The 57,671-nt window shown below is 52.3% G+C and carries 50 protein-coding genes and 3 pseudogenes (2 of these 53 running past the window's edge); 31 read left to right on the forward strand and 22 right to left on the reverse strand.

The features are described from left to right. The 13 genes and pseudogenes from NSCA4_RS0106375 to NSCA4_RS12920 form a co-directional block, all read left to right on the forward strand. On the forward strand, positions 1-55 hold the end of the coding sequence (locus tag NSCA4_RS0106375) for a hypothetical protein (RefSeq protein WP_016687360.1). The gene continues 1,778 nt to the left of window position 1, outside the view; only the last 55 of its 1,833 coding nucleotides appear in the window; the start codon falls outside the window, past its left edge; the stop codon is at positions 53-55. Positions 56-64: 9 nt separating this feature from the next. Further along, the gene (locus tag NSCA4_RS0106380) at positions 65-1,753 is read left to right on the forward strand and encodes a hypothetical protein (RefSeq protein WP_016687361.1); all 1,689 of its coding nucleotides are present in this window, start codon (positions 65-67) and stop codon (positions 1,751-1,753) included. A gap of 129 nt (positions 1,754-1,882) precedes the next feature. Further along, entirely contained in the window at positions 1,883-2,419 is a 537-nt protein-coding gene (locus NSCA4_RS0106385) for a hypothetical protein (protein WP_016687362.1), read from the forward strand. A 90-nt stretch (positions 2,420-2,509) separates the two neighbouring features. After that, entirely contained in the window at positions 2,510-3,415 is a 906-nt protein-coding gene (locus NSCA4_RS0106390) for a hypothetical protein (RefSeq protein ID WP_016687363.1), read from the forward strand. Then, positions 3,416-3,790 (forward strand): hypothetical protein, encoded by a 375-nt coding sequence (locus tag NSCA4_RS12915; RefSeq protein ID WP_016687364.1) that lies wholly within the window; start codon positions 3,416-3,418, stop codon positions 3,788-3,790. It begins immediately after the preceding gene. A gap of 11 nt (positions 3,791-3,801) precedes the next feature. Next, positions 3,802-5,682, forward strand: coding sequence for a hypothetical protein (locus NSCA4_RS0106400; protein WP_029609589.1), 1,881 nt, complete (start codon positions 3,802-3,804; stop codon positions 5,680-5,682). Between the two features lie 83 nt (positions 5,683-5,765). Beyond that, positions 5,766-5,996 carry a hypothetical protein gene (locus tag NSCA4_RS0106405; protein WP_016687368.1) on the forward strand — a complete coding sequence of 77 codons (231 nt, stop codon included), beginning with the start codon at positions 5,766-5,768 and terminating at the stop codon, positions 5,994-5,996. Positions 5,997-6,067: 71 nt separating this feature from the next. Next, on the forward strand, positions 6,068-6,406 hold the full coding sequence (locus NSCA4_RS0106410; RefSeq protein ID WP_016687369.1) for a hypothetical protein: 339 nt from the start codon (positions 6,068-6,070) through the stop codon (positions 6,404-6,406). Between the two features lie 212 nt (positions 6,407-6,618). After that, positions 6,619-7,125, forward strand: a complete 507-nt coding sequence (locus NSCA4_RS0106420; RefSeq protein ID WP_016687371.1) for a hypothetical protein — start codon at positions 6,619-6,621, stop codon at positions 7,123-7,125. Further along, positions 7,122-7,487 carry an H-type lectin domain-containing protein gene (locus tag NSCA4_RS0106425; RefSeq protein ID WP_016687372.1) on the forward strand — a complete coding sequence of 122 codons (366 nt, stop codon included), beginning with the start codon at positions 7,122-7,124 and terminating at the stop codon, positions 7,485-7,487. Before NSCA4_RS0106420 ends, NSCA4_RS0106425 begins: the two co-directional genes overlap by 4 nt. Beyond that, positions 7,477-7,617, forward strand: a complete 141-nt coding sequence (locus NSCA4_RS15535) for a hypothetical protein (protein ID WP_176621478.1) — start codon at positions 7,477-7,479, stop codon at positions 7,615-7,617. Before NSCA4_RS0106425 ends, NSCA4_RS15535 begins: the two co-directional genes overlap by 11 nt. Positions 7,618-7,673: 56 nt before the next feature. Continuing rightward, positions 7,674-7,787 (forward strand): Com family DNA-binding transcriptional regulator, encoded by a 114-nt coding sequence (locus NSCA4_RS13855; RefSeq protein WP_081452104.1) that lies wholly within the window; start codon positions 7,674-7,676, stop codon positions 7,785-7,787. Positions 7,788-7,865: 78 nt separating this feature from the next. After that, positions 7,866-8,646: pseudogene (locus NSCA4_RS12920) on the forward strand (DNA adenine methylase). 147 nt (positions 8,647-8,793) lie between these two features. Here NSCA4_RS12920 and ettA read toward each other — a convergent pair. The 6 genes from ettA to nadA all read right to left on the reverse strand — a co-directional run bounded on the left by ettA (position 8,794) and on the right by nadA (position 20,631). Beyond that, positions 8,794-10,470 carry an energy-dependent translational throttle protein EttA gene (ettA, locus tag NSCA4_RS0106445; protein ID WP_029609591.1) on the reverse strand — a complete coding sequence of 559 codons (1,677 nt, stop codon included), beginning with the start codon at positions 10,468-10,470 and terminating at the stop codon, positions 8,794-8,796. A 216-nt stretch (positions 10,471-10,686) separates the two neighbouring features. Continuing rightward, the gene (locus NSCA4_RS0106450; RefSeq protein ID WP_016687375.1) at positions 10,687-13,740 is read right to left on the reverse strand and encodes a type I restriction endonuclease subunit R; all 3,054 of its coding nucleotides are present in this window, start codon (positions 13,738-13,740) and stop codon (positions 10,687-10,689) included. 54 nt (positions 13,741-13,794) lie between these two features. Continuing rightward, positions 13,795-15,093: a restriction endonuclease subunit S gene (locus NSCA4_RS0106455; RefSeq protein WP_016687376.1), complete on the reverse strand. Its 1,299-nt coding sequence runs from the start codon at positions 15,091-15,093 to the stop codon at positions 13,795-13,797. Between the two features lie 91 nt (positions 15,094-15,184). Beyond that, positions 15,185-17,383: a type I restriction-modification system subunit M gene (locus NSCA4_RS0106460; RefSeq protein WP_016687377.1), complete on the reverse strand. Its 2,199-nt coding sequence runs from the start codon at positions 17,381-17,383 to the stop codon at positions 15,185-15,187. Between the two features lie 539 nt (positions 17,384-17,922). Continuing rightward, the gene (nadB, locus tag NSCA4_RS0106465) at positions 17,923-19,467 is read right to left on the reverse strand and encodes an L-aspartate oxidase (RefSeq protein ID WP_016687378.1); all 1,545 of its coding nucleotides are present in this window, start codon (positions 19,465-19,467) and stop codon (positions 17,923-17,925) included. A gap of 51 nt (positions 19,468-19,518) precedes the next feature. Then, positions 19,519-20,631: a quinolinate synthase NadA gene (gene nadA, locus NSCA4_RS0106470; RefSeq protein WP_016687379.1), complete on the reverse strand. Its 1,113-nt coding sequence runs from the start codon at positions 20,629-20,631 to the stop codon at positions 19,519-19,521. Positions 20,632-20,833: 202 nt separating this feature from the next. Here nadA and NSCA4_RS0106475 point away from each other — a divergent pair, with 202 nt between their 5' ends. The 4 genes and pseudogenes from NSCA4_RS0106475 (at position 20,834) to nadC (ending at position 23,632) form a co-directional block, all read left to right on the forward strand. After that, complete coding sequence (locus NSCA4_RS0106475) at positions 20,834-21,772, forward strand: NUDIX hydrolase (protein ID WP_016687380.1); 939 nt, start codon at positions 20,834-20,836, stop codon at positions 21,770-21,772. 97 nt (positions 21,773-21,869) lie between these two features. Next, positions 21,870-22,136, forward strand: a complete 267-nt coding sequence (locus tag NSCA4_RS0106480) for a hypothetical protein (protein WP_487250672.1) — start codon at positions 21,870-21,872, stop codon at positions 22,134-22,136. Then, entirely contained in the window at positions 22,133-22,615 is a 483-nt protein-coding gene (locus NSCA4_RS0106485) for an immunity protein RhsI2 family protein (RefSeq protein WP_013449309.1), read from the forward strand. Before NSCA4_RS0106480 ends, NSCA4_RS0106485 begins: the two co-directional genes overlap by 4 nt. A gap of 134 nt (positions 22,616-22,749) precedes the next feature. Then, positions 22,750-23,632, forward strand: a pseudogene (gene nadC / locus NSCA4_RS0106490) (carboxylating nicotinate-nucleotide diphosphorylase). 430 nt (positions 23,633-24,062) lie between these two features. On the opposite strand, the gene mtgA reads toward nadC, so the two are convergent. Further along, positions 24,063-24,764: a monofunctional biosynthetic peptidoglycan transglycosylase gene (mtgA, locus tag NSCA4_RS0106495; RefSeq protein WP_016687383.1), complete on the reverse strand. Its 702-nt coding sequence runs from the start codon at positions 24,762-24,764 to the stop codon at positions 24,063-24,065. 1 nt (position 24,765) lies between these two features. Then, positions 24,766-25,575, reverse strand: a complete 810-nt coding sequence (gene aroE, locus NSCA4_RS0106500) for a shikimate dehydrogenase (RefSeq protein ID WP_016687384.1) — start codon at positions 25,573-25,575, stop codon at positions 24,766-24,768. Positions 25,576-25,818: 243 nt separating this feature from the next. Between aroE and glnA the strand changes: the two genes are divergently transcribed. Beyond that, a complete protein-coding gene (glnA, locus tag NSCA4_RS0106505; RefSeq protein WP_016687385.1) occupies positions 25,819-27,237 on the forward strand; it encodes a type I glutamate--ammonia ligase in 1,419 nt (472 codons plus the stop codon). 410 nt (positions 27,238-27,647) lie between these two features. Beyond that, positions 27,648-28,712 carry a 2,3-butanediol dehydrogenase gene (locus NSCA4_RS0106510; protein ID WP_016687386.1) on the forward strand — a complete coding sequence of 355 codons (1,065 nt, stop codon included), beginning with the start codon at positions 27,648-27,650 and terminating at the stop codon, positions 28,710-28,712. A gap of 223 nt (positions 28,713-28,935) precedes the next feature. Here the strand turns inward: NSCA4_RS0106510 and NSCA4_RS12925 are convergent. The 8 genes and pseudogenes from NSCA4_RS12925 to edd form a co-directional block, all read right to left on the reverse strand. Next, positions 28,936-31,107 (reverse strand): annotated as a pseudogene (locus NSCA4_RS12925) (TonB-dependent siderophore receptor). Between the two features lie 357 nt (positions 31,108-31,464). Then, entirely contained in the window at positions 31,465-32,103 is a 639-nt protein-coding gene (locus NSCA4_RS0106520) for a 7-carboxy-7-deazaguanine synthase QueE (protein WP_016687389.1), read from the reverse strand. Next, positions 32,100-32,471 carry a DUF1304 domain-containing protein gene (locus tag NSCA4_RS0106525; RefSeq protein ID WP_016687390.1) on the reverse strand — a complete coding sequence of 124 codons (372 nt, stop codon included), beginning with the start codon at positions 32,469-32,471 and terminating at the stop codon, positions 32,100-32,102. Before NSCA4_RS0106525 ends, NSCA4_RS0106520 begins: the two co-directional genes overlap by 4 nt. Positions 32,472-32,740: 269 nt before the next feature. Continuing rightward, positions 32,741-33,163 (reverse strand): 6-carboxytetrahydropterin synthase QueD, encoded by a 423-nt coding sequence (gene queD, locus NSCA4_RS0106530; RefSeq protein ID WP_016687391.1) that lies wholly within the window; start codon positions 33,161-33,163, stop codon positions 32,741-32,743. Between the two features lie 10 nt (positions 33,164-33,173). Then, on the reverse strand, positions 33,174-33,689 hold the full coding sequence (locus NSCA4_RS0106535; RefSeq protein ID WP_016687392.1) for a DUF1543 domain-containing protein: 516 nt from the start codon (positions 33,687-33,689) through the stop codon (positions 33,174-33,176). A gap of 32 nt (positions 33,690-33,721) precedes the next feature. Next, positions 33,722-34,381 carry a 7-cyano-7-deazaguanine synthase QueC gene (gene queC / locus NSCA4_RS0106540; RefSeq protein ID WP_016687393.1) on the reverse strand — a complete coding sequence of 220 codons (660 nt, stop codon included), beginning with the start codon at positions 34,379-34,381 and terminating at the stop codon, positions 33,722-33,724. A gap of 164 nt (positions 34,382-34,545) precedes the next feature. Beyond that, the gene (locus NSCA4_RS0106545; protein ID WP_016687394.1) at positions 34,546-35,184 is read right to left on the reverse strand and encodes a bifunctional 4-hydroxy-2-oxoglutarate aldolase/2-dehydro-3-deoxy-phosphogluconate aldolase; all 639 of its coding nucleotides are present in this window, start codon (positions 35,182-35,184) and stop codon (positions 34,546-34,548) included. 259 nt (positions 35,185-35,443) lie between these two features. Further along, complete coding sequence (gene edd / locus NSCA4_RS0106550) at positions 35,444-37,279, reverse strand: phosphogluconate dehydratase (RefSeq protein WP_016687395.1); 1,836 nt, start codon at positions 37,277-37,279, stop codon at positions 35,444-35,446. A gap of 464 nt (positions 37,280-37,743) precedes the next feature. Between edd and zwf the strand changes: the two genes are divergently transcribed. The 5 genes from zwf to pgi all read left to right on the forward strand — a co-directional run bounded on the left by zwf (position 37,744) and on the right by pgi (position 43,842). Next, positions 37,744-39,189: a glucose-6-phosphate dehydrogenase gene (gene zwf / locus NSCA4_RS0106555; protein WP_016687396.1), complete on the forward strand. Its 1,446-nt coding sequence runs from the start codon at positions 37,744-37,746 to the stop codon at positions 39,187-39,189. A gap of 214 nt (positions 39,190-39,403) precedes the next feature. Then, positions 39,404-40,099 carry a 6-phosphogluconolactonase gene (gene pgl, locus NSCA4_RS0106560; RefSeq protein ID WP_016687397.1) on the forward strand — a complete coding sequence of 232 codons (696 nt, stop codon included), beginning with the start codon at positions 39,404-39,406 and terminating at the stop codon, positions 40,097-40,099. Next, complete coding sequence (locus tag NSCA4_RS0106565; RefSeq protein ID WP_016687398.1) at positions 40,080-41,081, forward strand: glucokinase; 1,002 nt, start codon at positions 40,080-40,082, stop codon at positions 41,079-41,081. Before pgl ends, NSCA4_RS0106565 begins: the two co-directional genes overlap by 20 nt. Positions 41,082-41,130: 49 nt before the next feature. Next, positions 41,131-41,979 (forward strand): DNA-binding transcriptional regulator HexR, encoded by an 849-nt coding sequence (hexR, locus tag NSCA4_RS0106570; protein WP_003776986.1) that lies wholly within the window; start codon positions 41,131-41,133, stop codon positions 41,977-41,979. 219 nt (positions 41,980-42,198) lie between these two features. After that, on the forward strand, positions 42,199-43,842 hold the full coding sequence (pgi, locus tag NSCA4_RS0106575; RefSeq protein WP_016687399.1) for a glucose-6-phosphate isomerase: 1,644 nt from the start codon (positions 42,199-42,201) through the stop codon (positions 43,840-43,842). 431 nt (positions 43,843-44,273) lie between these two features. On the opposite strand, the gene NSCA4_RS0106580 is transcribed toward pgi, so the two are convergent. From NSCA4_RS0106580 to NSCA4_RS0106590, 3 genes are read right to left on the reverse strand one after another with little or no spacing between them, the layout of a single operon-like run. Next, positions 44,274-44,888 carry a uracil-DNA glycosylase family protein gene (locus tag NSCA4_RS0106580; RefSeq protein WP_016687400.1) on the reverse strand — a complete coding sequence of 205 codons (615 nt, stop codon included), beginning with the start codon at positions 44,886-44,888 and terminating at the stop codon, positions 44,274-44,276. Between the two features lie 53 nt (positions 44,889-44,941). After that, a complete protein-coding gene (locus NSCA4_RS0106585) occupies positions 44,942-45,844 on the reverse strand; it encodes a DMT family transporter (protein ID WP_016687401.1) in 903 nt (300 codons plus the stop codon). Positions 45,845-45,891: 47 nt separating this feature from the next. Beyond that, positions 45,892-46,509, reverse strand: coding sequence for a phosphoribosylanthranilate isomerase (locus NSCA4_RS0106590; RefSeq protein ID WP_016687402.1), 618 nt, complete (start codon positions 46,507-46,509; stop codon positions 45,892-45,894). Between the two features lie 173 nt (positions 46,510-46,682). Between NSCA4_RS0106590 and NSCA4_RS15540 the strand changes: the two genes are divergently transcribed. From NSCA4_RS15540 to NSCA4_RS0106620, 6 genes are all read left to right on the forward strand, one after another. Further along, a complete protein-coding gene (locus NSCA4_RS15540; protein WP_016687403.1) occupies positions 46,683-46,841 on the forward strand; it encodes a hypothetical protein in 159 nt (52 codons plus the stop codon). A 254-nt stretch (positions 46,842-47,095) separates the two neighbouring features. After that, positions 47,096-48,022, forward strand: coding sequence for a BPSS1780 family membrane protein (locus NSCA4_RS0106600; protein ID WP_016687404.1), 927 nt, complete (start codon positions 47,096-47,098; stop codon positions 48,020-48,022). 254 nt (positions 48,023-48,276) lie between these two features. Next, positions 48,277-49,536 carry a transcription termination factor Rho gene (gene rho, locus NSCA4_RS0106605; protein WP_003741568.1) on the forward strand — a complete coding sequence of 420 codons (1,260 nt, stop codon included), beginning with the start codon at positions 48,277-48,279 and terminating at the stop codon, positions 49,534-49,536. 97 nt (positions 49,537-49,633) lie between these two features. Continuing rightward, entirely contained in the window at positions 49,634-50,032 is a 399-nt protein-coding gene (locus NSCA4_RS0106610) for an HIT family protein (RefSeq protein ID WP_016687405.1), read from the forward strand. 102 nt (positions 50,033-50,134) lie between these two features. Beyond that, positions 50,135-51,325 (forward strand): LD-carboxypeptidase, encoded by a 1,191-nt coding sequence (locus NSCA4_RS0106615; RefSeq protein WP_016687406.1) that lies wholly within the window; start codon positions 50,135-50,137, stop codon positions 51,323-51,325. Positions 51,326-51,489: 164 nt separating this feature from the next. After that, a complete protein-coding gene (locus tag NSCA4_RS0106620) occupies positions 51,490-53,085 on the forward strand; it encodes a peptide chain release factor 3 (protein ID WP_016687407.1) in 1,596 nt (531 codons plus the stop codon). Between the two features lie 61 nt (positions 53,086-53,146). Here NSCA4_RS0106620 and NSCA4_RS0106625 read toward each other — a convergent pair whose 3' ends face one another. Genes NSCA4_RS0106625 through bioA form a run of 3 tightly spaced genes read right to left on the reverse strand, consistent with a single transcriptional unit; the run spans position 53,147 to position 55,653 of the window. Beyond that, positions 53,147-53,692 (reverse strand): chorismate--pyruvate lyase family protein, encoded by a 546-nt coding sequence (locus NSCA4_RS0106625; protein ID WP_016687408.1) that lies wholly within the window; start codon positions 53,690-53,692, stop codon positions 53,147-53,149. A gap of 3 nt (positions 53,693-53,695) precedes the next feature. After that, the gene (gene bioD / locus NSCA4_RS0106630) at positions 53,696-54,364 is read right to left on the reverse strand and encodes a dethiobiotin synthase (protein WP_016687409.1); all 669 of its coding nucleotides are present in this window, start codon (positions 54,362-54,364) and stop codon (positions 53,696-53,698) included. Further along, complete coding sequence (gene bioA, locus NSCA4_RS0106635; protein WP_016687410.1) at positions 54,361-55,653, reverse strand: adenosylmethionine--8-amino-7-oxononanoate transaminase; 1,293 nt, start codon at positions 55,651-55,653, stop codon at positions 54,361-54,363. The genes bioD and bioA overlap by 4 nt, the downstream gene beginning before the upstream one ends. A 194-nt stretch (positions 55,654-55,847) precedes the next feature. Between bioA and NSCA4_RS0106640 the strand changes: the two genes are divergently transcribed. Further along, positions 55,848-57,671, forward strand: partial view of a LysM peptidoglycan-binding domain-containing protein gene (locus tag NSCA4_RS0106640; RefSeq protein WP_016687411.1) — the 5' portion only. 252 nt of this gene lie beyond the right edge of the window; only the first 1,824 of its 2,076 coding nucleotides appear in the window; it begins with the start codon at positions 55,848-55,850; its stop codon lies off the right edge, out of view.

Consider the following 57,671-nt stretch of genomic DNA (forward strand, 5'->3'; position numbering starts at 1 on the left):
CTCTGAAGAGACAGAGTACACGGTGCCGAATTGGTATGGCGCAGCGGTTAGATAGGAGATGAAAATGGCGATTTCTGCCGGAAAAGAAATTAAATCAGGTACGGCGCGCATCAGTCTGCTCGCAGCCAAAGGCGGCTGGAAAACGGGTAAAAACGCCGTGCAGGGTATCCGCTGGGACGGCGGTAAGCTGATTGTGCCTAAATCCGCGTTGCGGGTGGAGGCATTGGCTTGGGCGACCAAGTCTTATTCGACCTTGGGTGCCGCATGGCGTGCGCAGGAAAAAGACGTGACCGCCAAGAAAACCGTCGATATGTCCTTCAGCGACTGGAATGCGGAATTTTTGTCCGCCGACTCGTCCCACGCCAAGCCCCGAAGCGGGCGTCTGGCAGGCGGGCTGACATTTAATGTCTTGATTGACTTTGACCAAGGCAGCACCTGCGTCTTTAATTCATGGTCTTTTTCAGACGGGACGACCGAAATCGTCGAATACGGCGGAACGCTTTATAAAAACTGGGATGCAGCCAAAGGCAGCGGCGAAAATATCGGCACATTGTCCGCCGCCGGAGAAGTGTCTATCAGCGACCCTGCCATCAAATTCCAAAGCCTCAAGGTAACGGGCGGGGTTGTCCGCTTGCCGCAGGTTAAGATTTTCTCCTATGCGGGGCGCACACCCGCCGCGCCGGTCAAGCCCGAAAGCTTTACCGTTTATACAGGCAGTGGCGAAGTTGCGGGACGCAGCAATGCTGACGGCAATATCGAGGGTAAAATAACAGGTAAAATCGACTACGAAACAGGGTTTTACGAAATTAGCCGAACCGAAGGATTTTATCCCGAAGAGCTGCGCTACAACGCCGTAACCCAAGACAATCTGCCCTTGGATTCGTCGATTATCGGTATCGACGCCGTGCGCCTGCCTGCCGACGGCCGCGTCCCCGTGTTCCGCAAGGGCGACATGATTGTGATTTCCAACCGCCTCAAGCAGGATTTGGGCAGCGCGTTTACCGCCGCCCAGAAAATCGCGCTCAACCGACAAAACCTAGACCGCCTCTGCTTGGTCGACAGCAAGGGCAAACACGTCCTTGCCGAAAAATACACGGCAGACCTCAAAGCGGGCAGCATTACCTTCGGCGAGCCGTTGGACTTGTCTCAATACACCCTGCCGCTGACCGCCGTGTGCGCGTGGGAAGAGGAAAACCGCATTACGGGCGTCGATATTTCGGGTCGTCTGAAACTACAATTTGCCATTTCGCGCGCCTACCCCAAGGCAGGGACTTACGTTTCGTCCGCCCTAATCGGCGGCGATTTGCTGGTACGCGCGACCGAGCCTTTCTCACAACAGGCATGGGACAACGTTTGGGCGGATTCGCGGCGCGGCGATCCGATTCTGGCAAAGGCCAACGTCAAGGACTACCCGATCAAACTCGCCAGCAACGGCGCGATTACCGAGCGTTGGCTGATTAGATTCACCACCGCCAACCAGTTTGAGCTATACGGCGAGCAGCTGGGCTTGGTTGCCAAGAGCGATACCCTGACCGACCTCGCCCCCGCCAATCCTGCTACGGGTAAGCCGTACTTTACGATTAAATCGACAGCGTTCGGTGGCGGCTGGTCTGCTCAAAACTGCATCCGTTTCAATACCTACGGCACGCCGCTTCCCGTGTGGATTTTACGCAGCGTCCAGCCCTCGCCCGACAGGCAGGAAGGGCGCGACGGCTTTACCGCCTGTTTGCGCGGGAATACGGTGGCTGAGTAGAGGCGGATAAGCAAAAGGTCGTCTGAAACTTGGAATCATGGTTTCAGACGACCTTTTATACCGCTTGTTTATTTTTAATGCCGTTTAATTTAAAATGCTGTTGATATTTTTTTAAACGGAGTAATAAGAATGAAAAAAATTATATTAATAGCTACGTTAACTGCGATTGTGGCAAGCGGCTTGGCGGGCTGCGGGAAAAGTAAAGAAGAAATCGAACTGGAGCGCGAAAAGATTGCATTACAGCGAGAAAAGTTACAACAACTTCGAGAATCGAAACAAGATAGACCGATTGCTGCACCGCAGCCCGAAAAAATGGAGGTACAGACAAAAAAAGACGTTCAGCCAGAACCTGCACGGGAGAATGTAACGGTCAATGTCAACCAGGCGGAGCAGCAGGTGGAAGTTAGACGGGTAAGTAAAGCTGTCATGATTTCAAACGCCAAAACATACTTTTCCGAGAGTGTGCTGCGAAGTGTCGAGGCGCGTTATAAGGACGGAGAAAGTATTTTGTGTGGAGAGGTACTTTGGGATAAAGCCAACTGGCGGCGGTTTGTACAAGTCAATTCATACAATGACAAAGACGGCAAAATAATGACGCAAACCTATTTCGACAAAGATTATTCGCACGAATTTTCAGACACCATATGGCGAGAATATTGCCGCTGATACAAGTATCCGACTGCAACCATGCCAAGCCCCGAAAATCGGGGCTTTTGCTTTAATAAGGCTTTATTTTTAAAGCAAAGGTCGTCTGAAATGTTTAATACAGAAAGAGTACCAGTAAAGGTTTATCGTTGGGATGACGCAGGTGCGCCGCAGGTTATGCCTGTCGATGGCGCAGTAAAAACCATTTTAAAAGCTTGTTTGGTAACCGGTTATGGCGAAAACGAAAATCGAAAAGAGCCGCTGGGCTGGGAAATGCTACACGAAAACGGAAATGACGCATGTTTTCGCAGTATGTCTGAAAAATCTACCAAATGGGCTTTAGGAGTATACGGAGGTACTCAATATGGCGGCGCCGATGTGGTTGGTTTAAAAGACCCAATTTCTGCAAAAGCAGGGGCGGAAACTGTTAATAATAATACTAATAAATTCATGTATGCCCACTACAGAAGAGAAGATAATGAGCCATTAGAGTGGGTTGTAGTTGGGCATGCTAGGGCTTTTTGTTTGATTATAACTAATCCAAATTATGCCAATATTTGTGCCCATTTGTATTTTGGAGATTTCCCCAGTCTTGCAGTGGCTGATAATAATAATTGTGTTTTATCTTTTGTTACTAATCAAAAATATTTAGACAATGGGTCAAACAAAATTAGTTCCGTGGTTATGTCAGATTACAAAGGAGATGGCTTTGTCGAAGTCAATCATGCAGTCAAGAGCGTGGAGAATGTAAGACAGGTAGTCGATTATCCAAACCCAGTCACTAATGGCTTTACTGCTGATGATATTTATTTGTTTGAATTAAACCAAAACAAAAAAATAATGCTGCGAGGATTGCAGGCGGGATTGCTGAGCACCTTTGAGAGAATGCCAAATAACGATGGTCTCAAATATAGGACTGTTTACCGAAATTTAGATAATACCGGAGACAGTTGGATGTATTTCCGTGGATTTAACGAGCGGGGTTTTTTGGTCAACCTTACAGCATGGGAAATCTAAATGGCTGATTTGATTTTTAAAAGCCGCGCTGTAACTAAATTCGGCGTGCGTCGCTCAAAAATCGAAAACCATGCCGTCAAAAGCCGTGCCATCCGTTCTCCTCATGTTAAATACGGCGGGCGCGGTTATATCGCCGGAGAGGCGGAGGGGATTGTTACCGTTGGTGGGCAACCTGCCTCAAGGCGCATCTACCTGTTCGCCCGCTCTAATATGGAGTGCATTGCCGATACTTGGAGTAAAGACGACGGCAGCTACCGCTTCGATCGGCTGAAGGAGGGCGAGGAGTATCTGATGGTGGCGACGGATTATAAAAAGCAATACGAGCCGGTCTCCTATGATTTCATCAAGCCCTTTGTCGATACTGACGGCGGATAAGGTCGTCTGAAATGTCTGACGATAAATCCAAAACCTATACCGATTCCGCGCGGATTCCGCTGCCTTTCGGGGCGTTGATTGCGGAACGTAAGCCGTCAAACCGATTGCCGATACCGTTTACCCGACTGCTGCGCCATATTGCGGCAGGCGGGGAGGTTGCGCCGATTGAGCCGCCAAAGCCCAAACCGCCCGAACCTTACGCGCCGCCTTCAGGCTATGCCGCTGTATCGGGTGAGTGGGGGTTTGTTTTACATGAGGCGGGGACGGGGTCGGCTTGTTTGGCCGGTGGTTTCGCGGGCGGTAGCGCGGCGGTCGGAATGTCGGGCGTGTCGGTTGAGGCTGTTGACGTTGCCCATTGTTTTCAGACGACCTTTGAGGGGATGACCGCGCTTGAAGGTCGTCTGAAATCGCTGTCTGAGCCGTCGTTTGCGGTTTCGGTGTGTGCGGCAGGGGTTCAAAGCGCGATGGATGGGCTGGACGGCTGCTCCGGCGCGAACACGACAGGCAGCCTGTTTCTGACGGGCTGCGGCGGCGATGCGCAGGCGGCTCAGGCGGGCGAGCTATTGGAAACCCACGCGGAAAGTACGTTTTCAGACGACGCTTTGTTGGTTGGCTGCCTGCAATCGGACATCCTTGAGGCAGCGGATTTGGCGCGTTGTTTCAGCCCTAAATCTTTGCCTGCGGTTACCGTCCCTTGCGAATACTACGAGATTCCGGTCGAGCCGGAACCCGTCCCCGAAACCTACGTCTGCGGCATCCGTCCTCCGTCCAACCGCCTTGCTTTGCGGTTTTACCGTAAAAAAATTGCGCACGACCCGCGCTATATCCCGCTGCCGTTCGCCTGTTTTGATACGGCAAAAACCCCTGTTTTAAACGGATACATTATGAAAAACACCGTCAAAGCCACGGCGGACGGGCAGCCGATTGAGTTGTTTTCCGCCTCGTTTACCGCCGATACGGGCGGCTACTGCTGGCAAGGCAGTCTGACCGTATCGCCCGAGGATTTCGCGAAAATCAATCCCGACGCACGCTCAAAGGGTGAGGAAGCGCAAATCAAGGTGCAAATCAATGCGGACACTTTTGTGATTCTTGCCGAGGATTACAGCGACAACCGCCGCTTCGGGCAAAAAAGCTATACGGTAACGGGCAGGAGCGTTACCGCCCGCTTGGGCGCGGACTACGCCCCAAAAGGCAGCGGCACATACCGCAACCCTATCTACGCCCAACAAATCGCCACGGAGGTGTTGAGACCGACGGGGGTGGGCTTGGACGGATGGACGATGGCGGATTGGCTGATTCCTGCCGATGTGTACGCATTGACGGACAAAACGCCTATGGCAGTATTGCAAGAGCTGGCGCAAGCGGCGGGCGGGTTTATTGAGAGCGACCGCGCCAAGCCAACCCTGAGATTTAAGCCGAAGTGGAAATCGGCAGCTTGGGAGGTGGCGCAGGCTGCGGCAGACGTGACCGTGCCTGCCAGCGTAATTTTCGGCATCAGCGGGCAGCGCAGCGTGTCCGAGCGGGCGAACGGGATTTATGTTTGGCCGAGCCATAACAAGGGCAAGGGCGCGGACGTGTACCGCAACGGCAGCAACCGCGAGCCGCGAGCCTCCGCGCTGACCCACGCGCTTTATACCGACCAGCCTGTTTTGCTTGCGGCAGGTATTGCCGCCTTGAGCGCGACGGGCGTCCACAAGCGCGAGACCGTGTCTTTGCCGGTATCGGATAAATACGCCATCCCTATGGCGAATTTGGGCGAGATTTGGCAAATCAGCGAGCCGTCGGGCAATTGGCAGGGCGTGGTCGTGGGCGTATCGGTTGAGGTCAAAATCGAAAACGACGCGCCTGTCGTTACTCAAAATGTCAGCATCGACCGCTATTTGGACGAGTGATTAAAGCTACTTTAAAAATGCTTTAAAGGTCGTCTGAAAGCCATGTTCAGACGACCTTTTATCTATTTGTTGAGGGTAACAAAATGACCAATCTGTATCAAAACCTGACGGCACTGCTCAATCGCGAACAGCGCGGCATCGCCAAAATAACAGGCGATTTGGGCGGCGGCTCATGGGCGGCGCAAACGCAAAGCGGCGGGAATATCGTTTTGAGCGGTCAGGCTGCTTTGAATCAACGTGTTTTCTACGATGTACGCACCAACCGCATCATTAGCCAAGCCCCCGATGCCGCCGTTTTGGAGTTGGGCGTGTAGTGTTGAGTGCAGGCTCGCCGCCTTGGTAGTGGGTGATGGGCTGAGATAATTTGTTTTATTTTGAGAGTGTTATGAGTACGGATATTCTGCGTTTCAAACAGGGCGAAACCGTCGAAATCAGCGTGATTTTCGATGTTTTGGACGACTTGGGTATTTCTGCTCTGACCGGCGTTACCGCTGCCGCCGAACTTCGGCGCAAATATACTAAGGAGACGGTCGCCCGTTTTCAGACGACCCTTTACCCCGAAATCCGTTTGGTGCTGCTGCGTTTGGATGCTGATGTGTGCCGAAGTTTGGCGGAGGGGCATTACGTTTTCGATTTGCAATTCGTTCGCCGCTCTGACGGCTTGGTGCAATACAGCGGAGATATTCCGCTGGAGATTTTAAAGAGTACGAGCAATGTTGGGTAAGTTTAGAGTTTTTAAGGGAAATTTGGAAAATGCCGCGCATCGGTACGATGACGACTTGTATCGGACGTGGTTGATCCAGCCCGAGAATCAAGGCAAATCATTTAAGGATTTCACGCAATGGCTTGCCGACGTTAAAAGCGAGGATGCGGGCGAAGCCCCTGATTTCGTAGCAAGATTTATTTTGGCAATTTCATAAAAGGCAGGTAAAAAAAATGACATTAAGACAACGTATAGACGCGCTGGTGGACGCTATTGGCACAAAATTCAAAGAGGTTATCGGTAAAATCGGCTCGACAGATATGCTGCAAACTACGGAGCGCGGGAGCGTGGTAGGTGCGGTAAACGAGTTGAAAATCCGTATTGACAACATCGGCAGCGGCAATAGCGGCGCGGCGATTGACGATACTGCACCTGCGGCTGATAAAGCTTATTCCAGTCAGAAGGTTGATTCGCTGATTGATGCGGCAAAAACGGCTGTCAAATCAGAGATTTTAGACGGCGCGGACGCGGCATACGATACGCTGGCGGAAGTTGCAAAGTATATTGAGCAGGACAAAACCGGCGCGACCGCGCTTTCGGAAGCTGTTGCCAAACGCCTGCGTATCGATGAGGCACAAGTTTTGACACAGGCGCAAAAAACCGCAGTAGAAACCACGCTCAATCTTGGCGATACTGATACCGACTTCGTGGCTAAATTTAATCAGGCGTTGCAGTCATGACCTTGGTCGAGCGTTTTAAGCTGTTTGTCGATGCCGTTGCCGCCCAGTTTAAAGCGCAAGAGGCGGAAATCAATAGATTAAGATCTGCGCAGGGCGGCGGTAAAAAAGAGTATCGGGAGATGTATGTCCCGCGATCAGAAATTAAATTTTCAGAAGGAAATAACAACAACAAGTGGATTACCATTCCATTTGATGTTCCTTTTTCCGAGCGTCCGATGGTCAATGTTGTGCTGGATATACAAGACGTCACGCCAAGAAACTCTTATGTGGGTAATATCACGGCGGAAGGTTTCGATATAGGCACAAACTATGCGCCGTCACTCAAGGGCGTGTGGTATCAGGCTTGGGTCGTTGATAAATAAGCAGAAAAAAGGTCGTCTGAATACTGGCGACCTCAATAGGGAGATTGAAAAAATAAAGTGGGACGGCGACGTAGCAGTGCAGCAACACCGCTACGCCAGCCAAGCAGAGCGCACCTGCATTGACTTCTAAGGCCGCCTTAGTCTCGCGAGACCGAGGCATTCTATCTGATACAGGAGTGGATGCAAATGCAAATTTATCGGGAGTTACGCTGCAAATTCTGCGGCAAATTGCTGGCAAAAGGCAGCGGTTTCGTGCAAATAAAATGCACACGCTGCAAAAATATTAATTCTTTCAGTTGATTATAAAATCGAAGAATGCCGTTGAGCATCATATTAATCTGATTCAGAGCGTCGTCGAATGCCGATTTAGGAGTATATATGATGCAAAAACCGCAACAATCTTTACCCATCATCCCTTGGATGGGCGGGAAGCGACGGCTGGCAAAACACTTGTTGCCTATGTTTCCTGAGCATTCCTGCTATGTCGAGCTGTTTTCAGGCGGCGCGGCATTGTTCTTTCTTCGGGAAACACCCGCCAAAGTGGAAGTTTTAAACGATATCAACGGACAACTCGTCAACCTATACCGCGTGGTACAGCACCATTTTGACGAGTTTGTCAGACAATTCGAGTGGACGTTAACCAGCCGCGAGACCTTTGCCAACCTGCAAAACACCCCGCCTGACTGTTTGACCGACATTCAACGGGCTGCCCGGTTCTTCTACCTTCAACACAACGCCTTCGGCGGCAAGACCGTCCATCAACATTTTGGTACGGCTACCACGTCAAAAGCGTGGGATGCGTCGCAAATCGAAGCTAAATTAAAGGCTGCTAAAGACCGTTTAAAAAGGTGTTTATATAGAGCATGAGTCGTGGGAGCGTTGTTTCAAACGATATGACCGCGAACACACTTTCTTTTACGCTGATCCACCATATTGGCAGACAGCGGGCTATGATAGTGCTTTTGATTGGTCTCAATATGAGCTGCTGGCAAAGGTAATGTTGGAAAGCAAAGGCAAGGTCATGTTATCCATCAATGACCACCCAGATATACGGGCTTTGTTTAAAGACTTCCGTATTACTCAACTGGAGCTGGCTTATACCGTAGGCAGGGATAAGACACGCAAAACAAGCGGCGAATTGGTTATTTGCAACTGGTAAAACAAAAGCGACGGGAGCGTCGCTTTTGTTATCTTCTGCCATCCGATATAGTGCAAAAGCTGCCGTAACTTTTAAAACGTATCGAGTGCAAAAGTTGATGTAACAAAGTGCAAAAGGCGGCGGCGGCTTACATTTCTTATTTTCCTATCACCGCGTTACCGGCTTATATTTAATCCGTCTCGGTTTCGCACCCTCTTCGCCGAGTCGGCGTTTCTTGTCGGCTTCGTATTCCTGATAGTTGCCGTCGAAGAACACCCATTTCGAATCGCCTTCGCACGCCAGAATATGCGTAGCGATGCGGTCGAGGAACCAGCGATCGTGCGAAATCACCATTACGCTGCCGGCAAATTCCAGCAATGCGTCTTCCAGCGCGCGCAGGGTTTCTACGTCGAGGTCGTTGGACGGTTCGTCCAGCAGCAACACATTGCCGCCGCTCAACAAAGTTTTTGCCAAGTGCAGACGGCCGCGTTCGCCGCCAGACAATTGACCTGCGATTTTGCTTTGGTCGCTGCCTTTGAAATTGAAGCGTCCCAAATATTGGCGGGCGGGAATTTCAAACTGACCGACCTGCAAAATGTCGCGGCCTTCGGCGATGTTGTCGAACACGGTTTTGTCGTTTTGCAAACCTTCGCGGCTTTGGTCAATCAGGCTCATTTTCACGGTTTGCCCGATTTTCACTTCGCCGGAATCAGGCTGCTCTTTGCCCGCAATCATTTTGAACAGCGTCGATTTACCCGCGCCGTTCGGGCCGATGATGCCGACAATCGCGCCCGCAGGCACTTTGAAGCTCAAATCGTCAATCAGCACTTTGTCGCCAAACGATTTGGAAACGTTCACAAATTCAATCACTTCATTACCCAAACGCTCGGCGACGGGAATGAAGATTTCCTGCGTTTCATTGCGTTTTTGGTATTCGTAGTTGCTCATTTCCTCAAAACGCGCCAAACGCGCTTTGGACTTGGCTTGGCGGCCTTTGGCATTTTGGCGCACCCATTCCAATTCCTGCTTCATCGCTTTCACGCGCGCAGCTTCGGATTTCGCCTCGTTTTCCAAGCGTTTTTCTTTCTGCTCCAACCAAGACGAGTAATTGCCTTTCCACGGAATACCGTGTCCGCGGTCGAGTTCCAAAATCCATTCGGCGGCGTTGTCGAGGAAGTAGCGGTCGTGTGTTACGGCAATGACCGTACCGGGGAAGCGCACGAGGAATTGCTCCAGCCATTCCACCGATTCCGCATCCAAGTGGTTGGTCGGCTCGTCCAGCAGCAGCATGTCGGGCTTGCTCAACAGGAGTTTGCACAAAGCGACGCGGCGTTTTTCACCGCCGGACAGATTGCCGATTTTGGCATCCCATTCCGGCAGGCGCAGCGCGTCGGCGGCGATTTCCAATTCATGTTCCGCACCGCCGCCGGTGGACGAACCTGCCGCAATAATCGCTTCCAAGCGGCCTTGCTCTTCCGCCAGCGCGTCAAAATCCGCATCAGGATTGGCATACTCGGCATACACTTCTTCCAAACGTTTCTGCGCGGCAGCCACTTCGCCCAAACCGCTTTCCACTTCCTCGCGCACGGTTTTTTCAGGATCAAGCTCCGGCTCTTGCGGCAGATAGCCGATTTTGATGCCGCCCATCGGCACGGCTTCGCCCTCAAATTCCTTATCCACACCCGCCATAATCCGCAGCACGGTGGACTTACCCGCGCCGTTCAAACCGAGCAAACCGATTTTCGCGCCGGGGAAGAAGGAAAGGGAAATATCTTTAATGATGGTTTTCTGCGGCGGCACAACCTTGCTCACGCGCAGCATAGAATAGACGTATTGTTGGGACATAGTATTCTCAATTCGGTCAAACAAATTTCAGACGACCCATTTTAACCGATTGCACCGATTGTTGCTTGCACGGATGATATTTAGAGGGGAAATAGATGGAGTGGATTGATTTGTTTGTATTTGGAAGAAGGTCGTCTGAAAAGTAAAATTAAGCTTCATGAATAGCAAACATTCCTCAGAAAATAAAGCCGTCTTTTCAGACGACTTTAAAACATACTATTTTTCCAAATGGACATTATCATAAATCTGCTTCGCCAATCGGCGGCAGACTTTGTTTTTGATTTGAGGATTATTCAAAACTTTAGAAACGCTCTCTCCAAACTGCTCAAACAATCCGACCAACAAATCATCAACCTGTGTATTGAAATAATTCATGAAAGATGGCAAAGGATTGTTATTGGCTGCATCGACAATATCCGGATTTTCGCGCGCAAATTTTTCAATAGACTCAAAAAATAGCTGATCTGCCAATGTAAACTCGGTTGTAAATGTTTCATTTAACTCTTTAATCAGCTTATCCAGCTCTTCGGTCAGGCTGACTTGTCCCGTACCTACGTCCGTTGAGCCTTTTTGCGGTTCGGCTTCGCCTTCGTTCAGCTTGATTGAGCCTTCGCCGATTTGCTGCAAACGGTAATATTGCAAAATTGCCATTTTAGACAAATCCAATTTTTCGCTTTGTTTGCCGCGCGGCAGCTTCATCATCAAAGCTTTGAGATAAACATAGCGTTTCTCATGAATAGAATCGGCATACGGCAAAATCTGCGAAACAAACAAATAAAGATTCAAATAACTTTGCAGCTGGCTTTTAAAGAGTTTTTGTTGCTCGTCATTGTGCTCGGGGTCGTCTGAAATATGCAGATATTTTTCAATCGCTTTATCAATGATCGCATTAAGCTTTTTATGCTCGCTATTGCTTGGTGTGGTACGCCCGCTAAACCAAACACCGGCAAATTCATCAATGTCATTTGGCGTATAAATCTTCCACTCATCCAGTGTATTGCCCAGACTTGCCAACTTCTCATCATCAGGAATCTCGCTCAGCTCTGTCCGTTGATAATACGGTTTGAAAGCTGCATAAATGTCTTCATGATCATTGACGAAATCCAGTACAAACGTATCTTCCTTGCCTTTTGCCGTACGGTTTAAACGAGACAGCGTCTGCACCGCCTGCACACCCGACAGCACTTTATCGACAAACATGGTATGCAACAACGGCTGGTCAAAACCGGTTTGATATTTATCTGCCACCAAAAGCACTTGATAATTATCGCTGTCAAACTGTTCGGGAAGCTCAGTTTCCTTAATGCCGCCATTCATGCCGGGTTCGGAATATTCTTTTTCGGTTTGTTCCGGCAGAATCACTTTGCCTGAGAACGCCACCAGTGATTTGATTCCCTTATACCCTTTTTCGGCAATATATTCATCAAATGCCAATTTATAGCGTACCGCAGCTTCACGCGAACCCGTTACCACCATCGCCTTAGCATAGCCGCCGATCTTATGGCGGGTTACCGACTGGAAATGCTCGATAATGATTTCCACCTTTTGACTGATTACGCTCGGATGTAAATTCACAAACCGCATCAGCTCTTTTTTGGCTTTGTGCTTCGGTAATTCGATATGGCTATCTGCCGTACTCAATAAACGGAAATATTGTTTATAGGTCGTATAGTTTGCCAACACATCCAAAATAAAGCCTTCTTCAATCGCCTGTTTCATGGTGTAGCTATGAAACGGCGTTTTGCCTTGCTCGTTCGGTTCGTCAAACAACGCCAACGTTTTCCATTTTGGCGTAGCAGTGAAAGCAAAAAAGCTCAAATTATCTTGGCGGCTGCGTTTGAACTGTTCGCGCAGGATATTTTTTTGCGTTTCAATATCTTCAGGCAGCTCGTCATCTTCCAAATCTAAAAACTCAGCCGCAATTGCCGCTTCAATCCCGCTTTTGTTCAACACCTGGCGCAACTCGCTTGCCGTCTCGCCCGTTTGCGAACTGTGCGCTTCATCCACGATGACCGCAAAGCGTTTGCCTTCGGTATCAAGCGAAATGTGTTCGCCATGTTTTGCCTTGGTTTGAATGCTGTGCATCACATAAGGGAATTTTTGAATCGTCGTGATGATAATCGGCACATTTGCCGCCAGCGCGGCGGTAAGCTGGTGGGTATCCCTATCAATTTTCTGAACCACGCCATCGGTTTGCTCAAATTGCGCCACCGTTTCTTGCAACTGTCTGTCCAACACCACACGGTCGGTAACAATAATCACCGAGTTAAAGATTTTTTCATCAGTGGCATTATGCAAAGAAGCCAAATGATGCGCCAGCCAAGCAATCGTATTGGACTTGCCGGAGCCTGCCGAATGCTGAATCAGATAATTTCTGCCCGCGCCGTGCGCTTTAGTGTGGGCAATCAATTTCCTTACCGCATCAAGCTGATGGAAACGCGGAAAAATCATGCTCTCGGTTGTGATATAGCGGAAACCCGAATTCAGGCGGACTTTTCGTTCTTCACGGCTCAAATGCAAAAAGCGCCCAATCAATTCCATTAAGCTATCTTTACGCAACATCTCGCGCCACAAATACTCCGTACGCACATCGTTTTCAACCGGCGGATTGCCTTTACCATCATTAAAACCGCGGTTAAACGGCAAAAAGCGCGTACCCTCGCCTTCCAGCTTGGTGGTCATATGCACTTCTTGCGTATCCACCGCAAAATGCACCAACGCACGTTTTTTAAATTCAAATAATTTGCCCTGCGGATTCCGATCTTGACGGTATTGGCGCATCGCATCTTCCACCGTCCAGCCGGTTGCCGACATTTCGTTTTTTAATTCGATGGTGATAACAGGAATACCGTTTACCGACAATACCATATCAATCCGCTCGTTACATTCGGTAATCACTTGGCGGGTAATTTTGACGATATTGGCATCGTATTGCTGCTGCGTGGTTTCATTTAAAGTGGAATTGGGGGCGAAATATGCCATTTTTGCCGTACGGTTTGCCACACGGAAACCATTGCGCAGCACATGCAGGCTGCCTTTAATGTTCAATTCTTGATTTAACGCTTTGATCAGCTCGTCTTTCGCCTTATCTTTACGCGACATTTCCAAATACGCCCATAGTTTCGGTTGGGTCGTCTGAATAAATGCCACGGCATCGGCAGGAAAAAGTGCGGTTGATTTTTCATAATCTTCTGCCAAGCCTTTTTGGTAACCGCCTTCCGTTAATAGGCTGTGCTCAATTTCATTTTCAAAGTATGGTTCGGTATGCATCCGTTTGCTCCCATTTTATTGATTGCAAGGTAGGCTTGAATCCGCCTATGCCCTTTATTCATCGGTTATTTTTATTTTCCCTGTAACCGCCTGAGTAATCAGCGCGGTGCGGTATTCTTTCAGACGACCTATGGTTTGATTGACCGTATCGCACAAGCGGTCGATTTTGGCGGTTTCTTGGTCAAGGTAATCTGTGATGGCGGTTTGTTCTTCTTTAGGCGGTAAAGAAATTTTTATTGTGCCAACGGTATCTGTATTTAAATTTAATTGCGTTCCCATTTTTCCTAAGCCTAGATATGGTTGCCCTGAGTAGAAAATATAATACAAAAATTTAATATTATTTTTATATTCAGGAAAATAAACAAAACCATCGTGAATACAAGCTTTTATTTTTGTAATAATTGGTTTTCCTACACTTCCAGCGATACTTAAAAATAGACTATTTGGCAGTAAAGGGACGCTAAAAGATTTGCCTAAATCAGATAATCGTTGTGTTGTTTCTAACAAATACATATTGCTCGCTGTTACATCTGCAATTCTCACCCAAGCATATTCTCCATCATCATCAAAATAATCAGGATTATCAATGGGCCTTGGTGATGCCCCTCTTTTTACTTGGCTCAACCGTTTAATTGATAAAACTTCCCAATGCGCCGGTACATCCCCCAACCATTCCACGCCGCTGTTTTTCATCGGGGCTGCGGGGTTTAAGCCTTTGGTTACGGCATGGGTAATCACGGCGGTGCGCTGTTCCGCTAGCTTTTCGAGCAGCGTTTGTTGCTTGCCAATCAGCGCATCGATTTCACCGAGCTTAGTGTCTAGGTACTGGGCGATGGCGGTTTGTTCTTTTTCAGATGGAATAGAGATTTTTAACATTGCAAATTTTTCTCTCGGTAATTCCATAAATGTAGAACCTTGCCCAAAGCTATTTAAAGTCGATTTATTTGCATATAACCAATAATATAAATAATTCACGTCATTGGGAGATAGCACTTCCAATAAAAAGCAGCCTTGGTTGACTACGGCAGGAAGCAAGGTTATGGCCAAATGCCCGATTGGCGCACGTTTAGATAAGGCAATACTTTTAGCCGGAGCTAATGAAACGCCACAGTTTTCATAGCCTTCTTTCGTTATCATTTTTAGGCTTGCAGCAATTTCTTTATTCTTGTTATCTCCTAAATCCTTTGGAGTAAACCATGCAATTTCATCTCCCCAATAGTCAGGCTCTGATGTTTTTGGTGTTGCCCCGTTATGAATTTTGAAGATTTGGTTACTGTGTTTTATTTCCCAATGTTCCGGTACTTCTCCCAACCAAGGAATACCGCTATCTTTATATCTATCGTATCTGTTCATTTTTATATCTCGTTTTTAATACCATCGTAGGGAAGTTTCTGCTTACCCTACGATGGTATTGCGTGTATTTCAGAAAAATCCCGTCCGCCTGTTATTGCAAATTGCCGAGCATTTGTATGATTTCTTGCTCCAAGGCGTTGATTTCGGCTTTAATTACAGCCAAATCGCGTGGCGGCTGGTATTCATAAAAATGACGGTTTATCGGAATTTCAAAGCCGAGTTTGGTTTTGCTTTCATCCACCCACGCATCCGGCACATGCGGTAAGACTTCGGCTTGCATATAGGCTTCTATTGTCGGGCGCAGAGCGGTCAATAATTCGTCCAAATTCGTTTCGTTGTCATAGCCCAAACTTAATGGGAATAGGATTTCAGACGGCATCGGTACCAGTTCGGTATCGCGCAGTTGTGAATCGGCTTCTTTATTGCCTTTGCTGTCTGTGCAAATATCAGCGGTTGGGTCGCGCTCGCTCAATGCGTCCAAAATGGCTTTTTTCAGCGGTGCGCCGATGGTGAAATTCAAGGCTTTTAACGCCGGATTCAATACTTTTAAAAAGGCGTCGCGGTTTGTATAAAGTGTGTCATCCAATCCGCTCAATGCGTCGATAATGGCTTGTTGCTGCGCTTCGCCTCTGTCTTCATCGGCTTTGATTTGCGCTTCGTTTTTGATTTTTTTGCTTTTCGCCAAATTCGCAAAGGCGGTTTGTTCCCGCAGTTTTTCAATGCGTTCTGCGCTGGCTTGGAAATTCAGGCGCAAGGGGCGTTCTACCGTGATTTTCAAATAGGCGAAATCTTGGTTGTCGAAAATCTTGCTGTCTTTGGTTTCGGCAAAATCGGCATACAGTTTGGTAATGTCGGCGATATGCTTTTCTGACAATTCGTTGCGCTTGTTGCCGAGCGATTTTTGCATTTTTTGATAATACTGCGTGGCGTTAATCAACTGCACTTTGCCTTGCCGTTTGGCACTTTTCTTATTCGATAAAATCCAAATGTAGGTATAAATGCCGGTGTTGTAAAACATTTGATCCGGCAGCGCGATAACGGCTTCAAGCATGTCGTTTTCAATCACATAACGGCGGATATTGCTTTCGCCGCTACCTGCATCGCCGGTAAACAGCGGCGAGCCGTTAAATACCACGGCGATGCGCGAGCCTTGGTCGTCTTTTTCAGGCTGCTTCATTTTGCTTATCATGTGCTGCAAAAAGAGTAGAGAGCCGTCGTTGATACGCGGTAAACCTGCGCCGAAACGGCCATTGAAGCCTTTATCTGCGTATTCTTCTTTAACGTAATCTTCTTGGATTTTCCATTCCACGCCAAACGGCGGATTCGCAAACATATAATCAAAGCGTCTGCTTGGATGCCCGTCATGCGGGGTAAAGCCGTTTCCTTTGTCTTTGGCGTTTTTTACCCCCAAGGTATCGCCGAAAATGATGTTTTCGGCGGGTTCGTCTTTAATCAATAAATCGGCGCAACAGATGGCATAGGATTCGTTGTTATATTCTTGTCCGTATAAACCGAGATGGATTGTTTGATTGAACCCTTTCAAGGCTTTTTCAGATTCGGAAAGCATGCCGCCTGTACCGCAGGTCGGGTCATAAATTTCATAGTACATGCTGGGTCTGGATAACTCTTGATGGTCTTCTGCAAAGGCAATATTGACCATCAGACGGATGACTTCACGCGGGGTAAAGTGGTCTCCGGCTTCTTCATTAGCCTGCTCATTAAATTTACGAATCAATTCTTCAAACAAATAGCCCATTTGCGTGTTGGAAATGACATCCGGCGACAAAGTCAGTCCGTGCGACTGCAAATCTCCGACGAAGGTTTGCAGGACTTTATACAGACGATTGGCTTCATCCAGCTTGTCGATTTCTTTTTCAAACTCAAATTTGTCAAAAATATCTTTGGCTTTGGCAGAAAAACCGTTGATGTAGTGGATTAAATTCACGCGGATATGATCGGGGTCGTCCAGCAGGCGGGCAAGATTGAAACCGCTGATGTTATACAGCTTTTGCTTGCGGTCTTTTCCAACAATCGCAGTGAGTTTTTTATCTAACAACACTTGTGGGAGCTTGACTGTTCCGTCTTCCTCCTGGTTCTCATCAAATAAAGCTTTCATTGCATCTGTATGTTTGCTCAAAATCGCATCAAAGCGGGCAAGCACAATCAAAGGCAGCATCACACGGCGGTATTGCGGCGGACGGTAAGTCCCGCGCAGACCGTTAGCGATGTTCCAAATCATTGAAACGAGCGCACTGTGATGGGGGTGTTGGTGGAGATTTTCAGTTTTCATTGTTGTTATTCCTTAATACCTTAAAGCAGGTTTTTATAGTGGATTAAATTTAAACCAGTACGGCGTTGCCTCGCCTTAGCTCAAAGAGAACGATTCTCTAAGGTGCTGAAGCACCAAGTGAATCGGTTCCGTACTATCTGTACTGTCTGCGGCTTCGTCGCCTTGTCCTGATTTAAATTTAATCCACTATATGTAGGGATGATTTTCAAATTTGATGTAGGCTGTTTTAGAAAATGTAGAATGACTTACGCCGCATCATATCTCTCAAAAGCCAGATATTTAATCGATTATACAGGGTCAATTACCCTTTTTTCCAAGTAAAACCGGTATGACTTCTCTGTTCATCTCCAATAAAAAATGAACTGGATATGTATCCTGCTTATTATTAAAAACGGTGAATTAAATTCCGGCCGGTAAGTAGATAAAAATTCATCAAAAAGAAATGATTGAAGAATAGAAAGGTCGTCTGAAATCCCCTTTCAGACGACCTTTCTTCATTTTTCACAGAAATATCCCAAATCCCCGCGCAGCCCTACCCTTCAGCTTGCCGCCTGTTTTTTCCAATCGACACACTCTGCCAAATCGGTATTGAAATGCGCGCCGATGTTTTGCCGCCTTGCGTATGCGGCTTGGGCGACGGCGAGGCTGCATTCGAGCAGGTTGCGGTTTTCGTATTCGGACACGGTGTGCGGTTCGGCTTGGTTTTGCTTCCAAAGCCGCAGCTGGGCGATGGCGCGGCGTAGGTCGGTATCGTTGCGGAGGATGCCCAGATGGCGTTGGTTGAAGGCTTGCAGGACGGGGCGGCTGAATGTGTTTTGGAGGTCGTCTGAAAAGATGCACGCTTCGGCGGAGGGGTTTTCAGACGACCTTTGGGGCGGTGCGGTTTGGAATGCTTGTCCGTCCGCGATGGTTTGGGCGGCAAGCCTGGCGGTAACGACGCATTCGAGCAGGGAGTTGCTGGCGAGGCGGTTGGCTCCGTGCAAGCCGGTGCAGGCGGTTTCGCCTAAGGCGTAGAGCTGCGGCAGGGAGGTTCTGCCGCGGGGGTCGGTTTGGATGCCGCCGCAGGTGTAGTGTTGCACGGGGCGGACGGGGATGGCTTGGCGCGTGATGTCCAAGCCGCATTGGGACAGGCAGTGCCGATGGATGGACGGAAAATGCTGACGGACGAACTCTGCGGGTTGATGGCTGATATCGAGTGAGACGAAGTCTTGCGTTTGTTTGGCGATTTCGGCGGCGATGGCGCGGGCAACGATGTCGCGCGGCGCGAGTTCGGCGCGGCGGTCGTAATGCGGCATAAACCGTTCGCCCGCTTGGTTGGTCAGGATGCCGCCTTCGCCGCGCACGGCTTCGGAAATCAGGAAGGTGCGGCCGTTTTCAGACGACCTTGCCAAGCCTGTGGGGTGGAATTGGATAAATTCGAGGTTTTCGACTGCGCAGCCTGCGCGTATCGCCATGGCGATGGCGTCGCCAGTGCATTCGGGCGGCGTGGTGGTGGCGGCGTAAATCTGTCCTAAGCCGCCGCCTGCGAGTACGGTATGGCGGGCGCGGATGCGGTAGGTTTCTTGCGTTCGGCGGTCAAGGACGGTCAGTCCGCACGCTGCGCCTGATTCGGTTTGAACGTCCAACGCCATCTGCCGCTCGTAAACGCGGATGTTCGGGCGGCAGCGTATTTGGGCAATCAGGCTTTGCATGACGGCTTCGCCCGTGTAATCGGCGACGTGGGCGATTCGGCGGCAGGTATGCCCGCCTTCGCGCGTCAGGTGCAGGCCGTTATTATTTTGGTCGAACGCCACGCCCTGCGCCAGCAGCCATTCGATTGCCGGTTTGCCCTGCGACAGGATGGTGCGGACGGCGGCTTCGTTGCACAAACCTGCTCCCGCTTCCAAAGTATCGGCAACGTGTTTTTCGATATCATCCTCTCCCGACCACGCCGCCGCAATCCCGCCTTGCGCATGACGGCTGGCAGTGTCGTCCAGCCAGTTTTTGCACAAAATGACGATGCGGAATGATTCAGGCAGCGACAGGGCGAGCGTCAGTGCCGCCAGCCCGTTTCCGGCAATCAATACGTCGCAATCGGTTTGCATGGTGTTGTCCTTGTTTGAGAGGTCGTCTGAAACGGCAATATGGACGGCAAATCAGGCGGGCCCCATGCCGTTGAACACATCCCCGCGCTTGAGTCCTGCCGCGAAGTCGAGCATACGCTGCAAGGGCAGTTTGGCGGCTTCGCCCAGCTTCCTGTCCAACAGGATTTCGTTACGTCCGCTTGTCAGGGCGTATTTGATGCCACCCAGCGAATTCATCGCCATCCACGGGCAGAACGCGCAGCTTTTGCAGCTTCCGCCGTTGCCCGCCGTCGGTGCGGCGATAAATTCTTTGTCGGGCGCCTGCTTTTGCATTTCGTGCAGGATGCCCAAATCGGTCGCCACGATGAATTTTTTTTCAGGACGCGATACGGCAGCTTTCAGCAGTTTACTGGTCGAGCCGACCACGTCGCCCAGTTCGATGACGCTTTGCGGCGATTCGGGATGAACCAGCACCACCGCATCGGAATGTTCCGCCTTCAACGCCGCCAGTTCCTGCCCTTTGAATTCGTTATGGACGATGCACGAACCCTGCCACAACAGCATATCCGCGCCCGTTTCGCGGCGGATATAGTCGCCGAGGTGGCGGTCGGGTCCCCAAATCAGCTTCTCGCCGCGCGATTTCAGATACGACACGATTTCCAACGCCACCGAAGACGTTACCACCCAGTCGGCACGCGCTTTCACGGCGGCGGAAGTGTTGGCGTACACCACCACTGTACGGTCGGGGTGTTGGTCGCAAAACGCCGAAAACGCCTCTTCCGGGCAACCCAAATCCAAAGAACATTCCGCTTCCAAATCAGGCATCAACACCGTTTTTTCAGGGCAGAGGATTTTCGCGCTCTCGCCCATGAAGCGCACACCTGCCACCACCAGCGTACCGGCTTCGTGTTCCGCGCCGAAGCGCGCCATCTCCAGCGAATCGCCCACGCATCCGCCCGTTTCCAAAGCCAAATCCTGAATCAGCGGATCAACATAATAATGCGCCACCAAAACCGCGTTTTTCTGCTTCAGCAAGGCCTTGATTTCGTCTTTCAGACGACCTGCCGTCTCGCGGTCGGGCGTGTCGGCAACCTTCGCCCACGCCTGACGGATTTGGCAGGCGGAAGTCGGCGTCTGGATGAGTGGCATATCGTAATCGAACGAGCGGCGGGCGGCGGTTTGCATGATGTTTCCTTGTAGCTGGTTTTTGAGGCGGCATGAAGGTTTGCCGTCTGTTTTTCAAACTGTTTTTATATTATGCTCAACTTGAGTATAATATGCAAGGTCGTCTGAAAACAGGTTTGAGATACCGCAAAACCGACCCGCTTCGTTCCGACAAACCGCTTTGGTTTACAATAAAGCCTTTCCCACCCGCAGAAAGCCGAGCATGGACGCCTACCCCGAAGCCGAAGCCCCGCCGCAAAGCATCGTCGAGCTGGTTCCCGTATTGATTGCCGTTACCGACGGCGGCCTGCGGGTATTGACCGTCGCCCAAGGCACGCTCCTGCCCAACGGCCCGCTCTCCCCCCTGCGCAATTCCCTTCAGGCGGGCGTGAAGCTGTGGGTCGCCAAGCAGACTTCGCAGCCTATGGGCTATGTGGAACAGCTTTACACCTTTGTCGATACCCACCGACGCAACGAACACGGCATGCCCGTCTTGTACGTCAGCTATTTGGGGCTGGTGCGCGAGGCAGCCGACAGCATCCTGCACCCGGATGCGAAATGGCAGGACTGCTACGGCTATTTCCCGTGGGAAGATTTGCGTACCGACGGCGGGCAGCGCGACGCCATTGTCAGCCGCCTGCGCATTTGGGCAAACTCGGCAGACACGGAGGAAGTCCGCCAAAAGCGGCTCAAGCGCATTCATTTGTGTTGGGGGGTCGAGCCGGAAAACTGGTCGGAAGAATACGTTTTGCAACGCTATGAAATGCTGTTTGAAAGCGGTCTGATAGCGGAAGCCGCCGAGCCGCAGGCAAACTTCGACTTCGCGCTCACGGGGCAGCCCATGCGCCACGACCACCGCCGCGTGTTGGCAACCGCCCTGTCCCGCCTGCGCGCCAAAATCAAATACCGCCCCGTGATTTTCGAACTGATGCCGCCCGAATTCACGCTGCTGCAACTGCAAAACAGCGTCGAAGCCATCAGCGGCAGATTGCTGCACAAGCAAAACTTCCGCCGCCAGATTCAGCAGCAAAACCTCATCGAGCCGTCGGATACCGGCGTATCGGGCAGCAAAGGCCGTCCCGCGCAGCTTTACCGCTTCCTCGACGACGTCCTGCCCGATAGGCTGATTTCGGACATCGGACTGCCGCTGGGCAGCCGTTAGCCCGTTTTCAGACGACCTATAGTGGATTAACAAAAATCAGGACAGGGCGACGAAGCCGCAGACAGTACAGATAGTACGGAACCGATTCACTTGGTGCTTGAACACCTTACCAGGAACTATGGAAGTTTTAAAAAAGATTGGCACCACAGGCAACTCAGCCACAGGCAAACTTTTTCCAGATTTACCTCGCACAAATAAGGGATGGACTGAAAAAACACAAGTGCAATTCAAGCTTGAAGGCCAAGGAAAACCACATGTGAATAAAGGAAAAGGGGTAGTCAATACAGGGCTGGGGAAATCTGGCGGCAAAGAAGCTTTTGAGAAACAGATTATTCATTTTGAAAAAATTGGAGATATAAAATGAGCTATTTAAATTTAGATGATGATATGTATTTGGTTTATGATTTTAAAAAAGATATGAAAAATAGAAAAAAGAAGGAGCATATTGAAGATACAAGATTACTGTCATTGAATGACGAAAGTATCTTTGGCATCAAAAAAGACAAAGGATTGTTTGCGTCGGATGAATGGTGGGCTAATATTGATTCCGGACAGATTATCACCAGAAGCGTTTCCGGAGTAATATCGTCAATATATGAGGCAGGAATGGAAAGAAGAAACATACCGAATAGTTTTAGTTTTATAGATGGTGAAGGCATCGTAAGGAATGAAAGTATGTATATGATGAATAAATCCGACAGACATTTATTTTGTGAAGGGAAAAAAATTGCTATTTTTTACGCGTATGACGAATTAAAAATATCAAAACAAAGAAAAGGAGACGTAATTGATTTGGAAAACAACTATGTTGAGCAAGTCATTGAAATGGCAATTTCAAAATAATCAGATGACGCCGGAGAGAATTGTTCTCTTTGAGCTAAGGCGAGGCAACGCCGTACTGGTTTTTGTTAATCCACTATAAAATGAAGTTTTGCCCCGTCGGTGCAACATCCATCTTTTTCAATAAAGGAAACCCCATGTCGTCTGAAAACACCCTCTTCCCCCCTGCCCGACACCCTGTTGCGCCCCATAGTCGAACAAGCCTTGCACGAAGACTTGGGCAGGCGCGGCGACATTACGTCCGCCGCCGTCATCGCCCCCGATAAAACCGCCAAACTCTTCCTCGTCAGCCGCGAAGACGGCGTTATCGCCGGCATGGACTTGGCGCGCCTCGCCTTTCAGACGATGGATCCGTGCGTCCACTTCCAAGCCGAAATCCACGACGGACAAGCCGTCCGCGCAGGTCAGACGCTTGCCGCCGTCGAAGGCAACGCCCGCGCGCTGCTCGCCGCCGAACGCACCGCGCTCAACTACCTCACACACTTAAGCGGCATCGCCACCGCCACCGCGCGTGCCGTTGCCGAAGTCGCCGAATACGGTGCAGACATCGTGTGCAGCCGCAAAACCATCCCCCTGCTGCGCGTCCTGCAAAAATACGCCGTCAGGGCGGGCGGCGGCGTGAACCACCGCATGGGTTTGGACGACGCCGTGCTCATCAAAGACAACCACCTCGCCTATTGCGACAGCATCGCCCAAGCAGTTCGGCAGGCAAAACAGGCGGTCGGACCGTTGACCTGCGTGGAAATCGAAGTGGACACGTTGGCACAACTGGACGAAGCCATCGCGGCGGGCGCGGAACGGATTTTGCTGGACAACATGGACGACGAAACCCTGAAGGAAGCGGCAAACCGCTGCCACACGCAAACCGCCCACCCCCACACCATCTATTGCGAAGCATCGGGCGGCATCGGCTTCGACCGCCTGAAGCGCGTGGCACAAACCGGCGTGGACGGCATCGCCCTCGGCTATCTGACCCACAGCAGCCGCTCGTTAGACATAGGTTTGGATTTCGTGGCGTAAATTTTGCCTAAGACAGCGGCGCAGAAAAAATCCATTCAAAAACGCCCGTTTCGTTATTCCCACACAGGTGGGGTAAAGATGACGAAACGGGCGTTTTCTGAAGTAGATTAAAATTGCAATGATACGGCGTTGCCAACGCCCTTATGTACGATATTATTTTTGACACACAACTTACCGCTTGCCGTCATTCTCGCCCCCGCCTACGCGAGGACAGGCTACGGAGGGAATCCATTTTTGAAATTCAGAAACTGTTTTTCAAATCAAGGTTTCACAAGTTTTACGATGGATTCCCGCCGTAGCCTGTCCTCGCGTAAGCGGGGGCGGGAATGACGGAAAAAGTATTCGGATAAGTGGTATATGTGATACGGCAAACAAGGTTACAGTTGCACAAAGGTCGTCTGAAACCCCATCACCTGATTTTCAGACGACCTCAATCCATATCGCTTTCAGGCAGTTCTGCCGAACCCATGCGGCGCAGGATGATGTTGGTTTTGTTGCGCAGGCGTTTGCTTTTGGGGTTGTCGGCGTAAAACAGCGGTGCGGGGACGCGGGCGGCGAGTTTGGCGGCTTGCTGTTTGGTCAGGTTGGCGGCGGGTCTTTTATAGAAATATTGGGACGCGGCTTCTGCACCGAATACGCCGTAGTGCCATTCGATGGCGTTCAGATACAGCTCGAAAATGCGGTCTTTGTCGGTAACGGCTTCCATCATCGCGGTAATCGCGGCTTCTTCGCCTTTGCGGACATAGCTGCGGCTTTCGTTCAAAAACAGGTTTTTGGCAAGCTGTTGGCTGATGGTCGAGCCGCCTGCTTTGACTTCGCCGCTTTGTTTGTTGCGCTTGATGGCGTATTGGATGCCGCCCCAGTCAAAGCCGCCGTGTTCGGCGAATTTGGCGTCTTCGGAGGCAATCAGGGCTTTTTTCAGGTTGACCGAAATGCGGTCGTAAGGCACCCAGCGGTAATCGAGTGCGACATCTTTGCCTTCGTTTTGAAATTGCCGCATCCGCATCGCCATGAAGGCGGTTTTGTTCGGCGCGACGGCGCGGTAAGTGATGATGTTGCCGTACACATAAGCGTTGAAAAAGATAAATGCGCCTAAAGGCAGGGCAATCAGCCATTTGATGATGCGGAACATTTTATAACTCTCTCATATATTGGACGACGGGCAGGACATCGGGCGCAAAGCCGCGCCAGAGACGGTAGGAAGCTGCCGCCTGTCCGACCAGCATACCCAATCCGTCGGCGGTTTGTTTTGCGCCTGATTGGCGGGCGAACGCTAAAAACGGCTGCGCCGCTTCGCCGTAAACCATATCGTAAGCCAAAGTGCAATGTTCAAAAATTTTCGGCGACACGGCGGGAAGCTGTCCGCTTAAGCCGCCGGATGTACCGTTGATGATGATGTCGAAGCCGCCTTCCAGTTGATCCAAAGGTATGGCTTCAATATCGAAATGCGCCGCCATTTCCGCTGCTTTGGCGTGGGTTCGGTTGGCGATAACGATGCGCGCGGGGCGGTATTCTTTCAATACGGGAATGACGCCGCGCACCGCGCCGCCCGCGCCGAGCAGCAAGACGGTTTTGCCGGAAATCTCTACACCCAGCCTTTTTGCAATATCGTCCGTCAGTCCGAGTCCGTCGGTATTGTCGCCGCGTATTTTACCGTTTTCCAGCAAAATCAGCGTATTGACTGCACCCGCCGCCAAAGCGCGTTCCGAATGTTCGTCCGACAAGGCAAACGCTTCCTGCTTGAACGGTACGGTAACATTTGCCCCGCGCCCGCCATTGTCAAAAAACGCTTCAACCGCCTGCGCGAAACCGCCGATGTCGGCGCAAATGCGTTCGTATTCGATTTCGACGCCTTCCTGCAAGGCAAACTGCCGATGGATTTGCGGCGATTTGCTGTGCGCGACGGGGTTGCCGAAAACGGCATAACGGGGAATAGTGTTCATAAAAATCCTATTCGGCAGGACAAATGCAAAGACCGCCCATTATAACCGCCTTTGCCGCCTCATACCGCTGTTTTGCAACAAATCGGACTATGTACCAGATTGTTGACAATCAGGTCGTCTGAAACTATATTCCGCAAGTCAGAAATTTAACGGATTTGCGGTTTCAGACGACCTTCGGCGTGATAAAATGCAGCAGATTTTCCGCGAGATTCCGTATCCGTTACTTCCCATTAGGAGCCGAAAATGTCTATCAAAGACGCAGTAAGACTGATTGAAGAAAGCGAAGCCCGCTTCGTAGATTTGCGCTTTACCGATACCAAAGGCAAGCAGCACCACTTCACCATCCCCGCCCGCATCGTCCTCGACGACCCTGAAGAGTGGTTTGAAAACGGTCAGGCGTTTGACGGCTCGTCCATCGGCGGCTGGAAAGGCATTCAGGCATCCGACATGCAGTTGCGCCCCGACCCTGCGACTGCCTTCATCGACCCCTTCTTCGACGACACCACCGTCGTCCTCACCTGCGACGTCATCGACCCCGCCGACGGTCAAGGCTACGACCGCGACCCGCGCTCCATCGCCCGCCGCGCCGAAGCCTACCTCAAATCCTCCGGCATCGGCGACACCGCATACTTCGGCCCCGAACCCGAATTCTTCGTCTTCGACGGCGTAGAGTTTGAAACCGATATGCACAAAACCCGTTACGAAATCACGTCCGAAAGCGGCGCATGGGCAAGCGGCCTGCACATGGACGGTCAAAACACCGGCCACCGCCCTACCGTCAAAGGCGGCTACGCCCCCGTCGCCCCGATTGACGCCGGACAAGACCTGCGTTCCGCCATGGTGAACATTTTGGAAGAACTCGGCATCGAAGTCGAAGTCCACCACGCCGAAGTCGGCACCGGCAGCCAAATGGAAATCGGCACGCGCTTCGCCACCTTGGTCAAACGCGCCGACCAAACCCAAGACATGAAATACGTCATCCAAAACGTTGCCCACAACTTCGGTAAAACCGCCACCTTCATGCCCAAACCCATCATGGGCGACAACGGCAGCGGTATGCACGTCCACCAATCCATCTGGAAAGACGGTCAAAACCTGTTCGCAGGCGACGGCTATGCCGGCTTGAGCGACACCGCCCTCTACTACATCGGCGGCATCATCAAACACGCCAAAGCCCTGAACGCGATTACCAATCCATCCACCAACTCCTACAAACGCCTCGTGCCGCACTTCGAAGCACCGACCAAACTCGCCTACTCTGCCAAAAACCGTTCCGCGTCCATCCGCATCCCGTCCGTGAACAGCAGCAAGGCACGCCGCATCGAAGCGCGCTTCCCCGACCCGACCGCCAACCCATACTTGGCGTTCGCCGCCCTGCTGATGGCAGGTTTGGACGGCATTCAAAACAAAATCCATCCGGGCGACCCAGCCGATAAAAACCTCTACGACCTGCCGCCGGAAGAAGACGCACTCGTCCCAACCGTCTGCGCCTCTTTGGAAGAAGCCCTCGCCGCCCTCAAAGCCGACCACGAATTCCTGCTGCGCGGCGGCGTGTTCAGCAAAGACTGGATCGACAGCTACATCGCCTTCAAAGAAGAAGACGTACGCCGCATACGCATGGCGCCGCATCCGTTGGAATTTGAAATGTATTACAGCCTGTAATCAACGTTCCCAATCGGGCTAAACGAAAGGTCGTCTGAAAACCTTGTTTCCAGGTTTTCAGACGACCTTTTTTTGTTTATTCGAAATACAGCCTGCCGACCAAAGCAAAAAGTATTAAAATAACGGCAATCAAACGACACAAGCCCTGCCAATATAGTGGATTAACAAACATCAGGACAAGACGACGAAGCCGCAGACAGTACAAATAGTACGGAACCGATTCACTTGGTGCTTCAGCACCTTAGAGAATCGTTCTCTTTGAGCTAAGGCGAGGCAACGCCGTACTGGTTTAAAGTTAAGCCACTATAATAAAAACTGTCGTCATTCAAATGCACACCTACCTTTCCCCGAAAAGCCGTCCGACCTTTCAGACGACCTTTCTTTCCAACCTCAAAACAAGGAGCGTTACAATGAAAGCAGCACGTTTTTACGATAAAGGCGACATCCGCATCGAAGACATCCCCGAACCGACCGTCGCCCCCGGCACCGTCGGCATCAACGTCGCCTGGTGCGGTATCTGCGGTACCGACCTGCACGAATTTATGGAAGGCCCGATTTTCATTCCGCCCTGCGGCCATCCGCACCCGATTTCCGGCGAGTCCGCACCCGTAACGATGGGACACGAATTCTCCGGCGTGGTTTATGCCGTCGGCGAAGGCGTGGACGACCTCAAAGTCGGACAACACGTCGTGGTCGAACCCTACATCATCCGCGATGACGTACCGACCGGCGAAGGCAGCAACTACCACCTCTCCAAAGACATGAACTTCATCGGCTTGGGCGGCTGCGGTGGCGGCCTTGCCGAAAAAATCGCCGTCAAACGCCGCTGGGTGCATCCGATTTCCGACAAAATCCCGTTAGACCAAGCCGCTTTGATTGAACCCCTGTCCGTCGGCCATCACGCCTACGTCCGCAGCGGCGCGAAAGCAGGCGACGTCGCATTGGTCGGCGGCGCAGGCCCGATCGGTTTGCTGCTTGCCGCCGTGTTGAAAGCCAAAGGCATCAAAGTCATCATCACCGAATTGAGCAAGGCTCGCAAAGACAAAGCCCGTGAATCCGGCGTTGCCGACTATATCCTCGACCCGTCCGAAGTCGATGTCGTCGAAGAAGTGAAAAAACTGACCGACGGCGAAGGCGTGGACGTCGCATTCGAATGCACCAGCGTCAATAAAGTGCTGGACACCATGGTCGAAGCCTGCCGCCCGACTGCGAAAGTCGTCATCGTATCTATTTGGAGCCACCCCGCCACCATCAACGTCCACAGCGTCGTGATGAAAGAGCTGGACGTGCGCGGCACCATCGCCTACTGCAACGACCACGCCGAAACCATCAAACTGGTGGAAGAAGGCAAAATCAACCTCGAACCTTTCATCACCCAGCGCATCAAGCTGGACGAGCTGATTTCCGAAGGCTTCGAGCGTCTGATTCACAACAACGAATCCGCCGTCAAAATCATCGTCAATCCCAACCTGTAAACGACTGACGGATTGATATAGCTAAATAACTTTTTTCGACACGCAACTTATCGCTTATCGTCATTCCCGCCCCCGCCTATGCGGGAACAGGCTACGGCGGGGGTGGGAATGACGGAATTTGATGATATACCGTATTTAAAGTTAATTATGCTTGCTATAAAAACATAAAGGTCGTCTGAAAACTTCAAATCGGTTTTTTCAGACGACCTTTTCTTTTGCCTATTTAGAACGTGTGTTTCAACGTAGCAGTCAGGCTGCGCGGCGTGCCGTAAACGTGGATGTCGGGCATGGGGCGGTAGCGTTTGTTGAACACGTTTTCAAAGTCCAAACCGATGCGGGTGGATTTGCCGATTTTGTAACGCGCGGTCAAGTCCAGCGTAGCGTAGGGGCGTTGGGTTAAGGCTTCTTTACCGGCAACGGTGAAAGGCTGGTATTCATCATAGGCGTTTGTACCGCTTTGCCAGTTGACGTTTGCACCCAAGTTTAGGCGGTCGGTAACGTCATACGCCGTGAAGAGTTTGAAAAGGTGGGCAGGATAAGAAGGGTTGACCACATTGCCCGAATCATTTTTGAGTTTGGAGTACGCATAAGAAGCATTGAGCAGCCATTTGTCGCTCAGGCGTCCGCCAACAGACAGTTCCATGCCTTTGGTCGTCGTGCGGTCAATGGATTCATAGTAAACATGTTGATTTTTACGATCATAAATTTCTTTAGACAAATGGTCACGTTTATTGATAAACGCAGCCGCAGAAGCGTTCAAACGGCCTTCAAACCCTGAGGCTTTTAAACCGAGTTCATATGTTTTGCCGCGTTGCGGTTCGAGCGGTTTGCCGTTTCGATCCAAATTGCGCACTTGCGGGCGGAATATGGTGGTATAGGAGGTGTAGGCTGTCAGATTGTCATTTAAATCATAACTTGCGCCCAAATAGGGAATAAATACCTTGTTTTTATGCCTGCTGTCGGCAAAATTGTTGCGATCGGAACTGTAGCGGTATTGCCAATCGACAAACCGTCCGCCGCCTATCAATGCCAGCCTGTCGGTCAGTTTGAAACGGGTCGAACCGTAAACAGAGAAGTTTTTCATATGGGCAAAACCGTCGCGAAGGTAAGGTATGGCCGGTTTTGTGAAATTTCCGTCAAAAAGGCGCAAATCGGGGACAACCCCATCTTTATTCCTCTCGTAATATGAGGGAGTTTCCTTATTGTACTGATAGCTGATGCCGGCATTGAATTCATGTTTGCGTCCCCAAAGCGGGTAATCGCCGTCCAAACTCAGAGAAAAATCTTGGTCGGTGTACTTGGCTTGGTCGCGCTCGGCAACGAATTGAGCGGAATAGTCCGGATTAATGACAAAAGGACCAGCCATGCCGGCAACCGCATCACTTTTTCCATAAGTATGGCTTTAGTTGCCGTTCAAAGCCCAACCGTTTTCAAACTCATGATTGACAGAGGTGAAGATTTCCGCACTGTTTTCTTTACCGTAAGCCCATTTTGCCGAGGCATTGCTGCGCGGTGAGGCTGCAAATGGTTTGAAAGGTTGATTTTTTCTAGGGTTTCCCGCTACGGTCAGATAGCTGAAAGGAGAGCTGCCGGTATTGCGGAAACGGTGTATTTCCGTACCGAGGCGCCAGTGGGTTTGCGGCGTGAGGTCGTAAGACAGGATGCCGTAGAAAGTGTGATTGTGGCGCGATGTGTTCGGCAGGTAATCACCGCCGTGGTCGCTGACCAAAATAGCGCGGCCGCGCAAGGTATTGTCGGCATTCAGAGGATGATTGGCATCAAGGACGAAGCGGTAGTGTTTCCACGAACCGACACCGGCTTCCACGCTGACGGCAGGTTTGGCAGTCGGTTTTTTGCGTTCCAAAGCAACCGTACCGCCCGGCTCGCCCATACCGCCGTTAGACAAACCACTTGCGCCGCGCACGACGACGACTTGTTCGTACAATGCGCTGTCCAGATTATTGGTGCCGCGGCGGATGGCTTTACCGTCGTAAAGGAACTTGGGCGCGCCGTCCACGGAAATGCTGTCAATCGCCTGACTGCGCGAAATAAACTCGCTGTGGCCGGAGACGTTGTTGCCCATTTTGCTGTGGAACACGCCCGGTGTTTGTTTCAACACGTCCTGCAAGGTATCCAAACCTTGGTCGTCCATTTGTTTTTCGGTAACGACAGACAAAGACTGCGGCGTTTCGCGCTGGGTCAGGCGGATGCCGGTAGCAGCGGAGGAAGCGGGAATGGTGTAGTTGGAGGTCGTCTGCTTGCCGATGCCCTTTACTTGGACGGTAGGCAAATCAACCTGCTCAACCCCATCCCCTGCCCCGAAGGAATAGGCGGATAAAAGTGCCGCAGCAACGGCAACCGGCAAACGCGCCGGACGAAATTTAGATAATGGCATGGTGTCTCCTAGTTATTCAGCCGTCCGAATAGCAGCGAAGTTCAAAACCTCCTTGCAATTCGGCTGCAAATGGCTTTTTTGTGTTATAAAATGAGAACTTCTATCAATTTTTCGTAATAAGATGAAATAAAGCGGTCGGAGTATATTGAACAGTCGAAAAAGAATCAAATAATTTACATCTTATCCGCCCCGGCATTTCCATCTGTATTGATTTCTGCCTTCCATTTTTTATCAAACAAACCCGACAGCCGCAAAAAAGGTCGTCTGAAAAGTTTCAGACGACCTTTTTCAATAATATAAGGATTTAGAAGAGTGATATTTGCGTATTAGGTTGGCGTTTGATTCTTCACTATTACCCTACTCTATCCCCGCCCATTTATGCGTCTGCACGCTCAACTGCCAATGCACGGATGCGTCGGGGCGGCTGTTTAAAATACCGATTTGGCGGATGGTGTCGTAGATGTTCATCACGCCATCTTGCTCACAGGGCGAAAGGTAGTAACGACGCGCGCGGATTTTGTGTTCCATGTTTTTGCAAAACGCAACGACATCGCCGTCCGCCACGATGCGTACTTCGTCGGCTTCGGCGATGCAGTTGGTTTCATATTTGTCGGCGTAGCAGACTTTGGGGCTGGTGGCGACATAGTCGATTTGCGGCGGCGCGGGCTTGAGGCCGTTGGTTTCGAGACAGAGGAAATAGCCTTCGGCTTTGAGCGCGTCCAGCAGCATATCGAGATGCGGCTGTATGGTCGGTTCACCGCCGGTGATGATGATATTGCGGGCGGCGTAGGTTTTCAGACGGCATAAAATGTCGGACAGGCTCGTCATGTCAAATGTCAAATAATCGGTATCACACCAGCCGCAGGCGAGGTTGCATTTGCCCAAGCGGACGAAAACGGCAGGCATGCCCGTATTCCAGCCCTCGCCTTGCAGGCTCTCGAAAATTTCAACGATGCGGTATTGCGGATTTTCGGGGGCAACGTTGATTTTTTTCATACCGCCAATACCGCAGCGGCTGCCAGCATCGCGGGCAGGCCTTGTTTGACGAGTATGCCTTTGTTGCCGGAAGAGAACGCGCCCCATGCGGCGGCAATCAATACGAAACCGAGAAACAGAATCGTTGCGCCGTAAACGGCATTGTCCGGCACGGCAAACCGCGACCACACCAGCCCGATGCCGAGAAAGCCGTTATACAGCCCTTGGTTGCCAAACAGGGCCTGCACGCGCTTTTGTTCCATAAATTCATAAGGCAGCTTAAACGTTTCCGCCGCTTTTTCGCTGGGAATCTGTGTCATTTCAAGCCAGGCGATGTAGAAATGTTCGACGGCGACAAGGAGGACTAGGAAGGTGGGAAGGAGTTTCATGGGTGTTCCTTTTAATGGGTGTATTTGATATGGAAGGTCGTCTGAAAAAACGGGGGAAATCCTTACTGGAAAAAAACCGTTTTAAAGCAGATTCAAATAAGGACGCCCCACACCGTCACTCCCGCGCAGGCGGGAATCCAGAGATTTGGAATTACTGCAATTTTTAAATATTCCTGAAAAACCAAGGTCTGGATTCCCGCCTGCGCGGGAATGACGCGGTTGGGCATGTCTTATTTGAATTTACTATATTGATACGTGCAAGATATTCCCTACTCACCTTCATACTCCGCACACGATGTCGGCGTTTCCCACAATTTCACGCTGCACACTTTCAGCCCCGCGTTTTGCAAACGGTCATACATTTCGACCGACATGTTTTCGGCAGTGGTGCGGCAGGGCAGGCACAGGGTTTTCATGTTCCAGCCTTCCAAGAGCGCGGCAATTTGACATTCGCGGTCGTTGCCGCCGTGGTAGATAAACGCGTGGTCAAAGGGGTCGGTAATGTGTTTTTTGACGGCGGCTTTGAGGTCGGTGAAATCCATCACCATGCCGTCTTTCGCGCCACCACGTATGGGGTCGTCTGAAACGGTGATTTCGAGTTTATAGGTATGCCCGTGCAGGTTTTGGCATTTGCCGTCATGCCCGTCGAGCATGTGTGAAGAGTCGAAGGTAAATATCTTGGTAATTTTCATGGTGGGTACTTTAAATCGGTAAATAGCCCTGAAAGCCGATTTCGGCAGGCTTGCCATGCGGATTCGGGGTCAGGCGGATGGTGTGCTTGCCGATGCGGTCGAGCGCAAGCAGGTTGTCCACGTCTTTTAAGTTGTCTTTATGTTGCTGAACATGGTCGGTCAACAGGGTTTGCAGGGCTTTTTGTTTGGCTTCGTCAGGCGTGGCGGCGGCGAACAATCCGAAAGCGTGCGCTTCTGCAAGCTGACCCGCGCGATAACCGCCGACATTGGCAAAATACAGGCGCGGGGCGTGTTCAGACGGCATTTTCGTTTTGGGCGTTTCGGATACGGCGATGTCGTAACCGTCCGCCCATTCGACAATCTGCCAGCCGTCGATGTGGATTTTGTCCGCATCGCCGAACCATGCGGCTTTGAGCGTGGGGATGGCTTCGCGGTAATCGTCGCACACGGCAAATTGGATGTCGTGCACTTCGATATTGGAACGGCCTGCGTTACCGCCGAGGTAGAACATATAAAGTTTGGGCATGATAAGACCTGTATCGGATGATGGTTGTATTTTCAGACGGCCTTTTTACTTTCCAAATATTCCGCCAGCCCGCGTTCGCGCAAGATACAGCTCGGGCATTCGTGGCAGCCGCCGACGATGCCGTTGTAGCAGGTGTGGGTCTGCTCGCGGATATAGTCCAACACGCCCATTTCATCCGCCAACGCCCAAGTTTGCGCCTTGGTCAGGTACATCAGCGGCGTGTGGATTTGAAAATCGTAGTCCATCGCCAGATTAAGGGTAACGTTCATGGATTTGACGAACACGTCGCGGCAGTCGGGATAGCCGGAGAAGTCGGTTTCGCACACGCCCGCGATGATGTGCCGTATCCCCTGCCCTTTGGCGTAAATCGCGGCGTAGAGCAGGAAAAGCGCGTTGCGGCCGTCTACAAAGGTATTCGGAACGCCGTTTTCGGCAGTTTCGATGGCGGCGGCTTCGTCCATCAGGGCATTGTGCGTAATCTGCCGCATCAGGCTCAAGTCGAGTACGGTTTGTTTGACGCCCAAATCCTGTGCAATCCAGCGGGCGCGTTCCAGCTCGACGGCGTGGCGCTGCCCGTATTGGAAGGTGATGGCTTGGACGTTTTCGCGCCCGTAGGTTTGAATCGCCTGAATCAGGCAGGTGGTAGAATCCTGGCCGCCGGAGAAGATGACCAAGGCTTGTGGGTTTTGCATGGTGAATCCTAGTTTTGGTAACGCGGGAGGTTTGCGAACCGCGAAAATGGAAAAAAATTGTACGGATTATAGCGGATTTCGTCCGAATATACGCCGCCTGAAAGAACAAGGTCGTCTGAAAATCCGAAATCAGATTTTCAGACGACCTTTGGGAGGTGGGAGCATCAGGATTTGGGTTTCAATGCCGCCGCTTCTTTGGCGAGGCGGGTGATGGTGTCCCAGTCTTTGTTTTTCACGGCTTCTTTCGGTGTCAGCCATGAGCCGCCGACGCACAAGACATTGGGCAGTGCCAAGTAATCGGGGGCGGTGGCGAGGCTAATGCCGCCGGTCGGACAGAAGCGTACGTCGGCATAAGGGCCGTAGAGGGCCTTGAGCATGGCTTTGCCGCCGACGACTTCGGCGGGGAAGAGTTTGAGGGTGTCGATACCGTGTTCCAAAGCCAGTTGGACTTCGCCCGGAGTGGCTACACCGGGAATCAGTGGGATGCCGCTGTTGTGGCTGGCTTTGGCGAGGGATTCGTGCAGGCCCGGGCTGATGGCGAAAACCGCACCTGCGTCTTCAACGGCTTTGAGTTGTTCGGGGTTGGTAACCGTACCCGCGCCGACGATGGCGTTGGGCACTTCTTTGGCAATCAGGCGGATGGCGTCGAGGCCGACGGGGGTGCGCAGGGTGATTTCGAGGGTGGGGATGCCGCCTTCGACAAGGGCGTGGGACAAATCGACGGCGGTGCTTAAATCGTCAATCGCCATCACAGGCACAACTGCGCCTGCGCTCAGGATTTCGCGGGGGGTCAGTTTGGACATTTCGGTTCTCCAAGTGGAATGGGGTGTTTTATTAAGATGGAACAGGCTGTAAGTCGGATACTCGTATCCGACATCTTGGACGGCTGTGTCGGATTCAAGAATCCGACCTACGTCTGCTGCTTGAATCCGACCTACGTCTTTGGTTTTATTCGCGGGCAAAGCCCACGCTACGTCTACCAATCACTACGATACCCGTTTAAACGGCTTTAATAATTTTTCAGACGACCTTTCGTTCACAAAGGTCGTCTGAAACGCTACATCAGGCAAATTCACCGCCGAAGCTCATGGCGCCGGTTTCTGCGCTGCTGGTCATGCTGCGGAAGTTGGCGAAGAGTTCGCGGCCGCAGCCTTGTTGGTTCGCACTCAAGTCGATGCGCTCGACTTCGCGGGCGTTCCATTCGGCTTCGTTAATCAGGACGTTGAGTTCACCGGTAACGGAGTCGAAGCGGATCAGGTCGCCGGTACGGATTTTGGCGATGTTGCCGCCCATCAGGGCTTCGGGCGTCATGTGAATGGACGCGGGCACTTTGCCGGACGCGCCGGACATACGGCCATCGGTCAGCAGCGCCACTTTAAAGCCGCGGTCTTGCAGGATGCCCAAAGGCGGGGTCAATTTGTGCAACTCGGGCATACCGTTGGCGCGCGGGCCTTGGTAGCGGACAACGCAGACAAAATCGCGTTCCAACTCGCCGCGCTCAAACGCAGCCAACACTTCGCGTTGGTCGTTGAACACGATGGCGGGCGCTTCGATGATGCGGCAGCCTTCGCGCACGGCGGACACTTTAATCACGCCGCGTCCGATGTTGCCTTTCATCAGGCGCAAACCGCCGTCTGGGGAGAATGGGTTGTCGGCTTTGCGCAGAATGTCGTCGTTGCCACTGGTTTCGGGGGCTTCGCGCCATTCGAGTTTGCCGTCGATGAGGAAAGGCTCTTTGGTGTAGTGGCGCATACCGTGTCCGACGACGGTATCGACATCGTCGTGCAACAGGCCTGCGTCCAGCAATTCGCGGATAACGAAAGGCAGGCCGCCCGCTGCGGTAAAGTGGTTCACGTCAGCCTTGCCGTTGGGGTAAACGCGGATCAGCAATGGGATGATAGAAGAAATTTCGTCGAAGTCGTCCCAGTTCAAAATCACGCCTGCGGCGCGCGCCATAGCAACGAGGTGCATGGTGTGGTTGGTCGAACCGCCGGTCGCCATCAGACCGATCAGGGCGTTGATGAAGGATTTTTCGGTCAACATTTCGCCCAAGGGTTTGATGGTGCCGTTTTTGATGCCGCGCGCGAGGTGTCCGGCGGCGTAGCGGGTCAGGGCTTCGCGCAAATCGGTATAAGGATGAACGAAAGCGGCGGCGGGCAGGTGTACGCCCATCATTTCCATCATCATTTGGTTGGAGTTTGCCGTGCCGTAGAAAGTGCAGGTGCCGGGGCTGTGGTAGGAACCCATTTCGCTTTCGAGCAAGGCATCGCGGCCGACTTTACCTTCGGCGAAAAGCTGGCGGGTGCGGGCTTTTTCTTTATTGCCGATACCGCTGGACATCGGGCCTGCTGGGACGAAGATGCCCGGAATATGACCAAACGACAACGCGCCTATCATTAGACCCGGAACGATTTTGTCGCACACGCCCATAAACAGGCTGCCGTCAAACATTTGGTGCGACAGGCCGACGGCGGTACTCATGGCAATCACGTCGCGGGAGAACAGCGACAATTCCATACCGGCGTAGCCTTGCGTGATGCCGTCGCACATGGCGGGCGTGCCGCCGGCGACTTGGGCGGTCGCGCCGTTTTTCTGCGCTTCGTCTTTAATTTGATCGGGGAAGTCTTTAAACGGCTGGTGTGCGGAAACCATGTCGTTGTAGGCGGTAATGATGCCTAAGTTGGGAACGGTATCCTGAAGCATTTCGATTTTGATGCTTTTGGGCATGGAGGCGTAACCGTGCGCCAGGTTGCTGCAACCGAGCTGGTTGCGTTCCAGCCGTCCCATTTGTTTGGCGCTGCGGATTTTCGCCAGATATTTTTCGCGGGTCGGACGGCTGCGTTCGATGATGCGCTCGGTAATTTCGGCGAGCTTGGGGTGGATAGGAGTGGGGGTCATATTCGGTCTCCTGTCGGAAGGGGGTAGTATGGGGATTTTGTTTGCGCGTTTCTGATTTTTTGTATTGGGTGTGGGGCGTTCAGCGTTTCAGACGACCTTTCAAACCATGCAAGGGGTCGTCTGAAAACCTCACTCTATATATGTAGGCTATTATAATATAAAACTTGTAATTTAGTTACAAAATAATCCGCTAAATGTAAGAAATTTGATTTAAATCGTGATATGCGTCATTTGTGAAAATCTACCAGACCAAACTCATCAAACTTTTAAACTAAGTCAAATAATTTGTAAAAATGAGAATAGACAAAATGTGTAGCCATGTGTAGTATTACTACTCATTAGCCCGCCTGTTTTGAAATTTTGATGCAGGCGATTGGTTTCCATTGCTTTTCTGCCAAAACCGCCCGTCTTTCACGGCATCCGGCGGCACCGGCACAAGGCCTTCCTCAACGAGAGATAAAACGATGAGTACACAAACAAATTTTGATTTGGTGTTGTTCGGCGCGACCGGCGATTTGGCAATGCGTAAGCTGCTGCCTTGTCTGTATCAGGCGCACGTTGCAGGGTTGCTCAATCCTCAGGGCCGTATTTTGGGTGTCAGCCGCAGCGATTTGGATACGGCGGGCTTTTTGGCAAAAGTGGAAACCAACTCCAAAATCCATGTCAAACAAAACTTTTCAGACGACGCTTGGGCATCGTTCGTCAAACGCATCGAATATCTGAAAGTGGACGTTACCGAAGAAGCCGATTTTGCCGCTTTGGGCGAAACGGTCAAAGCACGCAAAGAAACCGACAACGTCATCATCTACCTTTCCACCGCGCCGAAATTCTTCGCGCAAGCCTGTGAAAACCTTGCCAAAGTCGGGCTGAACGCCGACAACGCGCGCGTCGTTTTGGAAAAACCGCTGGGTACCGACCTCGCCTCTTCCCAACAAATCAATACCGATGTCGCCCGCTACTTCAAAGAATGCCAAATCTACCGCATCGACCACTACTTAGGCAAAGAAAGCCTGCAAAACCTACTGTCGCTGCGTTTTGCCAACGTGATGTTCGAGCCGTTGTGGAACAACAAATACATAGAAAGCGTACAACTGACCATCGCCGAACAGCTCGGTGTGGAAGAACGCGGCGAGTTTTACGACATTACCGGCGCGTTGCGCGACATGGTGCAAAACCACCTGATGCAAATGCTGTGCATGACCGCGATGGAAGCGCCCGCCAGCCTGGATGCCGACGCAGTGCGCGATGAAAAAGTCAAAGTCATCAAATCTTTGAAACCGCTGACCATCGAATCCGTCAACGAAAACGTCGTGCGCGGACAATACACCGCCGCCAAAGGCATGAACGGCTATCTGGAAGAAATCAACGTTCCGCAAGACAGCTTCACCGAAACCTACGTCGCCATCAAAGCCGAAATCGAAAACGACCGCTGGAAAGGCGTTCCTTTCTATCTGCGTACCGGCAAACGCATGGCGGGTAAAGTGGCGGAAATCGTATTGAACTTCCGTCCGCTGCAAAACCATATTTTTGAGAACAGCCAAGCCTCGCCCAACCGTTTGGTTATCGAATTGCAGCCGACCGAATCCGTTCGCCTCTATACGCAGATGAAAACGCCGGGCGCAGGCAACAAAGTGGAAATCGTGCCGCTGGCAACCGACTTGGAAAAAGCTCTCGAAGGCCGCCGCGCCGAAGCTTACGAACGCCTGCTGCTGGATGTTATCAACGGCAAGCTCGCCCTCTTCAACCGCCGCGACGAACTCGAAGCCGCTTGGGAATATGTGATGCCGATTTTGGACAACTGGGCAAGCAACACTACCCCGCCGCACGGCTACGACGCGCATTCATGGGGGCCGGAAGCCGCCCGCGAACTCTTGGCGCGCGACGGACATAAGTGGCACGAAGACCAGTAAAGCCTTTTCAGACGACCTTTGCTTGAAGCGTTCTCGGTTCAAAAAGGTCGTCTGAAAACCATAAGGCGGCGGATTAGGCGTTTCCACCGACATTCACGCCGCCATCAACGACACAGGCTCTTACTTACTTTCCCGCTCACAAACACTGCCTTTCAGACGACCGCCCACATCCTTCTTAAAAAAGGTCGTCTGAAAACAGAGAAAGGACACTTTTATGTTCGTTTGGCATGAATACGAAAATGCAGCAGCCGCTTCAGAGGCTTTGGCAGACGCAGTTGCCGCCGCGCTGCAAAACGTGCTGGATAACAAAGGCAGCGCAGTATTGGCGGTTTCCGGCGGCCGCTCGCCGATTCCGTTCTTCCAAGCCCTGTCGCAAAAAGATTTGGACTGGCAAAAAGTCGGCATTACTTTGGTTGACGAGCGCATCGTGCCGACGACCCACGCCGACAGCAACACCGCCTTGGCGCACGAATACCTGCTGCAAAACAAAGCCGCCGCAGCGACTTGGATTCCCGTTGTCGAAGCAGGCAAATCTGAAACTGAATTACAACCCGACAGCGTCGTTGCCTACGCGCTGAAACATTACAAACAACCTGACGTGCTGATTTTGGGCATGGGCGGCGACGGACATACCGCCTCCCTCTTCCCGCAAGCGCCGCAGCTGAAGGCAGCCATCAACGAATCAGACGACCCGACCCTCATCCACACCACGCCCGTTACCGCGCCGCACGAGCGCGTCAGCATGACCTTGGGCGCCATCGCCAAAACGGAAAACGTTTTTCTGGCGATTCAGGGTGCGGAGAAGAAAGCCGTGTTCGACAAAGCCGCTTCACGCGCCGATTTGGAATATCCGACCAGCCTGGTATTGAACCATCAAGGAGTAAACTGCCATGTCTTCTACTCAAACTGATATTCAACAACCCGTCAGCAAAAGCTATCCGCGCCTGGTCGCCGACATCGGCGGTACCAACGCCCGCTTCGCGCTCGAAACCGCCCCGCAGCAGATTGAAAAAGCTCAAATCTTACCGTGCAAAGACTACGACACCATCGTCGATGCCGCCAAAGCTTATTTGGAACAGGCAGGCGGAGCCGAAGTCCGGCACGCTGCCTTCGCCATGGCAAACCCGATTTTGGGCGACTGGGTGCAAATGACCAACCACCATTGGGCGTTTTCCATCGAAACCACCCGTCAGGCATTGGGGCTGGACACCCTCATCCTCTTGAACGACTTTACTGCGCAGGCATTAGCAGTAACGCAGACTTCAAGCAAAGACCTGATGCAGATAGGCGGGCAAAAACCCGTCGAATTTGCTCCTAAAGCCGTCATCGGTCCGGGAACCGGTTTGGGTGTAAGCGGACTGGTACACAGCCCCGCAGGCTGGGTGGCGCTTGCCGGCGAAGGCGGTCATTCGAGCTTCCCGCCGTTTGACGACATGGAAGTTTTGATTTGGCAGTATGCAAAAAACAAATACGGTCATGTTTCCGCCGAACGCTTCCTCAGCGGCGCAGGTTTGAGCCTGATTTACGAGGCACTCGCCAAACGCGACAAACTGAAAAACTACCGCCTCAAACCGTCCGAAATCACCGAAAAAGCCTTAAGCGGCACGTCCCCGCTCTGCCGTCAGACTTTGGACATCTTCTGCGCCATGCTCGGCACGGTTGCCTCCAACCTCGCCCTGACGCTGGGCGCGCGCGGCGGCGTATATTTGTGCGGCGGCATCATCCCCCGCGTTTTGGAATATTTTAAAACCTCACCTTTCCGCAGCCGCTTTGAAAACAAAGGCCGTTTCGAAGCCTATCTCGCCGCGATTCCCGTCTATGTCGTCTTAAGCGAATTTCCGGGCATCACCGGCGCAGCGGCGGCACTCGACAACCACTTGAAAAACGTTTAATCACACAAGCCGCCCCGACAAGGGGCGGCACACACCGAAGGGCATATTTATGTTAAGCAAAATCAGCGAATCACTGTCAAACCTGTCGGGCGCAGAACGCAAAGTCGCCGAATGCGCCTTGGCTGAACCCAAATGGTTTGTCCATGCCGCCGTCGCCGAAATCGCCGAGCGCGCATCCGTCAGCCAGCCGACCGTCATCCGTTTTTGCCGCAGCCTGGGCTACAAAGGACTGCCCGAGTTCAAACTCGCCCTGTCCGCCAGCATAGGCCACGAAGGTATGCCCTACGTCCATGAAGAGCTCAACGCCGACGACGACATGAGCATCGTTGTCGAAAAAGTATTGGGCAACGCCGCCGCCTCCATTTTGGGCGAACGCCGCTTCCTGAAAGAGTCCGAACTGGAAAACGCCATCGCCACCCTGATGCACGCGCGCCGTGTCGAGTTCTACGGCGTCGGCAACTCCGGCATCGTCGCCCAAGACGCGCAACACAAATTCTTCCGCTTCGGCATTTCCACCGTCGCCTACGTCGATACCCACACCCAACTGATGGCAGCCTCCGTCCTGTCCGACCAAGACGTCGTCGTCGCCATTTCCAACACCGGCTCGTCCATCGAGCTTTTAGACGCCGTCAGCATCGCCAAAGAAAACGGCGCGTCCGTCATCGCCCTGACCCGCAACGACTCCCCGCTGGCACAGCTTGCCGACTGCGTATTGAGCATCGCCACGCAGGAAAACGCCGAACTCTATACCCCCATGGTGTCCCGCCTGCTGCAACTCGCCGTCATCGACATCCTCGCCATCGGACTCGCCCTGCGCCTAGGCGATGCCGCCAGCCTGCAACTTCAAAAAAGCAAAAAAAGCATACACAACAAACACATCGATTACGATAAAGACTAAACGACACATTTTCAGACGACCCGGCATATCCCGAGGTCGTCTGAAAATACCAACCAAAAAATCAGTGCCGCCGTTTTCCCTCAATGTTGACACCCAACCCAAATAACGACAGACACCCCGCATTCACACCCAACCCTAAAAACGGAAACCCACCCGTTCCCGTTTCAGACGACCTCGCGGCCGTTTTCCCACAAAACCGTCCAACCTCAGGAGCATCCGATGAAACACCTTCACGACTTACCGGCTTGGTCAAAATTATGGATACATTTTGACGAAACCAAAGAACAACACATACGCGAAATGTTCGATCAAGACCCGCAGCGTGCCGAACGCTACTGGCTGCAAGTCGGCGGACTGACGCTGGATTACTCCAAAAACCGCATCAACGACGAAACCATGGCACTGTTGTTCGAGCTTGCCCGTGAAGCCGGCGTACCCGAACGCATGCAGCAGATGTTCCGCGGCGAAAAAATCAACACCACCGAAAACCGCGCCGTCCTCCACGTCGCCCTGCGCAACCGCACCAACTCCCCCATCGTCGTTGACGGCGAAGACGTCATGCCCAAAGTCAACCACGTCCTCCAACGCATGGGCGAATTCGCACACGAAGTCCGCAGCGGCAACTGGCTGGGCTATACCAACCAAGTCATCACCGACATCGTCAACATCGGCATCGGCGGCTCCGACCTCGGCCCGCTGATGATGTGTACCGCGCTCAAACCCTTCGGACACCCCCGCCTCAACATGCACTTCGTCTCCAACGTGGACGGCTCCCAACTGCGCGATGTATTGTCCAAAGTCCACCCTGAGACCACCCTCTTCATCATCGCCTCCAAAACCTTCACCACCCAAGAAACCCTCACCAACGCCCTGACCGCGCGCAAATGGTTCCTTGACCATGCAGGCGATGAAACCGCCGTCGCCAAACACTTCGTCGCCGTCTCCACCAACCAAAAAGCCGTTGCCGAATTCGGTATCGACACCGCCAATATGTTTGAATTCTGGGACTGGGTCGGCGGACGATACAGCCTTTGGTCGGCAATCGGCCTGCCCATCATGCTCTACTTGGGCGAAGAAAACTTCATCGAAATGCTCAACGGCGCGCACCTGATGGACCAACACTTCATCAACACCCCGCTCGAGCGCAACCTCCCCGTCATCCTCGCCCTCGTCGGCATCTGGTACATCAACTACTACGGCGGCGGCAGCCACGTCATCGCCCCCTACGACCAACACCTCCACCGCCTGCCCAAATTCATCCAGCAGCTCGACATGGAGAGCAACGGCAAACAAGTTACCCTCGACGGCAAGTCTATCGGCTACGAAACCTCCCCGATTATTTGGGGCGAAACCGGCATCAACGGCCAGCACGCCTTCTTCCAACTGCTGCACCAAGGGACCCACATCACCCCGATCGACCTCATCGCCTCACTTGAAAAACGCAGCAACCTGCGCGGCCACCACGAAATCCTGCTCGCCAACGTCTTCGCCCAAGCCGAAGCCTTCATGCGCGGCAAAACCCCCGACGAAGTCCGCGCCGAACTCAAAGCCCAAGGCATGGAAGCAGAGCGCATCGAAGAGCTGGTTCCGCACAAAACCTTCTCAGGCAACCGCCCGACCAACCTCATCCTCATGGACAAGGTCAACCCCCGCAACATGGGCAGCCTGATTGCCATGTACGAACACAAAACCTTCGTCCAAGGCATCATCTGGGGCATCAACAGCTTCGATCAATGGGGCGTCGAACTCGGCAAACAACTCGCCAAGACCATCCTCGCCGAGCTGACCGGCGAAACCGGCGTACAAAAACACGACAGCTCCACCACCCGCCTGATCAACCTTTATCTGAACGCCAACAAATAAAGACAGCCCCATCAGGACAAAAGGTCGTCTGAAAACCCAGATTCAAGGTTTTCAGACGACCTTTTTTACCGAATACCGCCGCGTTAATACAGATATATTGGATTAAATTTAAATCAGGACAAGGCGACGAAGCCGCAGACAGTACAGATAGTACGGAACCGATTCACTTGGTGCTTCAGCACCTTAGAGAATTGTTCTCTTTGAGCTAAGGCGAGGCAACGCCGTACTGGTTTAAAGTTAATCCACTATAACGGTTCATTTGACCTTTAATAATAAGGCACCCTCTGCCTGCCGTCATTCCCGCACAGGCGGGAAGCCATGTTTGAATTTAAGAAACTGTTTCTCAAACATCCGTATCTTAAAACCTCCAAGTATGTACCCCACGGCAACTCATCCTTGCACAGGCAGGATGTAAATACGGTATAAGTACCTTATACCAAACCCGCCATTTCGAAAAACGCCCGATACGCCGCCGCCTTTTTCGCCAAACTCAAAGGATAAGCGCGCGAAGTGGACGGCAGGCGGGTTAGGGTCAAATCCCGTCTGGCAAACGGAAACGGCACGGTTTCGCCCGTTTTCGGCATTTTGATACCGCCGCCCTGAATATCGAGCAGGACTTCCGTCGCCTTGCCGCCGGTAGTGCAGATATGTCGGCAGTCGGGCATCTGCGCCAACACCGCCGCCAAATCGACGGTTTCGACCACTTGCAAAAACTTGTCCGACGCATTGCCGTGTTCCCGCACCGCCTTTAATACGGTCGGGCAGGACGCAATCCCTCGTTCGCGCAAAAACGCCTTGATTTTCTCCGCATCAAACGCTTTTTCAGAGTGCGCAGCCTCCCCGTGGGACGACCTTTGGAAATGCGCCGCATCATTAAAAAACACCAGCCCGTAGACGCGCCACATATCGTTTTGGAAATTCGGATAATGAAACTGCATCGCGCGTTTGTCTTCCTTGGGCGGAAACGTCCCCATCATCATCACCGTCGCCTGCGGAGGCAGCAAGGCGGGGAAAGGGTGGGTTTCGATTTCGAGCGGAGCGGACATCATGATTTCCTTGATAAAAAATATTGAACACAAAGCAGCCGGTTGCCGCCTTTTCAGACGACCTTCTGCCCGTACCGCATCAGCGTCATGCCGCCGACTGCCGCAGCGCAGCCCGCAACCAGCGAAATATGCAGCGGTTCGCCCAAAACCCACGCCGAAGACAGCATACCGAAAATCGGTACGAGCGTAATATACGCCGCCGCGCTGCCTGCACCCAAAGTCTTCACGCCTTCGAAATACCACGCGTAGGCCAATACTGTCGCACCGATAACCAGCCACGCCAATGCCGTCCAACCGCGTGCATCCATCGCCGCCATTGCCTCAAACGGCAGTCCGTCCGTCCACAACGCTACCGCCGACAACATCAGCGCGCCGATGAATGAGGTTGCCGCCGTTACCGTCAGCGCATCTATCCCGCGCAAGACCGCGCGCCCGATTAAAGTATAAGCCGCCCAGCAGACCACGCAGCCGAAAATCAGCCACTCCCCCGCCTTGATTCCGCCCGACAATACCGTCAACGGCTGTCCTTGCGTTACCGCCGTTATCGCGCCACAGACCGCCAGCAGCATACCCGCCAAAATCTTCGCATTTAAACGCTCGCCGAAAAGCCAAGCCGCCAGCAGCAGTGTCAGCACGGGATTCACCGCCACAACCACCGCCGCCTTGCCCGCCGGCATCGCCTGCAAACCCAGCATGAAAAACACCGCATAGCCGCACACTCCGACGGAAGCGGCCACCGTCAAGCCCAGCCATTGCCGCGCCGACAAAGCCGCCAAGGTCGCAAACCTGCTGCGCGCAAACAACCAGCCCAACAACAAAAACGAAGCCAACACAAACCGAACCGCCCCGCCCGTCAGCGGCGGCAGCGACTGCCCCAGCATCCGCCCCATCGGCCAAGACGCACCCCACAACACCGCCATCCCCAGCAGTTTCAAATGTACAGAATAACGCTCCATCTCATTCCTTTATCAACAAAGGTCGTCTGAAAATCAGATTTCCAGTTTCAGACGACCTTTGCAGCCGCCACAAACGCCGCTATTTTTTCCTTGTCTTTAATTCCTGCCGAGCTTTCCACGCCGCCGGACACATCCACCGCCGCCGCGCCGCTGGTTCTCACCGCATCGGCAACATTTTCCGGCGTCAGGCCGCCCGCCAAAATCCACGGTTTGCCGATATTGCCGCGCAACAGCGTCCAATCGAAGCTCTGCCCCGTGCCGCCGTATTCGGTAGGATGGTAAGCGTCGAACAACAGCGCACGCGCGTTGGGGAACCTGGCGCAAGCCGTCTGAATATCGGCGGCTGACTGCACGCGCACGGCTTTGAGATACGGACGGTCAAATTGGCGGCAAAAATCATCGTCTTCATCACCATGAAACTGAATCACGTCTATCGGCACTTGGTGCAGGATTTCGCGGATATTGTCCGCCGTTTCATTAACAAATAAAGCAACCGCCGACACAAAGGGCGGCAATGCGGCCACAATTTCCGCCGCCTGTTCCGCCGTTACCGCACGTTTGCTTTTCGCGTAAAACACCAGCCCGACAGCATCCGCGCCCGCATCGGCGGCAGATTGCGCATCTTCGGGGCGGGTAATGCCGCATATTTTGGTACGGATTTTCATATCTCCCCTCTCTTTAAAGATATTCGGAAAGCAAGGATTATAGCGGAACAGCCCGCCATGAAGGCAACAGGCTTCTTGAAGAAATCCCGCTGTAAAAATGCAGCAAACTTGAATCTTTCCCCGCCACGGCGTAACCTTACGCTTTTATCCGATTACCGACGGGAGCCGACAACATGACTGAACCTAAAAACACTCAGCCTTCCCTGCCTGAAGACGAACGTAAAAATCCCGTTTACCGATTAGGGCAGGCCGTTGCAGGATTTATGCTGGTCGTCTGGGCTGGCGTGTTGGCATTGGTTTTTTATTTGGTTTTCCGCTTTTGGTTCAGCTGACAGACAGCAAGCTGCCATCGTTCTTTAAACGTATCCTTCCCAAAACAGAAAATCGTCTGCCGATAGATTTCGAAACATATCGCCCAATAACCCATCTGCAATTTATCTTGGTACGCTATAAACTGCCTCATGCTAAACACAAAGGTCGTCTGAAAAATTTTCAGACGACCTTTTGTCAAACTCTCAACAAATAACCATATACGCTTATGATATAATGATAGCCTTTCTCATCTGTAAACTTGGAAATTATTTTTATGGAAACATTGCAACCTTCCCAGCACCCTATCCCCCCAAAAAACTCCTTCAACGAACCCAAACGTCTGCGCGCAGGCGAAGGGGTAAGCTGGTTTACCGACTCATGGCGTATTTTCAGTAAAAACAAATTCAAATGGATGGGCGCAATTATTTTAATCAGCCTTATTCCTTTCGCGGTAGGTTTTCTATTCGGTTTGCTAGGCATTGAAAGCCCGCCCGCTGATTTCAATAATTTCAATGATTTCACCTCAACCATAATAATCCGAGAATTGCTCTTCAATCTGTTTTTCTATTGGGTAGGCTTTTGTTTCCTCGGTGGCATCGTGCTGCTTGCAGACCAAACCGCGCAAGGTAAGAATTTCAACTTCGGCTCTCTGTTTGCCGGATTTTCGATTAAAAAAAGCGGAGCATTCCTGATTCTTTTATTGCTGGGTATCGTCGTATGCCTGCTTTTAGCTTTGGCCGTTGTTATTCCTTTCGGCATATTCGCCAACGGAAATTTCTTAAGGGCAGACTTTATGCCGGCCTTTCCGATTTTATTTATTATCCTGTTGATTATTATCGCTATTTACTCCATGATGTTTTGGCTGGCTCCCGCCTTTGTCATGTTGGAGGATATGAACCCTGTTGCCGCCATTAAGGCCAGCTTCAATGCCTGCCGCCGCAACATCCCCGCCCTGCTTGTATACGGCTTAATTTGGCTGGGTATCGGTATCGCGTTTTGGTTCATATTTATGATAGTCATGGTTTCCGCATTTGCGACAGAAGCATCGATGCAGCAAGCAACCGCGCTTTCCGGCCCTGTTTTTATTTTGTTCCTCATCTTCTTAGTGATTACTTACTTGGTCCTCTACCCTGTAGCAATGATCGGCATATACACCGCCTATCGCAGCATTTTCCCCCAAGGTCGTCTGAACAAATACTAATCTTTCAGTAGAAGATCGTTGTTTCTCCTAAAAGTCGTCTGAAACCTATTTCAGACGACTTTTTCAATTCGATGTTGCCAGTCATGCAACAAAACCTATACCATACAAACCTTGCGCCGCCTAAATTTGACACCCGCCCTCCGACTGCCTACAATTCAGGTTTCTCAAAAATCACCGTACGTTCCGTACACTATTCTTTTCAGACGACCTCTGTCTTCCGAATCCCATTCTTTCCAATACAACTGTCAAAAATCATGCACGTTTCAGAACTACAAACCCTACACATTTCCAAACTCTTGGAAATGGCAGAAGAACACGGCATTGAAAACGCCAACCGTTTCCGCAAACAAGACCTCGTATTCGCCATTGTCCGACAAATGATGAAGCAGGGTGAAAGTTTTACCTGCTCAGGCACGCTTGAAATCCTGCCCGACGGATTCGGCTTTTTGCGCAGCGCAGATACTTCCTACCTCGCGGGTCCTGACGACATCTACGTCTCCCCCACACAAATCCGCCGCTTCAACCTGCATACGGGCGATACCATCGAAGGCAGTGTGCGCGTACCCAAAGACAACGAACGCTATTTCGCCCTCGTCCGCCTCGACAGCATCAACGGCGATCATCCCGAAGTCTGCAAACACAAAATCCTCTTCGAAAACCTCACCCCGCTTTTCCCTACCAAACAGTTCAAGCTCGAACGCGACATCAAAGCCGAAGAAAACCTCACCGGCCGCGCCATTGATCTGGTTTCCCCCATCGGCCGCGGACAACGCGCCCTGTTGGTTGCGCCGCCGAAAACCGGTAAGACCGTGATGCTGCAAAACATCGCCCACGCGATTACCGCCAATTATCCCGACGTCGAACTCATCGTCCTTTTGATTGACGAACGCCCCGAAGAGGTTACCGAAATGAGCCGTTCCGTACGCGGCGAAGTCGTGTCTTCTACCTTCGACGAACCGGCGCAGCGCCATGTTCAAGTGGCCGAAATGGTGATTGAAAAAGCCAAGCGTATGGTGGAACACAAAAAAGACGTGGTCATCCTGCTTGACTCGATTACCCGCCTCGCCCGCGCCTATAACACCGTCGTGCCGACCTCCGGCAAAATCCTCACCGGCGGCGTAGATGCCAATGCCCTCCACCGCCCCAAACGCTTCTTCGGCGCGGCGCGCAACGTTGAAGAAGGTGGCTCGCTCACCATTATTGCGACCGCTTTGGTAGAAACCGGCAGTCGCATGGATGATGTGATTTATGAAGAATTTAAAGGCACAGGCAATATGGAGCTGCACCTCGACCGCCGCATGGCGGAAAAACGCCTGTTCCCCGCCATCAACATCAACAAATCCGGCACGCGCCGCGAAGAGCTGCTGGTACCGAACGACCAGTTGCAGCGCATGTGGCTCTTACGCAAATTCTTGCATCCGATGGACGAAATCGAGGCCACCGAATTTTTGGTGGGCAAACTCAAAGATTCCAAAAACAACGACGATTTCTTCGAGCTGATGCGCGGAAAATAAAATCATCGAAGGTCGTCTGAAAACGATGGATTAAGTTTTCAGACGACCTTTCTCATTTCCGACAACCTGTCCCCTCATATCCAAACGAGAAAACCCCATGACCTGCCCCATCTGCACTGCCGACAACGAAGACATTTTGCTGCAAACCCCAAACCTGCGCGTTATCGCCGTCCACAACGAAGCCTCAGCCCCGGCATTCTGCCGCGTCATCTGGAACGACCACATCGCCGAGATGACCGACCTTTCAGCCGCCGAACGCGCCGAAATCATGGAAATGGTGTATAAAGTCGAAGCCGCCATGCGCCAAGTGTTCCGTCCCGCCAAAATCAACCTTGCCAGCCTGGGCAACGTCGTCCCCCATCTGCATTGGCACGTCATCGCCCGCTTTGAAAACGATGCCAACTTTCCCGCCCCGATTTGGGCAGCCCCCGTCCGCGAACACGGCATTACCCTGCCGGACAACTGGACGGAACAAGTCAAAGCCCTGCTGGCGTGATGTTCAGCCGACCTTAACGGGCGTATCGGATACCGCATATCAACAGATTTTCAGACGACCCTTGCCGAAAAGGTCGTCTGAAACCCAACCAAAGGAAACCATATGACCTGGCAAACCTCCCGCCGCCATTTCCTCCGCGCCTGCTCCGCCGCAGCCGGAGCCGGTCTGCTGCAAGCCTGCGGCACCGGCACTACCGTTACCCCGTCCACTCAAACCGGCAACACAGCGAAAGCCCAACCCGTGCAGCCCAAAACCAGCCATCCCCCACGTTCCGGCGACAACCTCCTCCGCGTCGTCGCCCCTTCCGGCTTTGCCGAAGACCCCAACCGCGTCAACGCAGGCTTGACCCGCCTCTATAACGCAGGTTTTACCGTAACCAACCAACAAGCAGGCAGCCGACGCTATCAACGCTTCGCAGGCTCTGATGCCCAACGTGCCGCCGACTTCCAAGAGGTCGCCACCGGCCGCGTTGAAACACCCAAAGTCCTCATAGGTTTGCGCGGCGGCTATGGCGCGGCACGCATCCTGCCGCAAATCGACTTCGCCTCACTCGGCGCCAGAATGCGCGAACGCGGCACCTTGTTCTTCGGCTTCAGCGACGTTTGCGCCGTCCAACTCGCCCTGCTCGCCAAAGGCAATATGGCAAGTTTCGCCGGCCCCATGGTTTACAGCGAATTCGGCAAACCCGAACCCAGCGTCTTCACCATGGATTCATTCATCCGCGGCACCACCAACAACGTTAACGTCATCGACGTTCCCTCTATCCAACGCGCCAACGTCAATGTCGAAGGTACTTTGTGGGGCGGCAACCTCAGCGTCCTCGCCTCCCTCGCAGGCTCGCCCTATATGCCCGACATCCAAGGCGGCATCCTGTTCGTCGAAGACGTCAGCGAGCAACCCTACCGCATCGAACGCATGTTGAACACGCTTTATCTTGCAGGCATTCTGCAAAAACAACGCGCCATCATCTTCGGCGACTTCCGCATGGGCACCATCCGCGATGTGTACGACTCAAGCTACGACTTCTCCGCCGTCGTCAACCACGTCTCACGCACCGCCAAAGTCCCCGTCCTAACAGGCTTCCCCTTCGGACACATCACCAATAAAAGCACCTTCCCCTTGGGCGCGCACGCCAAAATCCGCAGCACCGCCAACGGCGGCTACTCCGTAACCTTCAGCGGCTATCCTACCCTGAACCCCGCTGCCCTAACCCTCAACAACCTGCTGCCCCCGCCCATGCCTACCTTTGACAGCTCTACTTACAGCCCCATAGTCGAAGAAATTACCGAATAAAAAAGATGCCGATCCAAGATAAGGTCGTCTGAAAAGCTTTCAGACGACCTTTTTTATCCCCTAATCATTGAACCGATTAATGTTTTTTTTGTACAATCCCCGCCATCTCAACCCTTTCTCAGGCCGTCGCAAAAGCGGCCTGAACCTTTTTGCAAAGAAAGCCCATGTCCCAAGAAATCCTCGATCAAGTGCGCCGCCGCCGCACATTTGCCATCATCTCCCACCCCGACGCGGGTAAAACCACGCTGACCGAAAAACTCTTGCTGTTCTCAGGCGCGATTCAGAGCGCGGGTACGGTAAAAGGCAAGAAAACCGGCAAATTCGCCACCTCCGACTGGATGGACATCGAGAAGCAGCGCGGCATTTCCGTGGCTTCTTCAGTGATGCAGTTCGACTACAAAGACCACACCGTCAACCTCTTGGACACGCCGGGACACCAAGACTTCTCCGAAGACACCTACCGCGTTTTGACCGCCGTGGACAGCGCGTTGATGGTCATCGACGCGGCAAAAGGCGTGGAAGCGCAAACCATCAAACTCTTGAACGTCTGCCGCCTGCGCAATACGCCGATTGTCACGTTCATGAACAAATACGACCGCGAAGTGCGCGATTCTTTGGAATTGCTGGACGAAGTGGAAAACATCCTGCAAATCCGCTGTGCTCCTGTAACCTGGCCGATCGGCATAGGCAAAAACTTCAAAGGCGTGTACCACATCCTGAACGATGAAATCTATCTCTTTGAAGCCGGCGGCGAACGTCTGCCGCATGAATTCGACATCATCAAAGGCATCGATAATCCCGAATTGGAACAACGCTTTCCACTGGAAATCCAGCAGTTGCGCGACGAAATCGAATTGGTGCAGGCGGCTTCCAACGAGTTCAATCTCGACGAATTTCTCGCCGGCGAACTCACGCCCGTGTTCTTCGGCTCGGCGATTAACAACTTCGGTATTCAGGAAATCCTCAATTCATTGATTGACTGGGCGCCCGCGCCGAAACCGCGCGACGCGACCGTACGCATGGTCGAACCGGACGAGCCGAAGTTTTCCGGATTTATCTTTAAAATCCAAGCCAATATGGATCCGAAACACCGCGACCGCATCGCCTTTTTGCGCGTCTGCTCCGGCAAATTCGAGCGCGGCATGAAGATGAAACACCTGCGCATCAACCGCGAAATCGCCGCCTCCAGCGTGGTTACATTCATGTCGCACGACCGAGAGCTGGTGGAAGAAGCCTACGCGGGCGACATCATCGGCATCCCGAACCACGGCAACATCCAAATCGGCGACAGCTTCTCCGAAGGCGAACAACTGGCGTTCACCGGCATCCCCTTCTTCGCGCCCGAACTTTTCCGCAGCGTCCGCATCAAAAACCCGCTGAAAATCAAGCAACTGCAAAAAGGCTTGCAACAGCTCGGCGAAGAAGGCGCAGTGCAGGTCTTCAAACCGATGAGCGGCGCAGATTTGATTTTGGGCGCGGTCGGCGTGTTGCAGTTTGAAGTCGTTACCTCCCGCCTCGCCAACGAATACGGCGTGGAAGCGGTGTTCGACAGCGCATCCATCTGGTCGGCGCGCTGGGTATCGTGCGAAGACAAGAAAAAGCTGGCGGAGTTTGAAAGAGCCAACGCGGGCAACCTCTCCATCGACGCAGGCGGCAACCTCGCCTACCTCGCCCCCAACCGCGTAAATTTGGGACTCACGCAAGAACGCTGGCCGGACATCGTGTTCCACGAAACTCGCGAGCATTCGGTGAAACTGTAATGGATTAAAAAAGGTCGTCTGAAAACGTTTCAGACGACCTTTCCTTATATTGCCGCGACGTTTAGCGCACGATACTCGTCAACCCCGCCAAAAAATATTCCGTCAATTCCAACACCTCGCCATCCCAATCGAAATAAGATCTTCGGGCAGCGACAGGTCGTCTGAAATCATCCTGCCCGGCGGCGTTTTCCATCAGGCAAAACTCGAATGCCGAACGCTTCAGCGGCAGCGTGCCGTCAAACAGCCGCTCGCCCAAAGGCTGCGTGCCGCAATCCAATACGCCGCGCCAGGCTTGCGATTGCGGGCTGCACGCGCTGCGCGCCTGTACGACGGGCACGCCGTCCAAATGCAGCAAAACGTCGCGGACGAATTGCGGGGCGGCGGCTTCGGCATGGTTTTCGCCAAACACTTTCCCCTGCCCGCCCAGTTCGCCCATATACAGCACTTTTACCGTAAAGCTGCCGCCCAAGGCGCGTAAAGCGGCGGTCAGCGATTGCGCCTGGCACAAGGCGGCGGCGCGTTCGCTCCAGCCTTGCGGCAGATCGAGGGGAAGTTTGCCTTGCCAATTCAAAGGGGGATTCATGGGATTCAGATTGATGGGTTTCATATTTTAATCGTTTTCAGACGACCTTTCGTCCGTCTCCGTTTTGTCCAGCTCCATCCACTCCGCATCGGGAAACTCTGTTTTCAGACGACCCTTTAGATACGCCAAGCTGTCTTGGGCGATGTGTTCGTCGCGGCTGTCGTGGATATGATTGAAAATCAGGCTGTGCAGACTGATGCCGTATTGTTTGAGTGCGGCGAAGCTGAGCAGGGTGTGGTTGATGCTGCCGAGCCGCCCGCTGGTAACGAGAATGACGGGATAAGCCTGTTGCTGAATATAATCAATGGTTAACAGGTTTTCTGTCAGCGGAACCATCAACCCGCCCGCGCCTTCGACCAACACGATTTCGTATTGTGCCGCCAACTGCTGCGTGGCGGTGCGGATTATATCCAAGTCCAACGCCCTGCCATCCAGACGGGCGGCGAGATGAGGCGAGGCGGGATAGCTGAAGATTTCGGGCATGGTCAGCCGCTGTTTGTCGGCTTCCTGCATGGGTATGCCCATGATTTTGCGGTGGACGGCGATGTCGTCGGCGATGTTTTGGCAACCGGTTTGCACGGGCTTTTGCGTGATCACGCTTTTGCCCTGCTGCAACAATTTTTTTGCCAATACACCGGTGGCGACGGTTTTGCCGATGTCCGTGTCTATGCCGCTGACGAAGTAAACGCCTTTCATTTGCTGTGTTCCTTCAAGATTTGCACGGTTTTGTCGGCAAGTTCGGTCAAGAGGTCGTCTGAAATAATGTAGGGCGGCATGAGGTACACCAGCCTGCCGAACGGGCGCACCCAAATGCCCTGCGCCACGCAGTCCGCTTGAAAACGCGCCATATCCACGCCTTTTTCCAACTCTATCACCCCGATGGCACCCAAAACGCGCACATCTTTCACGCCGCGAATGTCCCACGCGGTTTTCAGACGACCTTTCAGGATGCTTTCGATGCGGCGGATATTCGCCTGCCAATCTTGGGTCAAAAGCAGCTTGACCGAAGCGCAGGCAACGGCACACGCCAGCGGGTTCGCCATAAATGTCGGACCGTGCATGAACACGCCCGCTTCGCCGCGCGAAATCGTTTCGGTGACTTTTTGCGAAGTGATTGCCGCTGCCAGCGTCATATAGCCGCCGCTCAAGCCCTTGCCGATACACATAATATTCGGTACGACGTCCGCATGTTCGCAGGCAAACATCTTGCCCGTGCGACCGAATCCGGTAGCGATTTCGTCAAAAATCAACACGATATCAAATTCGTCGCACAAATCGCGCAATCCGCGAAGATACTGCGGATGATAAAAATACATGCCGCCCGCGCCCTGTACGACCGGTTCCAAAATAAAGGCGGCGATATCCGCATGATGCGCTTCAAACAAGGCGCGGACAGGCTGCAAATCCGCCTCGTCCCATTCATCGTCGAAACGGCTTGTCGGATTATCGACAAAATAACGCTGCGGCAGAGCGCTGCCGAAAATATGGTGCATTCCCGTTTCCGGATCGCAGACGGACATCGCGTTCCAAGTATCGCCATGATAACCGCGCCGCACCGTCGCGATATTCTGCTTCGCGGTCAAACCCCGCGCCTGCTGGTATTGCACCGCCATTTTCAACGCAACTTCCACCGAAACCGAACCCGAATCCGCATAAAAAATACGGTCCAGTCCCTGCGGCAAAATCCCGACCAACAACTTGCCCAGTTCCACCGCCGGCTCGTGCGTCAAACCGCCGAACATCACATGCGACATTTGCTTAATCTGCGCCTCAACCGCCTGATTCAAAACGGGATGATTGTAGCCGTGTATCGCACACCACCAAGACGACATCCCGTCAATCAACCGCGTACCGTCCGCCAATTCGATATGCACGCCCTCCGCACGACGCACCGGATAAACAGGCAACGGGTCGGTCATGGACGTATAGGGATGAAGCAAGTGGGCACGGTCGAAATCGAGCAGGGAGGAATTTTTGGAAATCATAGGATGTTCTTTATAGCATGTTCTTTTGCTTAATCTGAATTTGACGGCATATATACGCAAACCGCCGTATTTTCGCGACAAATTTTATCATTAAGCCCCGGTCATATGTAAATTACCCTCATATCCTTGACGTTCACATGAATCAGACAGTAACATCGCCAAGACTGAATAATATATATTGATAATTGACTACTATGGCAAAACTGAAAACCATCGCCCTGACGCTGTCCGGTTTATCCGCCGTTTCCGGCGCGGCCGCCGCACAAAACGCCACTCCCAACCAAACAGGTATGGCAATGATGCGGCTCAATTCTGCCCTTCTCGACCAAGCCAAAGCCAAGACTTTCGGTTCCGGCAGCCTGTGGGCCTCGTTGAAAAAAGACTTCCGCATGGGCGAAGTCAATTCCGAGCTGGTCCGACGCCACGAAAGCAAATTCGCCGCAAACGGTGCCTATTTCGACCGCACCATCACGCGCAGCAAACCTTATATGTACCATATTGCAACCGAAGTTAAAAAACGCAATATGCCCGCTGAAATCGCGCTCCTTCCCTTCATTGAAAGCGCATTCGTCACCAAAGCCAAATCCCACGTCGGCGCATCCGGCCTGTGGCAGTTCATGCCGGCAACCGGCCGTCATTTCGGCTTGGAAAAAACACCTTTGTATGACGGCCGCCACGACGTATATGCCGCGACCGACGCCGCGCTGAACTACCTGCAATATCTACACGGGCTGTTTAACGACTGGTCTTTGGCATTGGCTGCATACAACTGGGGCGAAGGCAATGTAGGCCGCGCCGTCAACCGTGCCCGCGCACAAGGCTTGGAGCCGACTTACGAAAACCTGCGCATGCCGAACGAAACACGCAACTACGTTCCAAAATTGCTGGCTGTCCGCAATATCGTCGCCAGCCCCCAGACTTTCGGCATGAATATCAGCGAAATCACCAATCAGCCCTATTTCCAAACAGTCAGTATTGACAAACCCATCGACAACAGCACCATCGCCCGCCTTGCCAATATCAGCGAGAGCGAGCTGCTGACATTGAACCCTGCCTTCAACGCACCTGTCTTCATCCCGAAAAACAACCGCAAATTATTGCTGCCTGTTTCCGCCGTATCCGCATTCGAAAAAAATTACCGCAATGCAAACCCCGAGACACTGCTCTCTTTCAATGCCTATACATCGGCCCGCAATACCAATCTGAACAAGATTGCGACAGAAGCCGGGATGAGCGTTGCCGAAATCAAACGCCTGAACGGCTTAAACGGCAATTCGCTGTCTGAAGGACGTACCATTTTGGTTGCGCAGAATAATACTGCGACCAAACAGAATATGATTAATTTCATCGATACTGACAATACTCCGGATACCTACCGTTCGAATATGCCGACAATGGCGCCGATTCAAACGGCAGAACTCAAAACCGATACAGTCAAAACAGTCGTCATCCCTGCCAATACGGTTGCACAAGAACAAGCTTCGGCAAGCTTCGATTTTGTTGCCAATACCAAAGCTGCAACTGCCCCTGTTGCCGCCGATACCGTTACAACCGTTCAGCCCCGTGTAGAACGCGTTCAAACCGTACAATCCACGGAAGCAAAACCTGCTGCGGACACAACTGTGATTGCGGCAGCCGAGCTTGCACAACCTGCCTTCACCTTAACAGAGCCGCAGGTTGTGGCATCCGCAAAATCAGCTACCCCTTCCAATCCTTCGGCAGTCGAAGAACCTGACCAAATGATGGCATTGCTTGCCAATGTTGATTCACATCTGCAAAAAGCAGAAGAGGATCAAACAACTGTTGGTCAAAATATGACGCATCATCAAGAGGTTGACGCTACCAAGGCGCGCAGCGAACGCATTGCCGAAAATATTGCAAAACACCAACGTCGTACTGAAGCACGATTGGCAAGGGCAAATAATCAATCATCTGCCCAGCCGACAATTATGGCAGGTTTGCACCGCGTAGCTGATGGAGATACTTTGTTCAATATTTCCAAACGCTACAACTTGAGC

This window comes from Neisseria sicca 4320, from assembly GCF_000193735.1.
GTDB classification, from domain to species: Bacteria; Pseudomonadota; Gammaproteobacteria; order Burkholderiales; family Neisseriaceae; genus Neisseria; species Neisseria sicca_E.

Bases quoted from the DNA above. Each gene is read 5' to 3' on its own strand.
- bioD (WP_016687409.1), bottom strand. From the start codon at position 54,364: ATGAAAGGCGTTTACTTCGTCAGCGGCATAGACACGGACATCGGCAAA.
- NSCA4_RS0106625 (WP_016687408.1), bottom strand. From the start codon at position 53,692: ATGAAACCCATCAATCTGAATCCCATGAATCCCCCTTTGAATTGGCAA.
- NSCA4_RS0106535 (WP_016687392.1), bottom strand. From the start codon at position 33,689: ATGCCCAAACTTTATATGTTCTACCTCGGCGGTAACGCAGGCCGTTCC.
- NSCA4_RS0106610 (WP_016687405.1), top strand. From the start codon at position 49,634: ATGACCTGCCCCATCTGCACTGCCGACAACGAAGACATTTTGCTGCAA.
- queC (WP_016687393.1), bottom strand. From the start codon at position 34,381: ATGCAAAACCCACAAGCCTTGGTCATCTTCTCCGGCGGCCAGGATTCT.
- NSCA4_RS0106390 (WP_016687363.1), top strand. From the start codon at position 2,510: ATGTTTAATACAGAAAGAGTACCAGTAAAGGTTTATCGTTGGGATGAC.
- NSCA4_RS0106545 (WP_016687394.1), bottom strand. From the start codon at position 35,184: ATGTCCAAACTGACCCCCCGCGAAATCCTGAGCGCAGGCGCAGTTGTG.
- NSCA4_RS0106615 (WP_016687406.1), top strand. From the start codon at position 50,135: ATGACCTGGCAAACCTCCCGCCGCCATTTCCTCCGCGCCTGCTCCGCC.
- NSCA4_RS0106385 (WP_016687362.1), top strand. From the start codon at position 1,883: ATGAAAAAAATTATATTAATAGCTACGTTAACTGCGATTGTGGCAAGC.
- NSCA4_RS0106450 (WP_016687375.1), bottom strand. From the start codon at position 13,740: ATGCATACCGAACCATACTTTGAAAATGAAATTGAGCACAGCCTATTA.
- nadA (WP_016687379.1), bottom strand. From the start codon at position 20,631: ATGCAAACCGCCGCCCGCCGCTCGTTCGATTACGATATGCCACTCATC.
- NSCA4_RS0106460 (WP_016687377.1), bottom strand. From the start codon at position 17,383: ATGAAAACTGAAAATCTCCACCAACACCCCCATCACAGTGCGCTCGTT.
- pgl (WP_016687397.1), top strand. From the start codon at position 39,404: ATGTTCGTTTGGCATGAATACGAAAATGCAGCAGCCGCTTCAGAGGCT.
- NSCA4_RS0106580 (WP_016687400.1), bottom strand. From the start codon at position 44,888: ATGTCCGCTCCGCTCGAAATCGAAACCCACCCTTTCCCCGCCTTGCTG.
- ettA (WP_029609591.1), bottom strand. From the start codon at position 10,470: ATGTCCCAACAATACGTCTATTCTATGCTGCGCGTGAGCAAGGTTGTG.
- mtgA (WP_016687383.1), bottom strand. From the start codon at position 24,764: ATGTTCCGCATCATCAAATGGCTGATTGCCCTGCCTTTAGGCGCATTT.
- NSCA4_RS0106600 (WP_016687404.1), top strand. From the start codon at position 47,096: ATGGAAACATTGCAACCTTCCCAGCACCCTATCCCCCCAAAAAACTCC.
- NSCA4_RS12915 (WP_016687364.1), top strand. From the start codon at position 3,416: ATGGCTGATTTGATTTTTAAAAGCCGCGCTGTAACTAAATTCGGCGTG.
- NSCA4_RS0106485 (WP_013449309.1), top strand. From the start codon at position 22,133: ATGAGCTATTTAAATTTAGATGATGATATGTATTTGGTTTATGATTTT.
- zwf (WP_016687396.1), top strand. From the start codon at position 37,744: ATGAGTACACAAACAAATTTTGATTTGGTGTTGTTCGGCGCGACCGGC.
- NSCA4_RS0106475 (WP_016687380.1), top strand. From the start codon at position 20,834: ATGGACGCCTACCCCGAAGCCGAAGCCCCGCCGCAAAGCATCGTCGAG.
- rho (WP_003741568.1), top strand. From the start codon at position 48,277: ATGCACGTTTCAGAACTACAAACCCTACACATTTCCAAACTCTTGGAA.
- hexR (WP_003776986.1), top strand. From the start codon at position 41,131: ATGTTAAGCAAAATCAGCGAATCACTGTCAAACCTGTCGGGCGCAGAA.
- NSCA4_RS0106425 (WP_016687372.1), top strand. From the start codon at position 7,122: ATGACCTTGGTCGAGCGTTTTAAGCTGTTTGTCGATGCCGTTGCCGCC.
- NSCA4_RS0106420 (WP_016687371.1), top strand. From the start codon at position 6,619: ATGACATTAAGACAACGTATAGACGCGCTGGTGGACGCTATTGGCACA.
- bioA (WP_016687410.1), bottom strand. From the start codon at position 55,653: ATGATTTCCAAAAATTCCTCCCTGCTCGATTTCGACCGTGCCCACTTG.
- NSCA4_RS0106620 (WP_016687407.1), top strand. From the start codon at position 51,490: ATGTCCCAAGAAATCCTCGATCAAGTGCGCCGCCGCCGCACATTTGCC.
- NSCA4_RS0106510 (WP_016687386.1), top strand. From the start codon at position 27,648: ATGAAAGCAGCACGTTTTTACGATAAAGGCGACATCCGCATCGAAGAC.
- NSCA4_RS0106400 (WP_029609589.1), top strand. From the start codon at position 3,802: ATGTCTGACGATAAATCCAAAACCTATACCGATTCCGCGCGGATTCCG.
- NSCA4_RS0106565 (WP_016687398.1), top strand. From the start codon at position 40,080: ATGTCTTCTACTCAAACTGATATTCAACAACCCGTCAGCAAAAGCTAT.
- pgi (WP_016687399.1), top strand. From the start codon at position 42,199: ATGAAACACCTTCACGACTTACCGGCTTGGTCAAAATTATGGATACAT.
- NSCA4_RS15540 (WP_016687403.1), top strand. From the start codon at position 46,683: ATGACTGAACCTAAAAACACTCAGCCTTCCCTGCCTGAAGACGAACGT.
- nadB (WP_016687378.1), bottom strand. From the start codon at position 19,467: ATGCAAACCGATTGCGACGTATTGATTGCCGGAAACGGGCTGGCGGCA.
- NSCA4_RS0106590 (WP_016687402.1), bottom strand. From the start codon at position 46,509: ATGAAAATCCGTACCAAAATATGCGGCATTACCCGCCCCGAAGATGCG.
- NSCA4_RS0106520 (WP_016687389.1), bottom strand. From the start codon at position 32,103: ATGAAAAAAATCAACGTTGCCCCCGAAAATCCGCAATACCGCATCGTT.
- NSCA4_RS0106525 (WP_016687390.1), bottom strand. From the start codon at position 32,471: ATGAAACTCCTTCCCACCTTCCTAGTCCTCCTTGTCGCCGTCGAACAT.
- edd (WP_016687395.1), bottom strand. From the start codon at position 37,279: ATGACCCCCACTCCTATCCACCCCAAGCTCGCCGAAATTACCGAGCGC.
- queD (WP_016687391.1), bottom strand. From the start codon at position 33,163: ATGAAAATTACCAAGATATTTACCTTCGACTCTTCACACATGCTCGAC.
- NSCA4_RS0106585 (WP_016687401.1), bottom strand. From the start codon at position 45,844: ATGGAGCGTTATTCTGTACATTTGAAACTGCTGGGGATGGCGGTGTTG.
- NSCA4_RS0106380 (WP_016687361.1), top strand. From the start codon at position 65: ATGGCGATTTCTGCCGGAAAAGAAATTAAATCAGGTACGGCGCGCATC.
- NSCA4_RS0106405 (WP_016687368.1), top strand. From the start codon at position 5,766: ATGACCAATCTGTATCAAAACCTGACGGCACTGCTCAATCGCGAACAG.
- glnA (WP_016687385.1), top strand. From the start codon at position 25,819: ATGTCTATCAAAGACGCAGTAAGACTGATTGAAGAAAGCGAAGCCCGC.
- NSCA4_RS0106455 (WP_016687376.1), bottom strand. From the start codon at position 15,093: ATGAACAGATACGATAGATATAAAGATAGCGGTATTCCTTGGTTGGGA.
- aroE (WP_016687384.1), bottom strand. From the start codon at position 25,575: ATGAACACTATTCCCCGTTATGCCGTTTTCGGCAACCCCGTCGCGCAC.
- NSCA4_RS13855 (WP_081452104.1), top strand. From the start codon at position 7,674: ATGCAAATTTATCGGGAGTTACGCTGCAAATTCTGCGGCAAATTGCTG.
- NSCA4_RS0106410 (WP_016687369.1), top strand. From the start codon at position 6,068: ATGAGTACGGATATTCTGCGTTTCAAACAGGGCGAAACCGTCGAAATC.